This is a genomic window from Streptomyces sp. NPDC058683, from assembly GCF_042716195.1.
In the GTDB taxonomy this organism is placed as follows: domain Bacteria; phylum Actinomycetota; class Actinomycetes; order Streptomycetales; family Streptomycetaceae; genus Streptomyces.
In genome coordinates, this window is the sequence record NZ_JBHXSK010000024.1 from 1 (window position 1) to 56,259 (window position 56,259).

General features: G+C 71.3%; 50 protein-coding genes (1 of these 50 only partly in view). 17 read left to right on the forward strand and 33 right to left on the reverse strand.

Features of this window, described 5'->3' with window-relative positions:
• Nucleotides 1–130 precede the first annotated feature (130 nt).
• Together purU and ACFWXC_RS25995 are read right to left on the reverse strand one after the other, a co-directional pair.
• Nucleotides 131–1,015: a formyltetrahydrofolate deformylase gene (gene purU, locus ACFWXC_RS25990; RefSeq protein ID WP_384482416.1), complete on the reverse strand. Its 885-nt coding sequence runs from the start codon at nt 1,013–1,015 to the stop codon at nt 131–133.
• Between the two features lie 56 nt (nt 1,016–1,071).
• Nucleotides 1,072–1,572, reverse strand: a complete 501-nt coding sequence (locus tag ACFWXC_RS25995; RefSeq protein WP_384482418.1) for a hypothetical protein — start codon at nt 1,570–1,572, stop codon at nt 1,072–1,074.
• A 117-nt stretch (nt 1,573–1,689) separates the two neighbouring features.
• On the opposite strand from ACFWXC_RS25995, the gene ACFWXC_RS26000 reads away from it, so the two are divergent.
• Entirely contained in the window at nt 1,690–2,994 is a 1,305-nt protein-coding gene (locus ACFWXC_RS26000) for an ABC transporter substrate-binding protein (protein WP_384482420.1), read from the forward strand.
• A 28-nt stretch (nt 2,995–3,022) separates the two neighbouring features.
• Here ACFWXC_RS26000 and ACFWXC_RS26005 read toward each other — a convergent pair whose 3' ends face one another.
• Together ACFWXC_RS26005 and ACFWXC_RS26010 are read right to left on the reverse strand one after the other, a co-directional pair.
• Nucleotides 3,023–4,663, reverse strand: coding sequence for a hypothetical protein (locus ACFWXC_RS26005; protein ID WP_384482422.1), 1,641 nt, complete (start codon nt 4,661–4,663; stop codon nt 3,023–3,025).
• Between the two features lie 201 nt (nt 4,664–4,864).
• The gene (locus ACFWXC_RS26010) at nt 4,865–6,250 is read right to left on the reverse strand and encodes a transcriptional regulator (RefSeq protein WP_351711835.1); all 1,386 of its coding nucleotides are present in this window, start codon (nt 6,248–6,250) and stop codon (nt 4,865–4,867) included.
• A gap of 274 nt (nt 6,251–6,524) precedes the next feature.
• Between ACFWXC_RS26010 and ACFWXC_RS26015 the strand changes: the two genes are divergently transcribed.
• From ACFWXC_RS26015 to ACFWXC_RS26025, 3 genes are all read left to right on the forward strand, one after another.
• Nucleotides 6,525–7,187, forward strand: a complete 663-nt coding sequence (locus ACFWXC_RS26015) for a bifunctional DNA primase/polymerase (protein WP_384482424.1) — start codon at nt 6,525–6,527, stop codon at nt 7,185–7,187.
• A 293-nt stretch (nt 7,188–7,480) separates the two neighbouring features.
• Entirely contained in the window at nt 7,481–8,254 is a 774-nt protein-coding gene (locus ACFWXC_RS26020; protein WP_384482426.1) for an ABC transporter ATP-binding protein, read from the forward strand.
• Complete coding sequence (locus ACFWXC_RS26025) at nt 8,251–9,843, forward strand: transporter (protein WP_384482427.1); 1,593 nt, start codon at nt 8,251–8,253, stop codon at nt 9,841–9,843. Before ACFWXC_RS26020 ends, ACFWXC_RS26025 begins: the two co-directional genes overlap by 4 nt.
• A gap of 121 nt (nt 9,844–9,964) precedes the next feature.
• On the opposite strand, the gene ACFWXC_RS26030 is transcribed toward ACFWXC_RS26025, so the two are convergent.
• Entirely contained in the window at nt 9,965–10,855 is an 891-nt protein-coding gene (locus ACFWXC_RS26030; protein ID WP_384482429.1) for an alpha/beta fold hydrolase, read from the reverse strand.
• Nucleotides 10,856–11,354: 499 nt separating this feature from the next.
• Entirely contained in the window at nt 11,355–12,047 is a 693-nt protein-coding gene (locus tag ACFWXC_RS26035) for a metal-dependent transcriptional regulator (RefSeq protein WP_351321325.1), read from the reverse strand.
• A gap of 254 nt (nt 12,048–12,301) precedes the next feature.
• Here ACFWXC_RS26035 and ACFWXC_RS26040 point away from each other — a divergent pair, with 254 nt between their 5' ends.
• Entirely contained in the window at nt 12,302–13,057 is a 756-nt protein-coding gene (locus ACFWXC_RS26040) for an SIS domain-containing protein (protein ID WP_384482431.1), read from the forward strand.
• A gap of 19 nt (nt 13,058–13,076) precedes the next feature.
• Here the strand turns inward: ACFWXC_RS26040 and ACFWXC_RS26045 are convergent, their stop codons facing one another.
• From ACFWXC_RS26045 to pdxH, 4 genes are all read right to left on the reverse strand, one after another.
• Entirely contained in the window at nt 13,077–14,498 is a 1,422-nt protein-coding gene (locus ACFWXC_RS26045) for a PAS domain-containing protein (RefSeq protein WP_384482433.1), read from the reverse strand.
• Between the two features lie 128 nt (nt 14,499–14,626).
• On the reverse strand, nt 14,627–14,977 hold the full coding sequence (locus ACFWXC_RS26050) for a GNAT family N-acetyltransferase (RefSeq protein ID WP_384482667.1): 351 nt from the start codon (nt 14,975–14,977) through the stop codon (nt 14,627–14,629).
• Nucleotides 14,978–15,066: 89 nt separating this feature from the next.
• Nucleotides 15,067–15,471 (reverse strand): RidA family protein, encoded by a 405-nt coding sequence (locus ACFWXC_RS26055; protein ID WP_384482434.1) that lies wholly within the window; start codon nt 15,469–15,471, stop codon nt 15,067–15,069.
• Nucleotides 15,472–15,839: 368 nt separating this feature from the next.
• Nucleotides 15,840–16,553 carry a pyridoxamine 5'-phosphate oxidase gene (pdxH, locus tag ACFWXC_RS26060; RefSeq protein ID WP_384482669.1) on the reverse strand — a complete coding sequence of 238 codons (714 nt, stop codon included), beginning with the start codon at nt 16,551–16,553 and terminating at the stop codon, nt 15,840–15,842.
• Between the two features lie 125 nt (nt 16,554–16,678).
• On the opposite strand from pdxH, the gene ACFWXC_RS26065 reads away from it, so the two are divergent.
• Nucleotides 16,679–17,779, forward strand: coding sequence for a citrate synthase 2 (locus ACFWXC_RS26065; protein ID WP_384482436.1), 1,101 nt, complete (start codon nt 16,679–16,681; stop codon nt 17,777–17,779).
• Between the two features lie 87 nt (nt 17,780–17,866).
• On the opposite strand, the gene ACFWXC_RS26070 is transcribed toward ACFWXC_RS26065, so the two are convergent.
• On the reverse strand, nt 17,867–18,520 hold the full coding sequence (locus tag ACFWXC_RS26070; RefSeq protein ID WP_384482437.1) for a nuclear transport factor 2 family protein: 654 nt from the start codon (nt 18,518–18,520) through the stop codon (nt 17,867–17,869).
• Between the two features lie 215 nt (nt 18,521–18,735).
• Here ACFWXC_RS26070 and ACFWXC_RS26075 point away from each other — a divergent pair, with 215 nt between their 5' ends.
• Nucleotides 18,736–19,374, forward strand: coding sequence for a TetR/AcrR family transcriptional regulator (locus ACFWXC_RS26075; protein ID WP_384482439.1), 639 nt, complete (start codon nt 18,736–18,738; stop codon nt 19,372–19,374).
• A 43-nt stretch (nt 19,375–19,417) separates the two neighbouring features.
• Here the strand turns inward: ACFWXC_RS26075 and ACFWXC_RS26080 are convergent, their stop codons facing one another.
• The 8 genes from ACFWXC_RS26080 to ACFWXC_RS26115 all read right to left on the reverse strand — a co-directional run bounded on the left by ACFWXC_RS26080 (nt 19,418) and on the right by ACFWXC_RS26115 (nt 29,592).
• Complete coding sequence (locus ACFWXC_RS26080; RefSeq protein ID WP_384482441.1) at nt 19,418–20,044, reverse strand: TetR/AcrR family transcriptional regulator; 627 nt, start codon at nt 20,042–20,044, stop codon at nt 19,418–19,420.
• Nucleotides 20,032–20,766: an enoyl-CoA hydratase family protein gene (locus ACFWXC_RS26085; RefSeq protein WP_384482443.1), complete on the reverse strand. Its 735-nt coding sequence runs from the start codon at nt 20,764–20,766 to the stop codon at nt 20,032–20,034. The genes ACFWXC_RS26080 and ACFWXC_RS26085 overlap by 13 nt, the downstream gene beginning before the upstream one ends.
• The gene (locus ACFWXC_RS26090; protein ID WP_384482445.1) at nt 20,763–22,355 is read right to left on the reverse strand and encodes a 4-coumarate--CoA ligase family protein; all 1,593 of its coding nucleotides are present in this window, start codon (nt 22,353–22,355) and stop codon (nt 20,763–20,765) included. The genes ACFWXC_RS26085 and ACFWXC_RS26090 overlap by 4 nt, the downstream gene beginning before the upstream one ends.
• A 36-nt stretch (nt 22,356–22,391) precedes the next feature.
• Nucleotides 22,392–23,558 (reverse strand): acyl-CoA dehydrogenase family protein, encoded by a 1,167-nt coding sequence (locus ACFWXC_RS26095; protein WP_384482447.1) that lies wholly within the window; start codon nt 23,556–23,558, stop codon nt 22,392–22,394.
• Nucleotides 23,559–23,640: 82 nt separating this feature from the next.
• On the reverse strand, nt 23,641–25,488 hold the full coding sequence (locus tag ACFWXC_RS26100) for an acetyl/propionyl/methylcrotonyl-CoA carboxylase subunit alpha (protein ID WP_384482449.1): 1,848 nt from the start codon (nt 25,486–25,488) through the stop codon (nt 23,641–23,643).
• An 8-nt stretch (nt 25,489–25,496) separates the two neighbouring features.
• Entirely contained in the window at nt 25,497–27,095 is a 1,599-nt protein-coding gene (locus ACFWXC_RS26105) for an acyl-CoA carboxylase subunit beta (protein WP_384482451.1), read from the reverse strand.
• Entirely contained in the window at nt 27,092–28,801 is a 1,710-nt protein-coding gene (locus ACFWXC_RS26110; protein WP_384482453.1) for an acyclic terpene utilization AtuA family protein, read from the reverse strand. Before ACFWXC_RS26110 ends, ACFWXC_RS26105 begins: the two co-directional genes overlap by 4 nt.
• Nucleotides 28,798–29,592, reverse strand: coding sequence for a TIGR03084 family metal-binding protein (locus tag ACFWXC_RS26115; RefSeq protein WP_384482455.1), 795 nt, complete (start codon nt 29,590–29,592; stop codon nt 28,798–28,800). Before ACFWXC_RS26115 ends, ACFWXC_RS26110 begins: the two co-directional genes overlap by 4 nt.
• Nucleotides 29,593–29,938: 346 nt before the next feature.
• Here ACFWXC_RS26115 and ACFWXC_RS26120 point away from each other — a divergent pair, with 346 nt between their 5' ends.
• Nucleotides 29,939–30,961 carry a permease gene (locus ACFWXC_RS26120; RefSeq protein ID WP_384482671.1) on the forward strand — a complete coding sequence of 341 codons (1,023 nt, stop codon included), beginning with the start codon at nt 29,939–29,941 and terminating at the stop codon, nt 30,959–30,961.
• Nucleotides 30,958–31,782: a TIGR03943 family putative permease subunit gene (locus tag ACFWXC_RS26125; protein ID WP_384482457.1), complete on the forward strand. Its 825-nt coding sequence runs from the start codon at nt 30,958–30,960 to the stop codon at nt 31,780–31,782. Before ACFWXC_RS26120 ends, ACFWXC_RS26125 begins: the two co-directional genes overlap by 4 nt.
• On the opposite strand, the gene ACFWXC_RS26130 is transcribed toward ACFWXC_RS26125, so the two are convergent.
• From ACFWXC_RS26130 to ACFWXC_RS26155, 6 genes are all read right to left on the reverse strand, one after another.
• Nucleotides 31,752–32,786, reverse strand: a complete 1,035-nt coding sequence (locus ACFWXC_RS26130) for a DMT family transporter (RefSeq protein WP_384482458.1) — start codon at nt 32,784–32,786, stop codon at nt 31,752–31,754. The genes ACFWXC_RS26125 and ACFWXC_RS26130 overlap by 31 nt on opposite strands.
• Before the next feature lie 163 nt (nt 32,787–32,949).
• Nucleotides 32,950–35,181, reverse strand: a complete 2,232-nt coding sequence (locus tag ACFWXC_RS26135) for an ABC transporter ATP-binding protein (protein WP_384482460.1) — start codon at nt 35,179–35,181, stop codon at nt 32,950–32,952.
• A gap of 93 nt (nt 35,182–35,274) precedes the next feature.
• The gene (locus ACFWXC_RS26140) at nt 35,275–35,403 is read right to left on the reverse strand and encodes a hypothetical protein (protein ID WP_384482462.1); all 129 of its coding nucleotides are present in this window, start codon (nt 35,401–35,403) and stop codon (nt 35,275–35,277) included.
• 250 nt (nt 35,404–35,653) lie between these two features.
• A complete protein-coding gene (locus ACFWXC_RS26145; RefSeq protein WP_384482464.1) occupies nt 35,654–36,787 on the reverse strand; it encodes a lipid II:glycine glycyltransferase FemX in 1,134 nt (377 codons plus the stop codon).
• A 330-nt stretch (nt 36,788–37,117) separates the two neighbouring features.
• Complete coding sequence (locus ACFWXC_RS26150; protein WP_384482466.1) at nt 37,118–37,921, reverse strand: metallophosphoesterase family protein; 804 nt, start codon at nt 37,919–37,921, stop codon at nt 37,118–37,120.
• Nucleotides 37,906–40,860 carry an FAD-binding and (Fe-S)-binding domain-containing protein gene (locus ACFWXC_RS26155; RefSeq protein ID WP_384482468.1) on the reverse strand — a complete coding sequence of 985 codons (2,955 nt, stop codon included), beginning with the start codon at nt 40,858–40,860 and terminating at the stop codon, nt 37,906–37,908. The genes ACFWXC_RS26150 and ACFWXC_RS26155 overlap by 16 nt, the downstream gene beginning before the upstream one ends.
• 229 nt (nt 40,861–41,089) lie before the next feature.
• On the opposite strand from ACFWXC_RS26155, the gene serC reads away from it, so the two are divergent.
• A complete protein-coding gene (serC, locus tag ACFWXC_RS26160) occupies nt 41,090–42,208 on the forward strand; it encodes a phosphoserine transaminase (RefSeq protein ID WP_384482469.1) in 1,119 nt (372 codons plus the stop codon).
• 160 nt (nt 42,209–42,368) lie between these two features.
• On the opposite strand, the gene ACFWXC_RS26165 is transcribed toward serC, so the two are convergent.
• Nucleotides 42,369–43,364, reverse strand: a complete 996-nt coding sequence (locus tag ACFWXC_RS26165; RefSeq protein WP_384482471.1) for a WD40 repeat domain-containing protein — start codon at nt 43,362–43,364, stop codon at nt 42,369–42,371.
• A gap of 105 nt (nt 43,365–43,469) precedes the next feature.
• Here ACFWXC_RS26165 and ACFWXC_RS26170 point away from each other — a divergent pair, with 105 nt between their 5' ends.
• Complete coding sequence (locus tag ACFWXC_RS26170) at nt 43,470–44,153, forward strand: SGNH/GDSL hydrolase family protein (RefSeq protein ID WP_384482473.1); 684 nt, start codon at nt 43,470–43,472, stop codon at nt 44,151–44,153.
• 88 nt (nt 44,154–44,241) lie between these two features.
• On the forward strand, nt 44,242–44,835 hold the full coding sequence (locus ACFWXC_RS26175) for a Uma2 family endonuclease (protein ID WP_384482474.1): 594 nt from the start codon (nt 44,242–44,244) through the stop codon (nt 44,833–44,835).
• Nucleotides 44,836–44,848: 13 nt separating this feature from the next.
• Here ACFWXC_RS26175 and ACFWXC_RS26180 read toward each other — a convergent pair whose 3' ends face one another.
• Together ACFWXC_RS26180 and ACFWXC_RS26185 are read right to left on the reverse strand one after the other, a co-directional pair.
• Nucleotides 44,849–45,691, reverse strand: coding sequence for a phosphotransferase (locus ACFWXC_RS26180; protein WP_384482476.1), 843 nt, complete (start codon nt 45,689–45,691; stop codon nt 44,849–44,851).
• A gap of 96 nt (nt 45,692–45,787) precedes the next feature.
• Entirely contained in the window at nt 45,788–46,897 is a 1,110-nt protein-coding gene (locus ACFWXC_RS26185; protein ID WP_384482477.1) for a hypothetical protein, read from the reverse strand.
• A gap of 93 nt (nt 46,898–46,990) precedes the next feature.
• On the opposite strand from ACFWXC_RS26185, the gene ACFWXC_RS26190 reads away from it, so the two are divergent.
• Entirely contained in the window at nt 46,991–47,983 is a 993-nt protein-coding gene (locus tag ACFWXC_RS26190) for an aldo/keto reductase (protein WP_384482478.1), read from the forward strand.
• A gap of 198 nt (nt 47,984–48,181) precedes the next feature.
• On the opposite strand, the gene thpR is transcribed toward ACFWXC_RS26190, so the two are convergent.
• Entirely contained in the window at nt 48,182–48,778 is a 597-nt protein-coding gene (thpR, locus tag ACFWXC_RS26195) for an RNA 2',3'-cyclic phosphodiesterase (RefSeq protein WP_384482479.1), read from the reverse strand.
• Nucleotides 48,779–48,804: 26 nt separating this feature from the next.
• On the opposite strand from thpR, the gene ACFWXC_RS26200 reads away from it, so the two are divergent.
• The gene (locus tag ACFWXC_RS26200) at nt 48,805–49,323 is read left to right on the forward strand and encodes a GNAT family N-acetyltransferase (RefSeq protein WP_384482481.1); all 519 of its coding nucleotides are present in this window, start codon (nt 48,805–48,807) and stop codon (nt 49,321–49,323) included.
• Between the two features lie 31 nt (nt 49,324–49,354).
• Here the strand turns inward: ACFWXC_RS26200 and ACFWXC_RS26205 are convergent, their stop codons facing one another.
• Nucleotides 49,355–50,713, reverse strand: a complete 1,359-nt coding sequence (locus tag ACFWXC_RS26205) for an MFS transporter (protein WP_384482483.1) — start codon at nt 50,711–50,713, stop codon at nt 49,355–49,357.
• 27 nt (nt 50,714–50,740) lie between these two features.
• Nucleotides 50,741–51,178 carry a MarR family transcriptional regulator gene (locus ACFWXC_RS26210; RefSeq protein WP_351702944.1) on the reverse strand — a complete coding sequence of 146 codons (438 nt, stop codon included), beginning with the start codon at nt 51,176–51,178 and terminating at the stop codon, nt 50,741–50,743.
• A 181-nt stretch (nt 51,179–51,359) separates the two neighbouring features.
• Between ACFWXC_RS26210 and ACFWXC_RS26215 the strand changes: the two genes are divergently transcribed.
• The gene (locus ACFWXC_RS26215) at nt 51,360–51,554 is read left to right on the forward strand and encodes a ribbon-helix-helix protein, CopG family (RefSeq protein ID WP_351737173.1); all 195 of its coding nucleotides are present in this window, start codon (nt 51,360–51,362) and stop codon (nt 51,552–51,554) included.
• A gap of 10 nt (nt 51,555–51,564) precedes the next feature.
• Here ACFWXC_RS26215 and ACFWXC_RS26220 read toward each other — a convergent pair whose 3' ends face one another.
• Nucleotides 51,565–53,016 carry an NCS2 family permease gene (locus ACFWXC_RS26220; protein ID WP_384482485.1) on the reverse strand — a complete coding sequence of 484 codons (1,452 nt, stop codon included), beginning with the start codon at nt 53,014–53,016 and terminating at the stop codon, nt 51,565–51,567.
• A 112-nt stretch (nt 53,017–53,128) separates the two neighbouring features.
• Here ACFWXC_RS26220 and ACFWXC_RS26225 point away from each other — a divergent pair, with 112 nt between their 5' ends.
• Nucleotides 53,129–53,386 carry a DUF2530 domain-containing protein gene (locus tag ACFWXC_RS26225; protein WP_365800011.1) on the forward strand — a complete coding sequence of 86 codons (258 nt, stop codon included), beginning with the start codon at nt 53,129–53,131 and terminating at the stop codon, nt 53,384–53,386.
• Nucleotides 53,387–53,498: 112 nt separating this feature from the next.
• Nucleotides 53,499–55,898: an HAD-IC family P-type ATPase gene (locus ACFWXC_RS26230; RefSeq protein WP_384482487.1), complete on the forward strand. Its 2,400-nt coding sequence runs from the start codon at nt 53,499–53,501 to the stop codon at nt 55,896–55,898.
• A gap of 92 nt (nt 55,899–55,990) precedes the next feature.
• Here the strand turns inward: ACFWXC_RS26230 and ACFWXC_RS26235 are convergent, their stop codons facing one another.
• A protein-coding gene (locus ACFWXC_RS26235; protein WP_384482489.1) for a hypothetical protein crosses the window boundary here: on the reverse strand, nt 55,991–56,259 show its 3' portion. It continues 565 nt past the right edge of the window; 269 of the gene's 834 nt are visible here — the last part of the coding sequence; the start codon falls outside the window, past its right edge; its stop codon occupies nt 55,991–55,993.

A 56,259-nucleotide genomic window follows, 5' to 3' on the forward strand; every position in this document is an offset into this window, starting at 1 on the left:
CCCCTGGAAAAGACGGGGCTGCGCCCCGCTTTTGGCTTTTAGGGGCGCGGGGAACTGCGCGAACGGCCCCCACGCGCCCGCGGCCGCCGTACGACCGGCACCACCCCGCCCCTCGGGCGAGAACGAACGGTCAGGCGAAGACGACCGTTCGTCGGCCGTTGAGCAGGATGCGGCGCTCCGCATGCCACTTCACCGCCCGCGCCAGCGCCTGGCACTCCACGTCCCGCCCGACCGCGACCAGCTGGTCCGGGGTGACGCCGTGGCCCACCCGCTCGACCTCCTGCTCGATGATCGGCCCCTCGTCGAGGTCCGCCGTGACGTAATGCGCCGTCGCCCCGATCAGCTTGACGCCCCGCGCATGCGCCTGGTGGTACGGCTTCGCGCCCTTGAAGCTCGGCAGGAACGAGTGGTGGATGTTGATGATCCGGCCGCTGAGCTGCTTGCACAGGTCGTCCGAGAGGACCTGCATGTACCGGGCCAGGACCACCAGCTCGACGTTCTCCTCGCGGACGAGCTCGAGGAGCTGGGCCTCCGCGTCGGCCTTCGTCTCCTTCGTCACCGGAATGTGGCGGAAGGGCACGTGGTACGACTCCACCAGCTCCGCGAAGTCGGTGTGGTTGGAGACCACCGCGGCGATGTCCACCGGCAGCGCGCCGATCCGCGCGCGGAAGAGCAGGTCGTTCAGGCAGTGCCCGAACTTGCTGACCATGAGGACGACCCGCATCCGCTCGTCGGCCCGGTTGATCTGCCAGTCCATGTGGAAGGAGTCACCGACCGCCGCGAAGCTGGCCCGCAGCTTGTCGACCGTCACCGGCGCCTCGGCCGAGAAGTGCACGCGCATGAAGAACAGACCGGTGTCGTGGTCCCCGAACTGCTGGCTGTCCTCGATGTTGCAGCCGGTCATGAACAGGTAGCTCGACACGGCGTGCACGATGCCCTGCTTGTCCGGGCAGGACAGGGTGAGGACGTACTGGTCGGCCAGGGCGGCCTGGGCTCGGGTGGGCTGATCGGTCATGCACCACAGAATCTCATGCCCGGCCGCCCCCGGCGGTCAGCGTCCGCCCCGCGGACTCACGCCGCCCGCGTCATGATCCGCAGCACCTCGAGGCTGCGCGGCGGGATGTCCGGGTCGTCGCCGTCGCTCGCCGCCAGGCGTATGTGCGCGTCCCGGGCCGCCCGGACCGCGTCCGGCCACGCCTGGTGGTCGAGGTACGCGGAGACCGGCGCGTCCGGACCGACCTGGTGCATGATCCGCAGCACCCGCAGCACGGCGGTGTCGACGAGCGCCGCCTCCTGCGAGTCGCGGAATATCGTCCCGACGTACTTCTCCGCGGACCAGCTGTCCAGCCAGGTGTCCTCGACCAGCCGGTAGACCGCGTCGGTCACGTCCCCGTAGCCGTCCGTGCCGGCCAGCCAGACGTTCCGCTGGAACTCCGGATCGGAGAGCATGTGCAGCGCGGAGCGCACATTGCTGCGCCAGCGCCACCACGGCATGTCATTGAGTGGCATGCCGCCCATGGTGGAGGAGCGACGGCCGCGACGGGAAGAGTTCTCCGAACCTTGCACGGTCATCGATCGTACGTTCCTCGTCACACGCCCGTCACCGCCCCCCGCAATTCACCTGCGCGTCACCCCTCGTTGACCATGGGTCACTCGCCGGTTAGTGATGTGGGGGAATCGTGCGTGTCCATGACCGGCAGGCGCCCCACCTTCAGCACCCTCCTCCCCACGACCCACCGGCGCGTCAGAGCCACCGCTCTGTCCGTGGTGGCCATGACGGCCTGTGCGTCACTCGCCGCCGGCTGCGGGGTCGTCCCAGGATTCTCGGGGTCGGGGGACGACGAGATCAAGGTGATGACCTGGGCGCCGCAGAAGACCACCGCCACCAACAAGCCCGGCATGCCCGCCATGGCGTCGGCGATCGTCCGCTGGCTCAACTCCCAGGGCGGCATCGGCGGCCACAAGCTCAAGCTGCTGACCTGCAACGACCACAACACCAGCGTGGGCGCCGCGAACTGCGCCCAGAAGGCGGCCGACCAGAACGTCGTCGCCGTCGTCGGCTCCTACAGCCAGTTCGGCGACTCCTACTTCGCCCCGCTGGAGGGCGCCGCCATCCCCTACATAGGCGGCTACGGGGCGTCGAACGAGGAGTTCACCAGCCCCGTCTCCTACCCGGTCAACGGCGGCCAGCTCACCCTGCTGTCCGGACTCGGGGAGGCGCTGGCCGACAAGTGCGGCCCGGTCACCCTGGTCCGGCCGGACACCATCGCCGGCGACCAGCTGCCCCAGCTCCTCGACTCCGGCCTGAAGGCCGGCGACCACGCCAAGTCGGTCGACCAGCTCGCGGCCGAGGACCTCACCGAGTACGACAAGCAGTCGCAGTCGGCGCTGGAGAGCGCCACCTCGGACTCGCTGAAGACGGGCTGCGTGGTGCCCGAGCTCGGTGACCGCACGGCCACCTTCATGGACAACTTCCAGCGCGCCCGCCAGGACTACCCGAAGGTGAAGACGGCCGCCGAGGTCGGCAGCGTGGACCAGACGGTGATCAACTCCACCGGCGGTGCGTCCGGCCCGTACGAGGGGTCGTACGTCACCGGCTGGTACCCGGTGGCCTCGGACGCGCGCTGGAACGAGATGAAGAAGGTCATCAGCAAGGAGGCCTTCGGCGACAACCGGATCGACCCGGCCGACGCCGGGGTGCAGACGACCTGGATCGCCTACAAGGTCCTGGCCGCCGCCCTGGAGAAGATCGGCGGCGGCGAGGTGTCCGCCGACAGTGTGCGCCGCACCCTCAACGACGGCCTGAAGGTCCCCACCGGCGGCCTCACCCCGTCGCTGTCCTGGCCCTACCAGGGCAAGCTGTCCGCGGCCGGCTTCTCCCGGCTGGTCAACACCGACGTGAACGTCCAGACCGTCAAGGGCGGCCTGCTCCAGTCGGCCAACAAGAAAGCCCTCGACATGACCGAGACCCTGGAGACCGCGGACCTCAGCTGACCGGCCGGCTCGTGCGGCCGGCCCGCTCTCACAGCTGGGTCGGCTGCCGCTGGGTCAGCCCGTACTTGCTCGCGATCGTGTTCCACAGCGCGGCCGCCTTCACCTTCTGGGAGCTGGCGGTGCCGCTCTCCTGGTTGCCGGCCGCGGTCTGGCCGGTGGTGCGGGCCTGGCCCTTGCGGCAGCCGTGCTTGCCCTTGACCTGGTCGGCCCAGGCCGCGTAGTGGTTGTCGGCGTTCGCGGAGGCCTGCCAGGCCTTGGTGAGGGCGGTGGTCAGCTCGGCGTTGGCCGGGAGCTTGTCGACGGAGAGCTTCGCCAGCCGGGTGACCAGCGCGGCCCGCTGCGTGGCGGCATTGCGCAGGTCGGAGGCGGAACCGTCCAGGTCCTTGCACTGCTTCACCTGGGCGACGGCGTTGATCACCGAGGCGCGGCTGCTGCCGCTGTCGGCGAGCAGCTTGTCCAGGGCGGCGGCCTGCGCCTTGGCCGGGTCGGCCGCGGCGGACCCGGACCCGTCGGTGGCGGGCACGGACGCGGCGACCGTCTTGTTGGCGTCGCCCGAGTCCCCGTCGCCCCCGCTGAACAGGGCACCGGCCCCGATCCCGAGGACGGCGATCCCGATCCCGACGGCCGCGATCAGCGGCACCTTCGACCGGCCGCGACCGCCCCGGCCACCGCCGTCACCGTCGTGATCGTGGTCGTAGGACGACGGGGGCGGGGTGTACGCCGGCGGCTGCTGCTGGAAGCTCTGCGGCTGCTGCTGGTAGCGCGGCAGCTGGGCCGTGGACGCGGCCGGGGGCTCGCCGCCCGGCGCGCTGCGGAAGAGGTTGTCGAACTCGGCGGGCGGCTGCCGGTCCCCGCCCTGCTCGGCACCGGCCTGGTACGGCGGGATGTACTGCGTGGCCTCGGCGTCGGAGTGCGCGGCGGGCGCGGACTGCCGGCCCAGGAAGGTGGTCTGCTCGTGGGACCTCTCCGGCGGCAGCGCACCCGGGCCGATCGGCGGTATCAGCTGGGTGGCCCCTTCGGGGGCCGCCGCCACCGGCGGTATGTACTGCGTGGCCCCCTCGTCCGCCGGCGCGGCGGGCACCGGCGGGATGTACTGGGTCGCGCCCTCGTCGGCGGACGGCAGGGCACCGGGGTACCCGCCGTGGCTTCCGTGCGGGACGGCGGGCGGCAGCGCGGCACCCGGGGCGCCGTAGGGGTCCTGGCCGCCGGCCGGGGGCAGCGGGGCACCGTACGACTGCTGGGGTTGGCCGCCGTAGCCGTACGACTGGTCGTAGCCGCCGCCGTACGACGGGGCGGGCGCACCCTCCGGCGGGAGCGGGCCGGCGCCGGGGGCGGGGGACTGGTAGTGGTCGGCCTGGGACTGCGCGGCGTGCGACTGGGCGTTCCAGGCGGGCGGCAGCTCGGGCGCCGGCTCCTGGGTGTTCCACTCCTGGCCGGCCGCCTGCGGCCAGCCCTGCTCGGGCTGCGCCGCGCCCTGCTGGTGACCAGGCCCCCACGGCTGTCCCCAGGCCTGGCCCTCGGAGGGTGCGGTGGTCGGTGCCGGAGCCGGCGCGGGCGGCTGTGATAGGGGGGCGGGAACGCCCGTCATGCCCGGCAGCAGCGGCTCGCCACCGTCGGAGGGCAGCACGATGCCTTCGCGCGCGGGCTCGCCCTGTCCACTCTGCGTCACCGGGACTCCTACTAATGGGGGACCTTGTGAATCGTCGGCTCACGCTACCGGGTCCCCTCAGCAAGGTGCCACGCAGCCAAGGGCGCGATCTTCTTCCCTGTGACAGCAGTAACAAAACCGCCCCGCGGTGCGCTGTATATGCCGCCCCTTGCCCGGCAAGGTGTGGTTTCCCACACGTTCACGCATCCGCGGGGCATGAATTCATGCGGCCGCCTGCAGATCCAGCCGGGCGCCGAACTCCCTGACGACCGGTTCGTCCCGGAACGGCTCCAGACGCTGCTGGAAGTCCTCCAGGTACTCGGCGCCCCGGTTGGAACGGACCGTCTCCAGTAGTTCCACCGCCTTCAGCCCGGTGGCACAGGCCTGTTCGATCTCGCGCTGCTGCACCTGCGCCGTGGCGAGGAGCACATAGCCGATCGCGCGGCGCCGCGCCCGCGTCGGCGGGTGCCCGGCCAGCGACTGCTCCGCGGTCCTCGCGGCCGCCTCGGCCTGGCCCAGGTCACGGTGGCAGTGCGCCAACTCGTCGGCCAGATAGGCCTCGTCGAAGTGCGCGATCCACGCCGGGTCGTCCCCGGACGACGGGTCGGCCGCCTCCATCGCCGACACCGCGCGCCCCGAGGCGAGCTGCGCCGACCGCGCGTCGCCCAGCAGCGCGTGCCCGCGGGCCTCGGCCGCGTAGAACATGGCCTCCGCGCGCGGCGTCACGCGCCCGCGCGCCCCCTCCTGCGCCGCCCGCGCCAACTGGGCGATCTCCCGCGGGTTTCCCAGCTGTGCGGCCAGGTGGCTCATGGAGGCGGCGAGCACATAGCCGCCGTAGCCGCGGTCGCCGGCGGCCTGCGCGAGACGCAGCGACTGGATGTAGTACCGCTGGGCGAGCCCGGGTTGGCCGGTGTCGACGGCCATGTACCCGGCGAGCTCGGTGAGCCGGGCGACGGCGGCGAACAAGTCCCGTCCGACGGACTCCCGGTAGGACCCGGCGAGCAGCCCGGAGACCACGCTGTTGAGGTAGTGCACGACGACCGGGCGCACGTGCCCGCTGCCGTACTGGTGGTCCAGGTCGGTGAGCGCCTGGGTCATGGCCTTCACGGCCGCGACGTCCGACGGCCCGACCCGCGGCCCGGCCTGCCGTGCCACCTGCGCGTCCGGCGCCGAGATCAGCCAGTCCCGGCTGGGCTCGACCAGCGCGGACGCGGCGACCGAGGAGCCGGACAGGAAGTCCCGGCGGCCCACGTCACTGCGCCACAGCTCGCAGACCTGCTCGATGGCCCCCAGGACCGTCGGCGAGAACTGGAGGCCGACGCCCGACGCGAGGTTCTTGCCGTTGGCCATGCCGATCTCGTCGATCGTGACCGTACGGCCCAGTTTGCGCCCCAGCGCCTCGGCGATGATCGCGGGCGCGCGGCCCCGCGGTTGCTGTCCGCGCAGCCAGCGGGCCACGGACGTCTTGTCGTACCGGAGGTCGAGACCGTGCTCCGCGCCGCACATGTTGACCCGGCGGGCGAGCCCGGCGTTCGAGCACCCCGCCTCCTGGATGAGCGCCTGCAACCGTTCGTTCGGCTGCCGAGCGACAAGCGGCCTTGCGGCCATGGCGTACCCCCTGCGAGCTCCCTGTAGGGAAAAGATCCGGCCTTGACGATCACTGCCCAGCGGACATACCGAAAATGCGGGACATGCGAGGATTGCCGGGTAAAGGCAGCGGAATCGCGGGTACGACCGCTGCCAACCCCCCACGTGTGACTACCCGCTCACGCCCCGGTTCCTCCCGCGCGCCCCCACACGTGCATCCATGCGCCCCAGTTGCGGAAAAGATGCTCCTCCCCCGCGCGCGCTACGCCCGTAACTCCAGGTGGGTGCGGGAGTTGTGATGAACGTGGAAGAGACGATCGTCGGCACCGAAGCCGCTCAGATTCCGAAGCAGCGTGGGGAATCGCTGCTGGAGACCGCCGTACGCTACGCCGAGGAGCGCCACTGGGACGTCTTCCCTGGGACCTGGCTGGAAGCGGTCGAGGGGGTGCAGCGCTGTTCCTGTGGTGAGGTCGCGTGCGGCGCGCCCGGCGCGCACGCGGCGCGCCCGGACTGGGCGACGCAGGCGACCGGTAGTGCGACGGTGGCGCGCCGGATGTGGCAGAAGCAGCCGACGGCGTCGATCCTGCTGCCGACGGGGCGGACCTTCGACGCGTTGTCCGTCCCGGAGACTGCCGGGTTCCTGGCGCTGGCGCGGATGGAGCGGATGGAGCTGACGCTCGGGCCGGTGACGCTCACGCCCGATCGCCGGATGCAGTTCTTCGTGCTGCCGGGCGGGTCGGCGAAGGTGCCGGAGCTGGTACGGAAGCTGGGCTGGGCGCCGGCGTCGCTGGACCTCACGGCGCTGGGTGAGGGCGCGTACGTGCCGGCGCCGCCTACGCGGCTGGGCTCCCGGGGTGCGGTGCAGTGGGCCTGCCGGCCGACACCGGCGAACCGGTGGCTGCCGGACGCGGAGGAGTTGATCTCGGCGCTGGCCTATGCGTGCGGAAGGGATCGGTAGCGCGCCTACTGGGCTGCCGGGTGCTGTGGTCGTGGCGACTGCGGGCGCGATGTGGCTGGTCGCGCCCACGCGGCGGAGCCGCAAATTCAACACAGCCCCGCGCCCCTGCCGGGGCGCTGTCCAGCCGCGTCTCATCTAGCCACCCAGCTGCGGGCAATCGTGCCGCAGGGCGGCACGGGTGGGCGCTGGGGGTACCCCCTCTGGGGGAGGCGCCCTGCACGCGCCGGTAAGCGAAACCCCCGCTCCCACGCACCCGCACCCTCGTAGACCCGACTCCCCCATAGGGTTCTGGCATGACCGATGCCGTTCGTGTTCGTGGGCTCTGGAAGCGGTTTGGGCAGCAGGTGGCCGTCGGCGGCATCGATCTGTCGCTGCCCGCCGGGAAGTTCGTCGGGCTGGTCGGGCCCAACGGGGCCGGGAAGACCACCACCCTCTCCATGGTGACCGGGCTGCTCCGGCCGGACCAGGGGAGCGTCGAGGTGGTCGGGCACGACGTCTGGCAGGACCCGGTGGCGGTGAAGGCCCGCATCGGCGTCCTCCCCGAAGGCCTCCGCCTCTTCGAGCGGCTCTCCGGGCGCGAACTGCTCGGCTACAGCGGTCGCCTGCGCGGACTGCCCGGCGCCGAGGTCGACAAGCGGGCCACGCAGCTCCTCGACGTCCTCGATCTCGCCGGCTCCCAGCACAAGCTCGTCGTCGACTACTCGACCGGCATGCGCAAGAAGATCGGGCTCGCGGCGGCTCTCCTCCACAACCCCGAAGTCCTCTTCCTGGACGAGCCGTTCGAGGGGGTCGACCCGGTGTCCGCGCAGACCATCCGGGGCGTCCTGGAGCGCTACACGGCCTCCGGCGCGACCGTCGTCTTCTCCTCCCACGTCATGGAACTCGTCGAGTCGCTGTGCGACTGGGTGGCGGTGATGGCCGCCGGGCGGATCCGCGCGACGGGCACGTTGGAGGACGTGCGCGGGGCGCACGGCACCCTCCAGGCCTCGTTCCTCGAACTGGTCGGGGCGACCGGACGCAACGCCGGGTCGGACCTGGACTGGCTGGGCGGCGGGGCGGCCCGATGACGGACGTGACCTCCACCGTCGTACGGCTGAAGCTGTCGCTGTTGCGCAACGGGCTGCGGCAGTCCGGTGGCCGGCGGGCCGCGTTCGTCGCGTCGGCCGTGGTCGCGCTGCTGTTCGGGGCGTTGCAGCTGCTGGGGCTGATCGTGCTGCGCGGGCATGCGCACGCGGATGCCGTGGCCGTGCTGGGGGCGGCCGTGCTGGCGCTCGGGTGGGCGGTCATGCCGCTGTTCTTCCCGAGCGGCGACGAGACCCTGGACCCGACCCGTCTGGTGATGCTCCCGCTGCGGCCACGACCGCTGGTACGGGCCCTGCTGGCCGCCTCCCTGGTCGGCATCGGCCCGCTGTTCTCGCTGTTGCTGCTGGTGGGCTGTGCGGTGTCCGTGGCGCACGGGGCGGCCGGGTACGGCGTGGCGGTCGTCGCCGTCGCCCTCGCGCTGCTGGTCTGCGTGGCCCTCGCACGGGCCGTGGCCGCCGCGAACGTACGGCTGCTCAGCAGCCGCAAGGGCCGTGACCTCGCGGTACTGAGCGGCCTGGTCATCGCGATCGGGGCGCAACTGGTGAACTTCGGTGTCCGGAGCCTCGGCGCGGCCGGGCTCGGGGAACTCGCGCCGGTGGCCGACGTGGTGCGCTGGCTGCCGCCGGCGTCGGCGATCGGCGCGGTGCACTCGGCGAGCGAGGGCTCGTACGGCACGGCCGCCGCACAGCTGGGCCTGTCCGTCGCCGCGCTGGCGTTGCTGGTCGGCGCCTGGGCGCGGACCCTGACCCGGCTGATGACCTCGCCGGACGGCTCGACGCTCCAGGCGCCCGACTCGGCCGTCCGGAGCCGTGCCTCCGACGGCGCGGGCCTGGGGCGCCTGCTGCCGGCCGGCCGCACCGGAACGGTCATGGCGCGCAGCCTGCGCTATGTGTGGCGCGACCCCAAGACCAAGGCCGCGTGGGTGACGTCCCTGGCCATCGGCCTGATCGTGCCCGTCTTCAACGCCCTCCAGGGCACCGGGTCGATCTACTTCGCGTGCTTCGCCGCCGGGATGCTCGGCATCCAGATGTACAACCAGTTCGGGCAGGACACCTCGGCCTTCTGGATGGTCGCGATGACCATCTCGTCCCCGCGGGACGCCTACGTCGAGCTGCGCGGGCGGGCGCTGGCCCTGCTGGTGATCACGCTGCCGTACGCGGCGCTGGTGACCGTCCTGACCACGGCCATGCTGGGGGACTGGCCCCGGCTGCCCGAGGTGCTCGGCCTGTCCTTCGCCCTGCTCGGCGCGATGCTGGCGACCGGCGCCTGGACCTCGGCCCGCTTCCCGTACTCCATCCCCCAGGAGGGCCACAAGAACGTCGCCCCCGGCCAGGCCGGCCTCGCCTGGATCGCGATCTTCGGCGGCATGGTCTCGGCGGCCCTGCTGTGCGCCCCCGTCATCGCCCTGACGATCGCGTTGAACGTGAGCGCGGGCGGCGGGGAGTGGACATGGGTACTGCTGCCGGTGGGGGCGGCCTACGGGGCGGCGATCACGTGGGCGGGCCTGCGCCTGGCCGCACCGCGCACGGCGGCGAACCTGCCGGAGATCCTTACGGCTGTCAGCAGGGGGTGACTACAGCGCCCCGCAAGGGGCGCGGGGCTGTATTGAATGTGCGGCTCCGCCGCGTGGGCGCGACCAGCCACAACGCACCCGCAGCCGCGAAACGGCATCGCCACCCCTCCGGTCGCGCCCCTCACTCCCCCACCCGCTCCACAAACGGCTCCACGGCCGCCCGCCAGGCCTCCGGCCGGTCATACGGCAGCAGATGCCCCGCCTCGGCCACCTCGGCGTACTCCCCCTTGGAAAGGACCCGCACCATCTCCTGTGCCTCCGCCCGCCCCAGCTCCCCGTCCACCCCGCGTACGACCAGCGCGGGGCACGGCACCTGGGCCAGTTCCTCCCAGTGCGCGTCGTACACCCAGGTCTCCCGGGACTTCAGCATCTGGTCGGGGTCGAAGACGGGCCGCCACCCGTCGGCGCACTCGTGCATCACCTCGGCGTAGAACTCCCCGCGTGCCGGGTTCGGCCGCTCCACCCACGGGTCGTCCTCGCCGAACCACTTGCGTACGTCGGCGAGCGTGGCGAAGGGGACGGGCCAGGACCTGAACCAGTCGGCCCACTCGCGCTGCGAGGCCGCGCCGAGCGCGGAGGCCCGCATGTCGCAGATGATCAGGCCCCGGACCAGTTCGGGGCGCTTCGCGGCGAGCTGCCAGGCGGTCAGCGCGCCCATGGCGTGGCCGATGAGCACGGCCGGGGCGAGGTCCAGCTGCTCGATGGCGGCCGCGGCGTCCTCGACGTACGCCTCACGGGTGTACGCGGCCTGCGGGGGTTTGTCGCTCTGGCCGTGGCCGCGCTGGTCGAGTGCGACGGCGCGGTGCCGGTCGGAGAGCCAGCGGGCGGTGGAGGCCCAGTGCGAGGCGCGGCCCATCAGGCCGTGCAGTAACAGCACGCCGGGGAACGAGCGGTCCGGGTCGGCACGGTCACCGTGCGGCCGCGCCGGGTCCCCCTTCTTGGGCGGGTCCGCGAACTCCCAGGCGGCGAGGTGTACGCCGCCGGCTCCTGTCACGTCGATGCGTCGTGCCATGAGCCTGGCACCCCCCCTAGCTCCGCGTGCCTAGTGTCGCCTCGTATCGCTTCGTAATGCTTCGGTACCACTGCAGACTATCGAATATCTATTCGAAAATCGGGTCCCTGCGGGCAACACCCCTCGTTCGAGTGACCCCTTCCCAGGCATGATCGGCGCCACCAGGGGGATTTCTTCTGCGGGGGGCGGACCGCTCGGGGAAGACGGTCCGAGGGGATGACCCTGAGAGCTCGGGGCTCCGGGTCAGCACTGGGGAGGACAGGCCCCGGCACCGAAAGGTGCCGGGGCCAACCCCATGTCCATGTCCATGTCTTCGGCACATCCTCCCCGCCCCCCTCAGGTCATATGCCTCTCGCGACAGCCTGGCACGCGAAACGTTCCAGCGCTGCGATTCGGCGCACTGAATCTTGGATCCGGCACGTTCGGCCGACCCGGGAGGGACGTCGACGGGAGGCGTCAACTCCCCCGCGAGCAACGGGAGTTGAACGACCCTCCGGTCTCAGCGCTTGGCGACGAACACGTGGGAGGCGACGTCCGCCTCCAGCTCGGCCGCCTCGCCGCCGCTGCCCACCAGCACGCCGCCGGCCGCCTCCGTCACACTCACCACCGAACCCGGCTGCACACCCGCCCGCCGCAGCGTGTACATCAGCTGCGCATCGGTCTGGATGGGCTCGCCGATCCGGCGTACGACCACGGTCTTGCCGTCCGCGCCCGGGTCCAGGTCGGCCAGCGACACCATGCCCTCGTCGAGGAACGGGTCCGCGCCGTCCTTCTCGCCCAGCTCCTCCAGGCCCGGGATCGGGTTGCCGTACGGCGACTCGGTCGGGTGGCGCAGCAGCTCCAGCACCCGCCGCTCCACGGCCTCGCTCATCACGTGCTCCCAGCGGCACGCCTCGGCGTGCACCTGCTCCCATTCCAGGCCGATCACGTCGACCAGCAGGCACTCGGCGAGCCGGTGCTTGCGCATCACGCGCGTCGCCAGGCGGCGGCCCTCGTCGGTCAGCTCCAGATGGCGGTCGCTGGCGACGGACACCAGGCCGTCCCGCTCCATCCGCGCCACCGTCTGGCTCACCGTCGGCCCGCTCTGGTCGAGCCGCTCCGCGATGCGGGCGCGCATGGGGACCACGCCTTCCTCTTCGAGCTCGAGGATGGTGCGGAGATACATCTCCGTGGTGTCGATCAGTCCGGACATACGTGCCCCTCGATTACCTCTGCCGGAAGCCCGGCCGCGTGCGTGCGCTGGCCCTGTCACCAATTCTGCCGGATCCCACTGACAAGCGGGGGACGCCGGGAGAACAGAGGCCGGACATCCCGGCCCGCCGCTGCCGCCCCCGGCCATATTGACACCGAGATGGTCCAGACCGGAGGGTGATCGGCGACACAGACTTCCGTGCCCCGGACCTCCGCGACACGGGCCACGGCGTCGACCGCGCAAAGGGGCACCGCATGAGCGACGGCACACCCGCCGACCTGTTCTTCGACGCCGCGATCGGCCTCCTGCAACGCGTCCGCGACGAGGAGGCCGAAGCCATCACCGCCGCCGGCACCCTCCTCGCCGACACCGTCGCCTCCGGCGGCCGGCTGTTCGCCTTCGGCGCCGGGCACTCCTCCCTCGCCGCCCAGGACGTCGTCTACCGCGCGGGCGGCCTCGCCCTCATGAACCTCCTGGCCGCACCCGGTCTGGTCGGCGTCGACGTGATGCCCGCCACCCTCGGCTCCCGCCTGGAACGCGTCGACGGACTCGCCACCGCCGTCCTCGACACCTCACCCCTGCGCGCCGGCGACGCCCTCGTGATCATCTCCCTCTCCGGCCGCAACGCCCTGCCCGTCGAAATGGCCGTCAGCGCCCGCACGCGCGGCGCCAAGGTCATCGGCGTGACCTCCGTGGCCTACGCCGCGCAGACCGCGTCCCGGCACTCCTCCGGCACGTACCTCAAGGACCACTGCGACGTCGTCCTCGACTCGAAGATCGCCATCGGGGACGCCGAACTCACCCTCGACACCATCCCGGCGCCCTTCGCCCCCGCCTCCACGGTCGTCACCAGCGCCCTGCTCCAGGCAGTCCTGGCCACCACCGCGGCCACCCTCGCCGACCGCGGCATCGAACCCCCGCTGCTGCGCTCCGGCAACGTCGACGGCGGCCACGAGTGGAACGCCCGCGTGTTCGAGGAGTACCGCGACCGGATCTTCTACCAGCACTGAGACGCAGCCACCGGTACCGCTACTGCTGCCGTTCCTTCTCCAGCTGGGCCAGGTCCAGCGCCGTGGCGATCCGCACGGCCACGTCCTCCGCGTACGTCGCGTCCACCCGCTCGAAGCGGCTGCGCCCCGACCCGCGCAGGAACGTCAGCACGCCCAGCGTCCGCCCCCGGCTGCGCAGCACCGCGCACAGCGCGTGCACCGCGTCCCCCGGCCACTGCCGCTCCAGCGCCCACGCCCGCGCGCGGTCCGCCGGCACGCTCCCGGCGTCCGCCCGCACACTCCCGGCGCGCGCCACGCACTGCAGCGCCGGATGCCCCTCCTCGTAGCGCACCGGCAGCCCTGCCGCGCCCGTCAGCAGGCTCGGCCCCGGCGACCCGGTCGGCGTGGCCGCGATCCGCACCAGCCGTACCGGACCCACGTCACCGTCCGCCCGGGCACCGCCCACCACCCGGTCGACCACCGCATGATCGGCGAACCCGGCCAGCGCGAAGTCCAGATGGACGGTGGCCGCCTCCACCGGGTCCTCGCACTCGGAGGCCGCCCGGCCCGCACGATGCAGCTGGTTCGCGCGGAAGCGCAGCATGGCCGCCTCCTGCTCGGCCTGCTTGGCCTCCGTGACGTCCTGGAACAGCCAGCCCACTCCCAGCGGCACCGGCTCCTCCGCGAGCGGCGACGCCAGCCGCACGAACCCGGACCGCCAGCAGCGCCGCTGCTCGCCCTCGGCCGTCCGCACGCTCACCCACATCTCGGCCGGCGCCGGCGGCGCACCCTCGGCCAGCACATGTGTGAGCGCGCCCTCCAGATCCTCCACGCCCTGCGCCAGCAGCTCCCCGAGCGGGCGCCCCAGCGCCGACGTACGCCCCGTCCCGAGCGCCCGCGCGGCATGCGCGTTGACGACGGCGGGCCGCAGATCCGCGTCCACCAGGACGACACCCCAGGCCGCGTCCTCGAACAGCGCCTCGCTCAGCGCGATCGACCGCTCCAGGTCGATCTGCGTATGCACCTCGCTGAACGCGCAGTACACACCCGCGGGCTTGCCGTCCGGGCCGCGCACGGCCGCCGACTGCGTCCGTACGAGCACCCGCCCGCCGTCCTTGGTGAGCAGCGCGAACTCGTGCACCTGGCGCCCCGGGGCGTGCATGGCCGACAGCAGCCGCCCCTCGACCTCGTCGGCGTCCGCCTCGCGCACCGCCCACCCGGCGAACCCGTGCCGGCCCACCGCCTCGGCCGCCGTCCACCCCAGGATCCGCTCGGCCTCGCGGTTCCAGTGCGTGACGAAGCCGTCCGCGTCGAACGCGCACAGGGCCGCGTCCATGCCGTCGAGGAGCGCGGCGAGCAGATCCGACCCGCCCGAGTCCTCCGGACCGTCCCGCTCCGGTTCCGGCTCGGGCTCGTCGGGCCCCAGCTCGTCGGTGGTCCCACTACGCCGGGAAGCACTCACCTGGACCCCCATCAGGCTGCGTCCGCACGCACGGCGCGCCGGTTCCTCGCTGCCCTTCATTCAACTCGAACGTGATGCAGCCCACACTGTGTTCCCGCAAGATTGAAGGAATCGTTGCAAGCCGACGCTCACAACCCGAGCCGAAGATCCACCCACTCATCGTCTTCTCCGTCGAGCACATACCGTTCCACCTCGGCGAACCCGCGCCGCCCGGCGAACCGCAGCCCGTCCTCGTTGACCGCCAGCACACACGTCTCGACCGCATCGGCACCCTGCACACGCGCGTGCGCGAGCCCACGCTCGTACAACGCGTTACCGAACCCCCGCCCCCGAAACCCCGGCAGCACCCGGGCGATCACCGTCACCACCCCGTCGACCGCGGGCCGCACGGTGGAACACCCCACGAGCACGTCCCCGAGATACGCGTTCTCCAGCCGGTACCCCCGCGCCAGCCGCTCCCGCGCCTCCGCCGCCGACATGGCGGCCGGCGGTACGACGACGTTGTGCACGTAGCGCCACTCCTCCAGCGCCTCGTCCGCGCCCACACCGACGACCCGCAGCACGCCACTCACGCGTCCCCCTCCCCTGCTGCCGCCCGTCGCGCGTACACCTCGATCTCGATCTTCATCCGCGGATCCGCCAGCCCGCACACCATCATCGTCGCGGCCGGGCGCACGTCCCCGAACACCCGCCGCAACACCGGCCAGCACGGCTCGAAGTCCTCCCGCGCGGGCAGCAGGTACCGCACCCGCACCACATCCTTGAACCCGCACCGGGCCTCGGCCAGCGCCGCCCCGATGTTCCGCAGACACTGCTCGGCCTGCTCCACCACGTCCTCGGAGATGGTCATCTCCGCGTAGTCGAAGCCGGTCGTCCCCGACACATGCACCCAGTCCCCGTCCACCACGGCCCGCGCGTACCCGATCTGCTCCTCGAACACCGATCCGCTGAGAATCACCTGGCGCTTTGTCATGGCCGGAACGCTAGGGGGTGTCTCAGAAACGGATCAAGCAGCGAAGGCGACCCCGAAGAGCCGGCTTCCGCAAAAAACAGTTGAGCCTTTCCGAAGAGCTTCCTAGAGTGGCTGGTACTTCGGAAGGGAGGTGGTTCGGTAGATGTATGCATATCGGACGGAAGAGGTGGCTGCGGGCTAACGGCTCGCCACCACACGATGTGCGGTGCCGGACCAGCGTGCGCGAGATGCACGAAGCCGGCCTAATCCAACGCAGTCGCCCGACCCGCGAGCTCGCCGGTACGTCCGGCCGGCTCCTCCGCCCAGGCGGAGGGACCCGAGCTCGCGGGTCGTCTGCGTTTCCGGCCCCGCCCCGTCGGGGCCGTGCCTCAGGGGCTGAGGCGTTCCACGTGCCAGGTGCCGTCGGGGGCGGTGACGTAGCGGAGGCGGTCGTGGAGGCGGTTGTGGCGGCCCTGCCAGAACTCGACCGTGCGGGGTGCGACGCGGAAGCCGCCCCAGTGCGGGGGGACCGGGACCTGTTCGCCCTCGGGATAGCGGGCGCTCAGCTCGGCGTAGGCGGTGTCGAGTTCGGTGCGGGAGTGGATGACCGAGGACTGGGCGCTGGCCCAGGCGCCGAGCTGGGAGCCGTGCGGGCGGGTGCGGAAGTAGGCGGCGGTCTCGTCGCGGCCGGTGCGGCGGGCGATGCCGGTGACGATGACCTGGCGGGCGATCGCGTGCCAGGGGAAGAGCACCGAGACGTGCGGGTTCGCGGCGAGGTCCTGGGCCTTGCGGGAGTCGTAGTTGGTGTAGAAGACGATGCCCTGGGTGTCGTACTGCTTCATCAGGACCGTGCGTGAGCTGGGGCGGCCCTCGGCGTCGGCGGTGGAGACGATCATCGCGTTGGGTTCGTAGATCATGCCGTCGGCGGCCGCTCGCGCGGCCTGTTCGAACCAGCGGGTGAACTGGTCCATGGGGTGTGCGGCCAGGTCGTTCTCGTCGAGGCCCTCAGCCTGGTAGTGCTTGCGCATCAGCGCGGGGTTGAGGATGGGGTCCGCGGCGGCGGCGTCGGGGTCGGTCACGCGGTCATCTTGCCGTATGCACATATGGGTCCGGGCCACATGTGGGCGCACACCTGATGTGGCACTGAGTGCCGCTGGGCTCCCCATCTTTGGCACTCGGGGTTATGGTGCTGGTGCCTCCGCCGTACACCTCATTGAGGAGCCGCCCCATGTCCGACTTCGTACCTGGGCTCGAAGGAGTCGTCGCGTTCGAGACGGAGATCGCCGAACCGGACAAGGAGGGGGGCGCTCTGCGGTACCGGGGCGTCGACATCGAGGATCTGGTCGGGCACGTCTCGTTCGGGAACGTGTGGGGGCTGCTGGTCGACGGTGCCTTCAATCCCGGTCTGCCGCCCGCCGAGCCGTTTCCGATCCCGGTCCATTCGGGTGACATCCGGGTGGATGTGCAGTCCGCGCTCGCCATGCTCGCGCCGGTGTGGGGACTCAAGCCCCTCCTCGACATCGACGCGAAGCAGGCTCGGGACGACCTGGCGCGGGCCGCGGTCATGGCGCTGTCGTACGTCGCCCAGTCCGCGCGCGGGCAGGGGCTGGCGATGGTCCCGCAGCGGGAGATCGACAAGGCGCACTCGGTGGTCGAGCGGTTCATGATCCGGTGGCGGGGGGAGCCGGATCCCAAGCATGTGGCGGCCGTGGACGCGTACTGGACGTCGGCCGCCGAGCACGGCATGAACGCCTCCACGTTCACGGCACGCGTGATCGCCTCCACCGGCGCGGATGTCGCCGCCGCGCTGTCGGGTGCGGTGGGGGCCATGTCGGGGCCGCTGCACGGAGGTGCGCCCTCCCGGGTGCTCGGGATGATCGAGGAGATCGAGCGGACCGGGGACGCGGAGGCCTACGTCAAGGGCGCGCTGGACCGGGGTGAGCGGCTGATGGGGTTCGGGCACCGGGTGTACCGCGCCGAGGACCCGCGGGCGCGGGTGCTGCGGCGGACGGCGCGGGAGCTGGGGGCGCCGCGGTTCGAGATCGCGGAGGCGCTGGAGAAGGCGGCGCTGGAGGAGCTCCACAACCGTCGGCCGGATCGTGTGCTGGCCACCAATGTGGAGTTCTGGGCGGCGATCATGCTGGACTTCGCGGAGGTGCCGGCGCACATGTTCACGTCGATGTTCACGTGTGCGCGCACCGCTGGGTGGTCGGCGCACATTCTTGAGCAGAAGCGGACGGGCCGGCTGGTGCGGCCGTCGGCGGAGTATGTGGGGCCGGGGGCGCGGAGGCCTCAGGACATCGAGGGGTACGGGGACATCGCCCACTAGCCCGGATCCGGTCTCACCGGGCGGTCGGCGGGCTCGGCGGGTGATGCGCGGCCGGTGGCGCCGGGCATCACCCGCCAGGTGAACGGGTCAGTGCTTGTTGACGGCCGAGGCCCAGTCGAAGTCCACCCCCATGTCGTGGTACATCTTCGAGTACCCGACGAAGCAGTTGAACATCTTGACCTTGCCGTTCTTCAGGTACCAGAAGTCGGCGGTGGGCGCGTCGACCTTCTGGCCCTTGCCCTTGATGACGTCGCCCGTCGGCGTCTGGAGCTGGCCGTCGAAGGTGCCCTGGATCGACAGCTCGATGCTGACCACGTTGCCGTTCACGGTGATGCGCTTGAGCTCGCGGTGGACGTTGGAGAAGAGGCCCTTCATGTAGGGCAGCACGCTGCCGAGTGCCTTCCCCTTGTAGGCCACGCCGGGGACCATGTCGTTGAAGACGCCGTCCTTGGTGAAGCTCTTGGTGAACGTCGGGACGTCGATGTGGTTGCCCTCGGCCACGTAGTAGTCGCGCAGGACGATCGCGAGGTTGGCCTTCTCCTGCTTGGTCAGGTGGCGAGAGGTGAGCGGCAGCTTCGCCAGCTGGCGTGCGGTCAGGGTCGGGGCGGCCGTGCTGCTGTGGACCACTGCCCTGTCGTGGGCGGGGCTCGCGGCCTGTGACGGCACGGCGGCTATGGAAAGACCACCCAGGACAGCTACCGCGGTCGCGGCGGTGATCGACTTCCGGCTGAGCAGCTTCATGTCGTGTTCCTCCAAGTTGGTACTCAGGATTCGAGATCCGTCGCAACGGTCTCTGCCGCGTCCTTAGTAATTCAAACGCTCGCTTAACCTTATGAACGGCAGCGTGGGCTGTCAAGCCACTGTTTGAATTCTGTGGTCGCACATCGCGGGACCTGCGCGCACGGCCGCGCCGCGACTGTTGACAATGTACTTAATCGTATGTTTAAGTACATTCCATGACACGGGTGGAGAAGACGGACCTACGCCGGGAGGCCGGGCAGCGCACTCGGGACGGTCTGCAGACGGCCGCCCTGGAGCTGCTCTCGCAGCGAGGCCCGGAGGGCGTGACACTCCGCGAGATCACCGATCGCGCGGGAGCCAACGTCGCAGCGGTGAGCTACCACTACGGGTCACTGAAGGCGCTGTGCGACTCCGCGATAGAGCACGCGCTGGAACGGTATCTGGACGAGAAGATCCTGGAACTGGACTCCCTCGCCTCCACCGCGACGCTCCATGAGGTGGCGGCAGCGTTCGCCCGGCCGATGGTGCGCGCGCTGGCGGCCGGTGGTCAGGACCTGGCCGTGATGCGGACCGTGGCGCGGATCGGCATCGATCCGCCCCAGGGATGGGAGCGGCTGAACGGCAAGTTCGACCAGAGCCGCCGAGGGGCCGTCCGGGTGCTGGCGCCGAACCTTCCCGGAGTGGACGAGCAGGAGCTGATCTTCCGTACGCGCTGCGCGGCCGGCCTGCTGAACTGGCTCGCGCTGGCACCCATCGGCACCGAGCTGGCCGCCATGTCCGCCGAGCAGATCGAGCGGCTGCTGGTCCCCGTGGTGACCGGGGCGTTCCGCGGGGACGCCGCCGTCGACAGCTGACCGGGCCGGCGGCCGGTGGAGTCGCCGCCGCCCGAAGGAGCGCTCAGCCCAGGGTCTCGTCCAGCAGGGCCGCCCACTGGGCCACCACCCGTTCCCGTCTCACCTTGTCGTCCGTGAGGAGGTTGGCCAGGCCCAGGCCTCTGGCCATGTCGAGAAGGCCCTGGACGGTTTCCCGGGTGCCTGGACGGGATTCGTCGGCGGACAGGAGGTCCACGGCGATGCGGTGGGTCTCACGGCCCACCCGGGCTTCCAGTTCGGTGACCCGGGGGCGGAGCTGTTCCTCGTCGGAGGCGGCGACCCACAGATGGAGGGCGGCGCGGAAGAGGGGGCCGGTGTAGAGGTCGACCAGGGCCGAGACGACGGCCCTGCGGTCGCCCTCCGCGCCCTGTGGGAACAGGGCGCGCAGGGCCGTGGAGCGCTCTTCGGCGACGTACTCGACCGCCGCTGTGAAGAGGTCCTCGCGGGTGCGGAAGTGGTGCTGGGCGGCGCCCCGGGAGACGCCGGCGCGTTCGGCGACGACGGCGACGGTGGAGCCTGCCCAGCCGTGTTCGGCGAGGCAGGCCACGGCGGCTTCCAGGAGCCGTTGCCGGGTGGCCCGGCTGCGGTCCTGTTTGGGGGCGCGGTCCTGTTGAGGTCCGCGCGCGTGTTCCGCCGTACTCACACCACCCACGCCGCATCCCGTCGTTCGAGGAAGGCCGTCATCCCCTCGCGGGCCTGGTCGGAGGAGAACAGCCGGGCCGAGAGCGCGGTCAGGTCGGCCGCGTCTCGGTCGAATGTTTCCAGCACCCTAGCTGTGAGCAGCTGTTTCGTCTCGGTCAGGGCCTGGGGGGCGGAGCGGCGGAGGCCGTCGAGGACGGGTTCGAGGGCGGTGTCGACGTCGTCGGCGGCGGTGGTGAGGAGGCCGAGGCGGACGGCTTCGGGGGCTTCGAAGCGCTCGCCGGTGAGGTAGTAGCGGGCCAGGGCGCGGGGGTCGGTGCGCGGGAGGAGGGTCAGGGAGATGACGGCGGGGGCGACGCCGATGCGTACCTCGGTGAAGGCGAAGGTGGCCTCGGTGGCGGCGGCCGCGATGTCGCAGGCGGCGAGGAGGCCGAGGCCGCCGGCGCGGACGTGGCCGGTGACGCGGGCGACGACCGGCTTGGGCAGCTCGACGATCTGGCGCAGGAGGCCGACGAGGGCGTCGGGGTGGGGCGGGTCGCGCAGGTCGGCGCCGGCGCAGAAGGTCGTACCGGTGTGGGTGAGGACGACCGCGCGGATGTCGGGGTCCTTGGCGCAGTCGGTGAGGGCCTCGGCGAGTTCGGCGACGAGGGCGGCGGACAGGGCGTTGCGGGTGGGGGCGGAGTCGAGGCTGAGGGTGGCGACGGCACGCGCGCGTGTCTGCCCGATCAACGTCATGGGCCCTCCTCGGGTTCCGCGGTCTGCGCGAGAACGCGCAGTTCGCGGCGGAGTATTTTCCCGGAGGCCGCGCGGGGCACGCCGGCGATGAAGGTGACCTTGCGGACGCGTTTGTAGGGTGCGACGCGTTCGGCGACGTAGAGCATGGTCTCGTTCTCGGTGAGGCCGGCGGTGGGCTGGCGGACGACGAAGGCGTGCGGGATCTCGTTGCCGTCCTCGTTGTAGGCGCCGATGACGGCGGCGTCGGCGATGCCGGGGTGGGTGAGCAGGAGTGCCTCCAGTTCGGCGGGGGCGACCTGGAACCCCTTGTACTTGATGAGTTCCTTGACCCGGTCGACGACGAACAGCCAGCCGTCGGCGTCGGCGTGGCCGACGTCCCCGGTGTGCAGCCAGCCGTCGGTGTCGATCATCGCGGCGGTGGCGTCGGGCTGGCCGAGGTACCCCTTCATGACCTGGGGGCCGCGGATGAGGATCTCGCCGGGTTCGCCGATGTCGAGGTCCTTGTGCGGGTCGTCGAGGGAGACGATCCGCATCTCGGTGCCGGCGATGAGTTTGCCGACGGTGCCGGGCGGTGCCTGGTGCATGGCGTCCAGCGGGACGATATGGGTACCGGGCGAGAGTTCCGTCATGCCGTAGGCCTGTCCGACGGGCGGCAGGCCGAGGCGCTCGGAGCAGGCGGCGGCGAGACGGGCGTCCAGGGGCGCGGCGGCGCTCATGACGTACTTCAGCGAGGACAGGTCGTACTGCTCGACCAGTGGGTGCTTGGCGAGGGCGAGGACGATGGGCGGGGCGACGTACAGGCCGGTGATGCGGTGGTTCTGGATCGCCGCGAGGAAGGTCTCCAGGTCGAAGCGGGGCAGTACGACCACGGTGGCGCCCTTGCGCAGGGGCGCGTTCATGAGTGCGGTGAGGCCGTAGATGTGGAAGAGGGGGAGTACGGCGAGGATGCGGTCGCCGGGGCCGGTGGGGACGGCGGGTTCCAGCTGGGCGAGGTTGGTGGCGATCTGCCGGTGGGTGAGCATCACACCCTTGGGGATGCCGGTGGTGCCGGAGGAGTACGGCAGCGCGGCGACGTCCTCGGCGGGGTCGATGTCGACCTGTGGTTCGAGGGCGTCGCCGGCCAGCATGTCGATCAGCGAGCGGTGTCCGGGCGCGCTGTCGCAGACGAATATCTCCGCTATGCCGCCGGCGAGTTCGGCGGCCCGGCGGGCGGCCTCCAGCAGCGGTGAGACGGTGACGATCCAGCGGGCCGCGGAGTCCCTGAGCTGTTTGGCGAACTCCTCGGGTGTGGCGAGGGGATGCACGGTGGTGACGGAGGCACCCGCGCGCGTGGCCGCGTAGAACGCCGTCGGGAAGGCGACCGTGTTCGGGCTGTGCAGGGCGAGCACATCGCCCTTGCGGACGCCCGCGTCGGCGAGTGCGGCCGCGATCCTGCGGTGGAACCGGTCCAGCTGTTCGTAGGTGAGGGTGGTGCCGTCGGTGCCGTCGATCAGGGCGGGCGTGTCACCGAACTCGGCGGCCCGGCCCAGCACCGCCTCGTGGATGGGGAGTTCTACGGGTGGAACGTCTGCGTACTCGCTGCGGAACACGGTTCCTCCAAGCGGCTGCCAGTGCCAGTGCGTGGCCTAGTAGGACTTGGGAAGGCCAAGCGTCTGGTGGGAGACGTAGTTGAGAATCATCTCCCTGCTCACCGGAGCAATACGAGCCACGCGCGCGGCCGTTATCAATGAGGCGAGCCCGAATTCCCGGGTGAGTCCGTTGCCGCCGAGGGTGTGCACGGCCTGGTCGACGGCGCGCACGCATGCCTCGCCCGCCGCGTACTTGGCCATGTTGGCGGCCTCGCCTGCGCCGATGTCGTCCCCGGCGTCGTAGAGGTGGGCCGCTTTCTGCATCATCAGGCGCGCGAGTTCGAGGTCGATGTGCGCCTGGGCGAGGGGGTGGGCGATGGCCTGGTGGGCGCCGATGGGGGTCTTCCAGACGGTGCGGTCGCGCGCGTACTCGATCGCCTTGGACAGTGCGTAGCGCCCCATGCCGATCGCGAAGGCGGCCGTCATGATCCGCTCCGGGTTGAGTCCGGCGAAGAGCTGCAGGAGGCCGGCGTCCTCGTCGCCGACGAGTGCGTCGGCGGGCAGCCGTACGTCGTCGAGGACCAGCTCGAACTGCTTCTCGGCGGCGTTGAGTTCCATGTCGATGGGGTGCTTGTGGAAGCCCTCGGCATCGGTCGGGACGATGAACAGGCAGGGCTTGAGGCGTCCGGTGCGGGCGTCTTCGGTACGGCCGACGATCAGGACCGCGTCGGCGATGTCGACGCCGGAGATGAAGACCTTACGGCCGGTGAGCAGCCAGTCGCCGGTGTCGGGGTCGCGGCGGGCGGTGGTGGTGATGCGGTGGGAGTTGGAGCCGGCGTCGGGTTCGGTGATGCCGAAGGCCATCAGGCGCGAGCCGTCGGAGAGTGCGGGCAGCCAGGCCCGCTTCTGTTCCTCGGTGCCGAAGCGGGCGATCACCGTGCCGCAGATCGCGGGTGAGACCACCAGCATGAGGAGCGGGGAGCCCGCGGCGCCCAGTTCCTCCAGGATGATGGAGAGTTCGGCGATGCCGCCGCCTCCGCCGCCGTACTCCTCCGGGAGGTTGACGCCGAGGTAGCCGAGTTTTCCGGCCTCCTGCCAGAGTTCGGTGGGGGCGCGGCCCTCCGCGATGGTGCGGGTGATGTAGTCGCGGCCGTATTTGGCGCCGAGGGTGGCTACCGCTGCGCGGAGTGCCTTGTGCTCGTCTGTTTCGATCTGGGGGGTCAACGTGGCTCCTTCGCGTGCAGGATCGTCGTGGCTGGTCGCGCTCACGCGGCGGTAGCCGCACATTCAATACAGCCCCGCGCCCCTAAAGAAGGGGCACTTGTACTACTGCCAGTAGAGAGCCGGGCTCCACCTGTTGGCCGACCACGACCCGCAGTTCGCTCAGCGTGCCGGTGACCGGGGCTGTGATCTGGTGCTGCATCTTCATGGCTTCGAGCCACATCAGTGGCTGTCCGGCCTCCACCGGGGTCCCCTCGGCCAACCCCTCCGCCATCCGTACGACCGTCCCCGGCATCGGCGCCAGAAGCGAACCGGGCGCCAGCTGGGCCTTGGGGTCGGGGAAGCGGGGCAGCGCGGTGAGCCTCGTGTTGTTGACATGGACCTGGTCGCCGTACCTCGTCACCTCGAACCTCCGGCTCACGCCGTCCACTTCGAGTACGACCAGGTGCGCGCCCGCGTGCACGACCCGTACGCCGTCTGCCGTGAGGCCCTCGCGCGCGTGCCGGTAGTGGACCTCGTGTTCCGCGCCGGCCATCAGGTAGCGCTTGGTCTGCGGCTGGGAGGAGACGTTGCGCCAGCCGCCGAAGCGGGAGCGGCCGTGGGCGTCGGCCAGGGCGGCCGCGAGGGGGGCGTGCGGGTCGGCGGCGGGCGCCGTGAGGGGGGTGAGGTGGCGGTCGTAGAAGCCGGTGTCCATGCGGGCCGCGGTGAACTCCTCGTGGCACAGGGAGCGGACGAGGAGGTCGCGGTTGGTGGTGGGGCCGTGCAGGGTGGTGTTGTCGAGCGCGTGCGCCAGCTTGCGCAGCGCTTCCGCGCGGGTGGGGGCGTGCGCTACCGCTTTCGCGAGCATCGCGTCGTAGTGGACGCCGATCTCGTCGCCGTCGGTGTAGCCGGTGTCCAGGCGGACGCTGCCGGGGACGGCGAGGCGGTGCAGGGTGCCGGTCTGCGGGGCCCAGTCATGGGCGGGGTCCTCGGCGTAGAGGCGGGCCTCGATCGCGTGGCCGTGGGCGGGCGGGGCTTCGAGCGGGAGGGCGTGACCCTCGGCGACGCGGATCTGTTCGGCGACCAGGTCGATGCCGAAGACGGCCTCGGTGACGGGGTGTTCCACCTGGAGGCGGGTGTTCATCTCCAGGAAGTGCGCCCGTCCGTCGGCGACGAGGAACTCGACGGTGCCCGCGCCGACGTAGGAGACGGCGCGCGCGGCGCGCACGGCCAGCGCGTACAGCTCCTTCGTGAGCCCTTCGGGGAGCCCGGGCGCCGGCGCTTCCTCGATCACCTTCTGGTGTCGGCGCTGGAGTGAGCAGTCGCGGGTGCCCAGCGGCCACACCGTGCCGTGCGCGTCGGCGAGGATCTGCACCTCCACATGGCGGCCGCGTTCGATGTAGGGCTCGACGAAGACCTCGCCGTCGCCGAAGGCGCTCGCGGCCTCGGCGCGCGCGCCCTCCAGCGCGGCGCTCAGCTCCTCAAGGCGGCGCACGACGCGCATCCCGCGCCCTCCGCCGCCCGCGGCCGCCTTCACCAGCACCGGCAGGTCGGACTCGGTGACCTCGCCGAGCGGCGCGATCCCCATCAGCTCCTTGGCGCGCGTCTTGGACGCCATCGCCTCGATCGCCTCCGGGGGCGGCCCGATCCAGACCAGACCGGCGTCGAGGACGGCGCGGGCGAAGTCGGCGTTCTCGGAGAGGAAGCCGTACCCGGGGTGCACGGCGTCCGCGCCGGCGCTCACGGCGGCCTTCACCACCAGGTCGCCGCGCAGGTAGGTGTCCGCGGGCGTGGCGCCCGGCAGTCGTACCGCGGTGTCGGCCACGCGCGCGTGGAGCGCGTTCTCGTCGGCGTCCGAGTGCACGGCGACGGTCCGGATGCCGAGGTCGGCGCAGGTGCGGAAGACCCGGCAGGCGATCTCGCCGCGGTTGGCGACCAGCAGAGTCGAAATCATGTGATCCCTCACATCCGGAAGACGCCGAAGCCACCCCGCGCGCCCTCGTAGGGGGCGGTGTGGATGGCGGAGAGGCACAGGCCGAGGACGGTACGGGTGTCGCGCGGGTCGATGACGCCGTCGTCGTACAGCCGCCCGGACAGGAACATCGGCAGCGACTCGGACTCGATCTGCTGCTCGACCATGGCGCGCAGGGCGGCGTCGCCGTCCTCGTCGTACGGCTGTCCCTTCGCGGCGGCCGACTGGCGGGCGACGATCGAGAGCACGCCGGCGAGCTGCTGCGGGCCCATGACGGCGGACTTGGCGCTGGGCCAGGCGAACAGGAAACGGGGGTCGTAGGCGCGCCCGCACATGCCGTAGTGGCCGGCGCCGTAGGAGGCGCCCATGAGGACGGAGAGGTGCGGTACGCGGCTGTTGCTGACCGCGTTGATCATCATCGCGCCGTGCTTGATGATGCCGCCCTGCTCGTACTCCTTGCCGACCATGTAGCCGGTGGTGTTGTGCAGGAAGAGCAGCGGGATGTCGCGCTGGTTGGCGAGCTGGATGAACTGGGCGGCCTTCTGCGACTCCGCGGAGAACAGGACGCCCTGAGCGTTCGCGAGCACCCCCACGGGATAGCCGTGCAGGGTGGCCCAGCCCGTCGTCAGGCTGGTCCCGTACAGCGGCTTGAACTCGTCGAAGTCGGAGGCGTCGACGAGCCGGGCGATCACCTCGCGCGGGTCGAAGGGGATCTTGAGGTCGCCGGGGACGATGCCCAGGAGTTCGTCGGCGGCGTACTTGGGGGGCTCGGCCGGACCCGGATCCTGGTGCGCCTTGCGGTGGTTGAGGCGGGCGACCACGCGGCGTGCCTGGCGCAGCGCGTCCGGTTCGTCGACGGCGAAGTAGTCGGCGAGTCCCGACACGCGCGCGTGCATCTCCGCACCGCCGAGCGACTCGTCGTCGCTCTCCTCGCCGGTGGCCATCTTCACCAGGGGCGGTCCGCCGAGGAAGACCTTGGCGCGTTCCTTGACCATGATCACGTGGTCGGACATGCCGGGGATGTAGGCGCCGCCGGCGGTGGAGTTGCCGAAGACCACTGCGATGGTGGGGATGCCGGCGGCCGAGAGCCGGGTGAGGTCCCGGAAGATGGCGCCTCCGGGGATGAAGATCTCCTTCTGGGACGGCAGATCGGCGCCTCCCGACTCGACCAGGCTGATGCAGGGCAGCCGGTTGGCGAGGGCGATGTCGTTGGCGCGCAGGGCCTTCTTCAGCGACCAGGGGTTGCTGGCGCCGCCGCGCACGGTCGGGTCGTTGGCGGTGATCAGGCACTCCACGCCTTCGACGACGCCGATCCCGGTGACGAGCGAGGCGCCGACGGCGTAGTCACTGCCCCAGGCGGCCAGCGGCGACAACTCCAGGAAGGGGGTGTCGGGGTCGAGGAGGAGTTCGATGCGCTCGCGGGCGAGGAGTTTGCCGCGCCCCCGGTGCCGTGCGACGTACTTCTCGCCGCCGCCCGCGAGAGCCTTGGCGTGCTCGGCCTCCAGGTCGGTGAGCTTGGCGAGCATGGTGTCGCGGTTCGCCCGGTAGTCGGGGTTGCGGGTGTCGAGCGTGGTCTCGATGACCGTCACAGCAGGGCCTCCGGGATGTCCAGGTGGCGGGAGCGAAGCCATTCGCCGAGGGCCTTGGCCTGGGGGTCGAAACGGTGTTGGGCGGCCACACCCCGGCCGAGGATGCCTTCGACGGTGAAGTTGACGGCGCGGAGGTTGGGGAGGAGGTGCCGGGTGACGGTCAGCTCGCGGCTCTCGGGTATGAGGTGCCGGAAGGCGTCGACGGTCAGGGTGTGCGCCAGCCAGCGCCAGGCCTCGTCCGAGCGCACCCAGACACCGACGTTGGCGTTTCCGCCCTTGTCACCGCTGCGGGCCCCGGCCACCAGCCCGAGGGGCGCCCGCCGGGTGGGACCGGCCGGAAGCGGCTCGGGCAGCGGCGGTCCGGGCAGATCCTGGAGTACGAGGGTGTCCTGGGCCGGCGGCACAGGGATCTGCCGCCCGTCGTGGAGGACGGCCACATGGGGCACCTCGCCCTGAGGGACGTACACATCCTCGAAGACCCCATAGGGCGAGCCCTTCCCAGGTGGCGCGAGCACATGGAAGCCGGGGTAGCTGGCGAGCGCCAGTTCCACGGCGGCTCCGCTCAGCGCCCGCCCGACGGCCTCCTGGTCCCGGTCCCGTACGACGAGCCGGAGCAGCGCGCTGGCCGTCTCCTCGGTGTCCGCGTCGGCCCGGTCGGTACGCACCAGCTCCCACCGCACCTCCCGCGGGGGCGACTTGGCGAGGGCGTCGGCCATCTGCTCGCGTACCAGCGCCGCCTTGGCCTCGATGTCGAGGCCGGTGAGGACGAAGACGACCTCGTTGCGGAAGCCGCCCAGCCGGTTGCGGCCGACCTTGAGGGCCGGGGGCGGTGCCTCGCCCCGCACGCCCTCGATCCGTACCCGGTCCGGCCCTTCCTGGCTCAGCCGTACGGAGTCGAGGCGGGCGGTGACGTCGGGGCCCGCGTACCGGGCGCCGCCGGTCTCGTACAGGAGCTGGGCGGTCACCGTGCCGACGTCGACGAAACCGCCGGTGCCGGGGTGCTTGGTGATGACGCAGCCGCCGTCCTCGTCGAGTTCGGCGAGCGGGAAGCCGGGCCGCCGCAGGTCCCGGCCGGCCCCCGCTCCGGCTTCGGCTTCGGCTTCGGCTTCGGCGAAGAAGGCGTAGTTGCCGCCGGTGGCCTGGGTTCCGCACTCCAGGACGTGTCCGGCGACGACGGCGCCCGCGAGCCGGTCGTACTCCCCCGGTCCCCAGCCGAAGTGGGCGGCGGCGGGTCCGGTGACGAGGGCGGCGTCGGTGACCCGGCCGGTGACCACGATGTCGGCGCCGGCCCGCAGGCACTCGGCGATCCCGAAGCCGCCGAGGTAGGCGTGGGCGGCGAGGCTGCCGGGGTGGGCGGCGGTGAGGTCGTCGCCCTCCACATGTGCGACACGCACAGGGATGCCGAGCCGGTCGGCCAACGTCCGCACCGCGTCGGCGAGTCCGGCCGGGTTGAGGCCGCCGGCGTTGGTGACGATCCGTACGCCGCGTTCGTGGGCGAGGCCCAGGCAGTCCTCCAGCTGGCGGAGGAAGGTGCGGGCGTATCCCGCACCGGGGTCCTTCAGCCGGTCGCGGCCCAGGATGAGCATGGTCAGCTCGGCGAGGTAGTCGCCGGTGAGGACGTCGAGTTCGCCGCCGGTGAGCATCTCGCGCAGGGCGTCGAAACGGTCGCCGTAGAAGCCGGAGGCGTTGCCTATGCGCAGGGTCACGCGGTGCCGCCCTTCGGGGTGCGGCCGGTGCCGGGCGGGCCCGCGAAGGCCTGGGCGATGTCGAGCCAGCGGTCGGCGTCGGCACCGACGGCCCGCATGGCGAGGTCGGTGCGGTGGGCACGCTGGGTGACCAGGAGGCAGAAATCGAGTGCGGGGCCGGTGACGCGCTGCGGGGCGTCCTCGGGGCCGTACGCCCACAGCTCGCCGTCCGGGCCGGTGATCTCCACCCGGAACTCCTCGGCGGGCGGAGTGAGGCCGTGTACCAGGTAGGCGAAGTTCCTTGCCCGTACCCCGATGCGGACCACATGTCCGAGCCGGGCGGTCGGGGGGCGGACCACACCCAGGGCGTCGGCGATGTCCTGGCCGTGGGCCCAGGTCTCCATGAGCCGGCCGGTGGCCATGGAGGCGGCGGACATGGGCGGCCCGAACCAGGGGAAGCGGGTGCCGGGTGCGGCCTCCCGCAAGGCCCGGTCCAGCGCGGTCCGGCCCTCGCGCCAGCGGGACAGCAGTTCGGCAGGCTGGAGTCGGGCGCCGTCCTCGGCGCCCTCGTCGACGAAGGTCTCGGGGGCGCCGAGCGCCTTCTCGGCCTCCGCGCGGAAACCGTCCTCGTCCGTCACGGCGAGCAGTGCCGCGCGGTCGGTCCAGTACAGATGGGCGATCTGGTGGGCGACGGTCCAGCGGGGCGCGGGGGTGGCGAGAGCCCACCGCTCGGTTCCCAACTCGGCTACCAGCCGGTCGAGTTCCGTGCTCTCCTCACGCAGGTCGTCGATGACGGGCGTCGGCTCGGACATGGGGAGGAGCATGGCAGCGACCCGAGAAACAATCAAGCACGCTTGCATGAATTCGCGGTCCGCGCCCCGGAGCGGGAGCCTTCCCCGGGGCACCTCCTGCGCACCTCCGAGGCACCTCTGGGGCACCTCCGGGGCACCTCCGGGACATGCGTGGCCCTTCCTGAGGCATCCGTGGCCGCTCCTGGGGCATCCGTGGCCATTCCTGGTGCATTCCTTGGGGCGACCCGTCGCGGCACCGGCGCCCGTATGCCCTATGTTCGATGCGAACATCCGGCGATGAAGTGATGTGTGGGGCGTGCGGGGCGTGCGGAGGACAGATGAACTCGCCGTGGGGGCGAAGGCGACGATCGTCGTAGAGCCCACGGCAAGCGGTCGTACGACTGCCGAGGAGGTCGCGGACCCGCCCTCGCGTGAACTCCCCCGTTACTGGCCCCTCCTCCTCGTGGCCGCCGCCGTCCTCCCCGGTACCGGCCTCTTCCTCCTCGGCCAGGGCGTGAGCAAGGCCGCGTTGCAGGCCTGGCAGACGGTATGCCTCGCGGTCGTGGTGCAGGCGACGCCGTTCCTGCTGCTCGGTACGGCGCTGTCGGGGGCGATCAACGCGTTCGTGCCGGAGCGGGTGTTCACCCGGCTGCTGCCGAAGCGGCCCGCGCTGGCCGTGCCGGTCGCCGGGCTGGCGGGCGTGGTGCTGCCGGGCTGCGAGTGTGCGTCGGTGCCGGTGGCGAACAGCCTGATCGGGCGCGGGGTCACCCCGGCCGCCGCCTTCGCGTTCCTGCTCTCCGCGCCTGCCATCAACCCGGTCGTGCTCACCGCCACCGCCATCGCCTTCCCCGGCACCCCCCTCATGGTGCTGGCCCGGCTGCTCGCCTCGCTGGTGACCGCCGCCGTGATGGGCTGGCTGTGGCTCTGGCTGGGCCGCGAGGAGTGGCTGCGGCCCGCCGTACGGCACACCGGGCACCGCACGGGGCAGAGCCGCTGGACGGAGTTCCGGCGCGCTTTCCAGCACGACTTCCTGCAGGCGGGCGGGTTCCTGGTGGTCGGCGCCATGGCCGCGGCCACCTTCAATGTGGCGGTACCGCGCTCGGTGCTCGACACCTTCTCCGGTTCGCCCTGGCTGTCGGTGCTGTTCCTGGCCGCGCTGGCGATCATCCTCGCGGTGTGTTCGGAGGCGGACGCGTTCGTAGCGTCGTCGCTCACGGGCTTCTCGCCCACTGCCCGGCTGGCGTTCATGGTGGTCGGACCCATGGTCGACCTCAAGCTGATCGCGTTGCAGACGGGCACGTTCGGCCGGGCCTTCGCGGTCCGCTTCTCGACCGCCACGACGGTCGTCGCGATCCTGTGCAGTGCGCTGGTCGGAGGGGTGCTGTTGTGAGACGTCCGCTTCAGGTGACCTTGCTGGTCCTCAGCGGCCTCGGCCTGCTGCACGCCTCCCTCTTCACCGACGTGTGCCTGCGCTACGTCAAGCCCGGGATGCGCCCGCTGCTGATCGTGTCCGGGTTCGTGCTGCTGGTGCTGGGCATCGCGGAGGCGGCGACGCGGGAGGGGAGGGAGGGGAGGACAGAGGCCAAGGAGACCAAGGGGCACGGGAGACATGGTGCCCACGCACACAGCGACGGACCACATGGTGCCGGAGCGCATGATGCCGGACCACATGGTGCCGGACACCATGGTCACGACCACTCCGCCGTCCCCCGAGTCGCCTGGCTGCTTCTGCTGCCCGCGCTGAGCCTGCTCTTCTACGCCCCGCCTGCGCTCGGCGCCTACACCGCGTCCCGGCAGCCCGCCAAGGTCGTGGCGGAGCAGGACGACTTCGACGCGCTGCCCAGGACCTCACCGCTGCCCATCACCCTCACCGACTTCACCACCCGCGTGCAGCAGGACCGCACGCTGGCCATCAAGGGGCGGACCGTGGAGATGAGCGGGCTGGTCACGCCTGTTCCGGGGGGCGGGAGCTGGGACCTGACCCGGATCATCATCTCGTGCTGCGCGGCCGACGCGCAGTCCGTGAAGGTGCGGATCTACGGCAGCAGCGTCCCGCCCGCCAACTCCTGGGTGTCGGTCACGGGGAACTGGCATCCCGGCGGAAAGCTGGGCACGAAGTCGGCGCCGGTCGCGGTGGACGCCCAGACCGTGAAGAAGATCCAGCGGCCGTCCAACGGCTATCAGGACGCGCTGCCCTTCCCCTCCGCCTGAAGACCGGCCGCCTCCGCCTGAAGGCCGGCCGCCGCCTCCGGGCCGGCCGCTTCCGAGCCGGCCGCCGCCCGTCGGCCGCGCCCCACCTGGGTGCGGACCGCGCCGATGCTGGCCGCGATGACGAGGGTGATGGCGCCCGCCTGGGTGGCCGTCAGCGCCTGGTCGAGGATGAAGAAGCCGGCGGTGGCGGCGATCGCCGGTTCCAGGCTCATGAGGACGGCGAAGGTGTGCGCGGGAAGCCGGCGCAGGGCGAGCAGTTCGAGGGTGTAGGGCAACACGGAGGAGAGCACCGCGACCGACGAGCCGAGGGCGATGGTGGTCGGGTCGAGGAGCCGGGTGCCGGCCTCGGCGATGCCCAGCGGCAGGAAGAGCAGCGCCGCGACCGCCATGGCCAGGGCGAGGCCGTCGGCCTGCGGGAAACGGCGGCCGGTACGGGCGCTGAAGACTATGTAGGCGGCCCACATGGCGCCGGCCCCCAGGGCGAAGGCGACACCTGTGGGGTCGAGATCGCTGAAGCCTCCGCCGCCGAGGAGGAAGACGCCGGCCAGGGCGAGTCCGGCCCACACCGCGTTGACGGCGCGCCGGGAGGCCAGTACGGACAGGGCGAGCGGGCCCAGCACCTCGAGGGTGACGGCGGGACCCAGCGGGATGCGGTCGACGGCCTCGTAGAAGAGGCCGTTCATCGCGCCCATGGCGGCACCGAAGACGATCACCGTGCCCCAGTCTGTGCGTGAGTGGCCGCGCAGCCGGGGCCGGCAGACCACGAGCAGGACGACGGCGGCCGCGAGGAGCCGCAGCGTCACCACGCCGAGCGCACCGGCCCTGGGCATCAGGGTGACCGCGAGGGCGCCGCCGAACTGCACGGAGATCCCGCCGGCCAGCACCAGGCCGACGGGACCGAACGAGCCGAACCGGTGCGCGATGCCCGCGGCGGCGGGCTCGGACACGGCGGCGGACGTGGAGGTCGGCGTGGGCGTCGGCTGTGAGGTGCTGGGCGTGGTCACGGGCGGTCCAGGGGATTCGCTGTTCATTGCGGTGCACTGCTCAGTCCAGGGTAATGGACTGAGACAGGCGCGTGAACCCCTTATGCGACTGACCTGACCGCCGACCGCTCGACCACCCGCCTTGCCGCAGGTCACGCCCCGGGCGAAGCGGCAGCACCCGGGCTCAGATGCCCGGCCAGGGCTCCTCGTCACGGAACAGGGGGCGGCCGTCGGGGAGTGTGGTCGGGACGTTCGCGCCGTAGTCGGCCTCCATCGGAACCCCGGTCGCCATCGGAACCCCGGTAGCCATGGGCACCCCGGTAGCCATGGGTGCCGGCGTTTCCATGTGGGCCTCGTACATGGGCTGGGGCCATAGCCCCGCGGCCGCGTACACGTCGTAGTTGTAGCCGTAGTCGTACATGTTCCCGTAGGGCTGCTGGTATCCGTACCCGCCGCCCTGCACCCCGGCATAGGAGGCCTGGGGCACGGGCATCGGCTCGGCCGCCGGTACGCCCTGTTCGGTGAAGAGCGGGAGCCGTAGTTCGCCGGTGTCCATCACCGCGTTGTTCTGGGAGCGGTGCAGCCGGGAGTAGGCGCCGCCGCGGGCGAGGAGTTCGTCGTGGCGGCCGGTCTCGACGATGCGGCCGCGGTCGACGACGAGGATGCGGTCGGCGTCGGGGGCGAGGTTGAGGTCGTGGGTGATCATGATGGTCGTGCGGCCGGTCATCAGGCGCCGCAGCGGCTTGACGACGCGGCGCGCGGCCATCGCGTCCAGGCCGGTGGTCGGCTCGTCGAGGACGAGGACGGGCGCGTCGCGCAGGATCGCGCGGGCGATGGCCAGGCGCTGGAGCTGGCCGCCGGAGAGCCGGGCCGAGTTGGGGTCGACCCTGGTGTCGTAGCCGTCGGGGAGCCGGACGATGAAGTCGTGCGCGTCGGCGGCCCTGGCGGCCTCCTCGATGGCCTGTTCGCTGGCGCCGGGGCGGCCGCAGGCGATGTTGGCGCGGACGGTGTCGTGCAGGACGAGGGTCTCCTGCGGGAGCAGGGTGATGTACTCGCGCAGCCTGGCGAGGGGGAAGTCGCGGATCGGGACGCCGTCGAGGAGGATCTCGCCGCTGTCGGGGTCGTAGAAGCGGAGCAGCATCTTGGAGACGGTGGACTTGCCGGCGCCGCTGGGCCCGGTGATGATCACGAGTTCGCCGGGGCTGACCGTGAAGGAGAGGCCCTCCAGGGCGGTCCTGTCGGCTCCGGGGTAGCGGAAGCCGACGTCGCGCAGCTCGACGGTGCCGTCGGGGCGGCCGGTGTCGGTGCCGGCGCCGCGGCGGGGGTCGGTGACCGACGGCCGTACGTCGAGGATCTCGATCAGCCGTTCCGCGCCGGCCGTGGCGGCGGTGACGGTGAGGCCGAGCTGGGCGAGGCCGCGCACGGGCGGGTAGAGGTAGCCGAGGAAGGCGGAGAAGGCGAGGAGCTGGCCGAGGGTCATCCGGCCGGTGGAGATCTCCCAGGCGCCGATGCCGATCACCGCGAGGACGCAGATCGTCTCGATGACCTGGACGAGCTGCTCGTAGGCCTCGTTGAGGCGGGTGGAGCGGACGGAGGCGCGGAACCAGGCGCTCGCCTCCTCGTTCAGGCGGCGGCGTTCGGCGTCACGCCGGTCGTACGCCTGGGTCAGCACGATGTTGCCGAGGGACTCCTCGACCACGGAGGTGATCGCGCCGTCGGCGACCCGGCCCTCCCTGGACACGTCCTTGATGGAGCCGGAGAAGCGGCGGGCGGCCAGCCAGAACAGGGGGGCGAGGACGAAGGTGGCGGCGGCCAGGTCCCAGCGCAGCCAGAACGCGGCGGCCGCGTAGAACAGGGCGCTGAACAGGGCCGACGCGGCGCCGATGAGCCCGGACACCACCATGGTCTCGATGGCCTCGACGTCGCTGGTCAGGCGGGAGAGCAGGTCGCCCTGGCGGTGGCGCTGGAAGAAGTGCGGGGGCAGCTGCTGGACGTGGTCGAAGACGTGCTCGCGCAGCCGCATGACGAAGCGTTCGGTGACCCAGGCGGCGAGGGAGTTGCCGGCGTACGCGACGATCGCGCCGACGATCGCGATGCCCAGCCACTGTCCTGCCGGGCTCCAGAAGGCGCTGAGCGAGCCCTTCTGCAGGGCGTTGTCGGTGAGTTCGCTGAAGAGCAGGATGGCCTCGGTCTCGGCGAGCGCGGCGATCACCGTGCACACCCAGACGATCACCAGCCAGCCGCGCAGGCCCTTGGTCAGTGGCCAGAAGCGGCGGAAGGCGGTGCGGGCCGGGATGACGGGCGTGTACTCGTCGTCCTCGTCGTACTCGTCCCCGTCGTACTCGTCGCCGTTCTCGTATTTCGAGGCGCCGACTTCGTACTCGTATTCCGTGCCTGCACTCTCCTTTGCGCGCATTTCTCACTGCCTCCGCTCTCCGACGCTGGAATTACGGGAATTCAGGAGTGAAAAAGGACCGACGGCGAACCGTCGGTCCTCTTTACGGCTGACTCAGTTGTCCTGGCCGGGGATCGGCTTCGGAAGCGGCTTGTGGGCCTTCTTCTTCGGCTTCGGCGGGGGCGGCGGGGGCAGCTGCTTCTTGGACTTGGGGGGCAGCGGGGCGAGCTTCTTGAGGCTCATTCCGACTCCTTGAGAGTTCGAAGTGCAAGTGGTGCAGGATGGAGCGAGAATTCTCTTGGGCAACGTACGGGGATTTCGGATCGTCATCCTCGGCAATCCCCGCCGCCCGACACCGATGAACTTACACGGCTCGGACCTCAAGGAACGGCAAAGTCGGCTTGCGAACGGCAAACAGGCGCTGTGAATACCTGGGTAACAGCTGTATAACGACCCCGAACCTGAGAGTTCTCTTATGAACCTGAGAGCCGGCTTATGAAGCGCGGCGGGCCATGTACACGTCGAACGCTTTGTGGAGCAGCTTGTTGAGCGGGAAGTCCCACTCCCCCAGGTACTCGACGGCCTCCCCGCCTGCGCCGACCTTGAAGCGGAGCAGCCCCAGCAGGTGGTCGGACTCCTCAAGGGTGTCGGTGATGCCCCTGAAGTCGTATACGGCGGCGCCGAGTTCGTGGGCGTCGCACATCATCCGCCACTGGATGGCGTTGTTGGGCTGGACCTCGCGCCTGCGGCTGGTGGAGGCGCCGTAGGAGTACCAGACGTGCCGGCCGACGGTGAGCATGGTCGCGGCGGCGAGGACCTCGCCCTCGTGGTGGGCGAGGTAGAGGCGCATACGGTCGGGGTGTTCGGTGGTGAGGGCGGTCCACATGCGCTGGAAGTAGGGGAGGGGGCGCGGGATGAAGCGGTCGCGTTCGGCGGTCTCGGCGTAGAGCGTGTAGAAGGCGGGCAGGTCCTCGTAGCCGCCGCGGACCACCTTGACCCCGGCCTTCTCGGCCTTCTTCACGTTGCGCCGCCACTGCTGGTTGAGCCCGCGCTGGACGTCCTCCAACGGCCGCCCGGCGAACGGCACCTGGAACACGTACCGGGGCTGCCCGGCCGCGAACCCCTCCTCCCCGCCGGCCGCCGCCTGGCGCCATCCCATCCGGCGCAGCCGGTCGCCGAGTTCGAGGGCGCGGGGTTCCTCCGAGGTCGCCCCGACGTCCCGCAGCCGCCGGGCGGCGGGGTCGGCGATCGCCTCCTTCACCGCCTCCGCGCTCCACCGCCGCACGACGACCGGCGGCCCCGTCTTCACCGCGAAGGCCCCGCACCCCTTCAGGTGCGCCAGCAGCGGATCGAGCCAGCGCTCCAGCGCCGGGTCGTGCCAGTCGATGACGGGCCCCTCCGGCAGATAGGCGAGATACCGCTTCACCTTGGGCAACGCCCGCAACAGCACCAGTCCGGCCCCGACGATCCGCTCCTCCCCGTCGAACCAGCCCAGACTCTCCGCCCGCCAGTCGGGCTTCACGTCCCCCCAGGACGGCACCTGCATATGGCTGACGGACGGCCGGGAACCGACGAAGGCGAGGTGTTCGGCACGGGTGATCGTCCGAAGGTGAAGGGCTGCTGTCATCGGCGGAGAACTCCTCGGACTGCGAAACCGGTCATTCCGTCAAGGACAACAGACGCACCCGGAGCGGCCGCTTTCCCCACGCCGCCCGGGGACCGCGTGTCGCGGAAACCCCCACCACCGCTCCGGCACGGACGGCCCGACCGCCCCGGCCACGCCCGCCCGCTCCGACACGGACGGCCCGACCGCCCCGGCCACGCCCGCCCGCTCCGGCACGGACGGCCCGACCGCCCCCGGCCACGCCCGACCACGCCGGCACGGACGGCCCGGCCCTCCCCTCGGCCGCGCCCGCCCCGCTCCGGAGCCCCGGTGGCCGCCGCCGCCCTCCCGCCACTACGAAGCCCCGGTGGCCGCCGCCGCCCTCCCGCCACCCGGCCCGAACACCGTCAGCGCCTCCGTGTCGGTCACCCGGGAGTTGAGGTAGCAGTCCGCCCACTCCGCGATGTCCGGGTACGCGCACTCGGCGCGGAGCCGGGCCACCGCCGCCGGGATGTCGTACGACGTCACGCGCAGGTCGGTGCCGGGGCCCAGGAGGCACCAGTGGGCGCCCGGACGGCCGTAGGGCATGCCCACGCTGCCGGGGTTGACGACCAGGCGGCCGTGGGCGAGGCGGGTGTACGGCATGTGGGTGTGGCCGCAGACGACGGTGGTGACGGCGGGGTCGATGCCGGTGAGCACCTCCGTCCAGCGGTCCTGCGAGGAGTCGACCAGGACGATCTCCTCGTCGTCGCGGGGCGTCGCGTGGCAGAACAGGACCCGGCCCAGGCCTCGGATCGTGAGGGTGGCCGTCCTGGGGAGCGCGGCGAGGAAGTCGACCTGTTCGGCGGTGAGCGCGTTCGCCGCGAACGGGCCGATCGGGTCCGGGATCCCGGTGCGTTCGCCCCTGCGGTACTCCACCAGCTCCCGGTCCGCGTTTCCCGACACCCACAGCACCCGGTCGCCCAGCTCGCGCAACGCCTCGATCACCTGGGCCGGTTGCGGGCCCGCCGTGATGTCGCCGGTGAGGACGATGCGGTCGGCCGTGCACACGTCCGGCTCCGCGAGGACCGCCTCCAGCGCCGGCAGCACCCCGTGGATGTCGGAGAGGACCGCCACCCGGTTCGACTCGGGCTCGGACACGGTCACTTCTCGTCCCACTTTCCCTCCCTGTCCGGTTCCAGCCCCTCGGCCAGCACCTCCGCCAGATGCCTCCCCCGCACCCCCGCCAGCTGTTCCAGCTGGGTGCGGCAGGAGTAACCGTCCGCCAGGATCACCGTGTCCTCCGGTGCCTCGGCCACCGCCGGCAGCAGCTGCTCCTCCGCGCACGCCCTCGACACCTCGAAGTGGCCTTTCTCGAAGCCGAAGTTGCCTGCCAGGCCGCAGCAGCCGCCGGCCAGGTCGCCGGTGAGGGCGGCGGCCTCGCGGAGACGGCGGTCGGCGGTGTCGCCCAGTACCGCGTGCTGGTGGCAGTGGGTCTGGCCGGTGACCCGGCGGTTCAGGCGGGGCGGGGTCCAGTCCGGGGCCAGGCGTTCCAGGGCCTCCGCGAAGGTGACCACCGCCCCCGCCAGACGGGCCGCGCGCGGATCGTCCGGGAGGAGTTCCGGCAGGTCCGCGCGGAGGGCCGCCGCGCAGCTGGGTTCCAGGACGACGAAGAGGGTCGAGTCCTCCACGTCGGCCAGCTCGGGCAGCACGAAGGGGCCCAGGAGGTCGAGCGTGCGCCGCAACACCGTGCGCGCCTCGTCCAGTTGGCCCGTCGAGAGGTACGTCAGCCCGCAGCACGCGCGGGAGGTCCGGCGGGGCCGGCGAGCGGACATGCCGACGCTCTCCACCTCGCCGTCGGCCGACCGCCGCACCCGCCACGGTCGCGTCGGGAGCTCCGCCACACCCACTCCCGCCGCCTCCAGCACCCGTACGGCCGCCCGGCCCACGGACGGTGACAGGTGCTCCGTGAACGTGTCCGGCCAGAGGAAGACCATCCGCGCCGGGAAGTCCGGCCGGCGGCCCGCCCGCGCGTCCGCCATCCAGCCCCGCAGGCGCCTGCGCTGGCGTCGCCGCAGCCACCGGCTGAACGGCTCCCTCGCCAGGCGCGGGATCCGCCGCTCCGGTGCGATGCCGCCGACGCGTTTGGCCAGCGCCGCCAGCGGGCGTACGGCGGCGAGCGCGTTGACCGGCCCCGCCGTGCGCGTGCGGGCCACCAGGCGCAGCCAGCGCGGCAGCCGGCCCATGCTGTAGTGGGACGCGGGACGGCGGCGGCCCGCGTAGTGGTGGTGCAGGAACTCCGCCTTGTACGTGGCCATGTCCACCCCCACCGGGCAGTCCGACCGGCAGCCCTTGCAGGACAGACACAGGTCCAGCGCGTCCCGGACCTCCGTCGACCGCCAGCCGTCCGTCACCAGCTCGCCCGCCAGCATCTCGTGCAGCAGCCGGGCCCGGCCGCGCGTGGAGTGCTCCTCCTCGCCGGTCGCCCGGAAGGACGGGCACATCACGGACGCACCGGACACCTCGGTCGTACGGCACTTCGCGACGCCCACGCAGCGGCGGACGGCCGCGGAGAAGTCGCCGTTGTCGGAGGGGTAGCCGAAGGCCACCGGCAGCGGCTCGCGGGGGAGGACGGCGAAGCGGAGATTGGTGTCCAGGGGCGCGGGCCTGACCAGCATGCCGGGGTTGAGGAGGTCGTCCGGGTCCCAGATCCCCTTCGCCCTCTCGAACAGCGCCACCATCTCGGCGCCGTACATCCTCGGCAGCAGTTCCGCCCTCGCCTGGCCGTCCCCGTGCTCCCCGGAGAGCGAGCCGCCGTGGGCGACGACGAGGTCGGCCAGCTCCTCCGAGAAGCGGCGGAAGCGGGCCACGCCGGCCGCACCGAGCAGGTCGAAGTCGATGCGGACGTGGATGCAGCCGTCCCCGAAGTGCCCGTACGGGGTGCCGCGCAGGCCGTGGGCGGAGAGCAGGCCTCTGAAGTCCCGCAGGTAGGCGCCCAGTCGGGCCGGCGGCACCGCGCAGTCCTCCCAGCCGGGCCAGGCCTCGCTGCCGTCCGGCATCCGGGTCGCCGTACCGGAGGCGTCCTCGCGGATACGCCAGAGCGCGCGCTGGGCGGCCGGGTCGGTGACGACCAGCCCGTCCAGGGCATCCGCCGCGCGGACGACCGCCTCGGCACGCGCGCGTGCCTGCGCGGCCGACTCCCCGCCCGTCTCCACGAACAGCCAGGCGCCCCCGCGCGGCAGTCCGGCCGGGGACCGCACCAGGTCGGCGGCCATGCCCTCCACCGTCAGCGGAGCGGCGGCGAGCAGCCCGGCCGCCGCCTCCGCGGCCGCGCTCTCGTCGGCGTACCCGAGCACCGCCAGCGCACGCGCCCGGGGTGACTCGACGAGGCGGACGGCCGCCTCCGTGAGGATCCCCAGCGTGCCCTCGCTGCCGCAGAAGGCGCGGGCCACGTCGGCGCCCCGCTCGGGGAGCAGCGCGTCCAGGGCGTACCCGGAGATACGGCGGGGCAGGTCGGGGAAACCGGTGCGCAAGCGCGCCAGCTCCCCGGCCACCAGCTCGCGCAGGCCCTCGGGTGCCCCGGCCCAGTCCTGCCCCAGCCGCAGCCGCCCGCCCCGCGCGGTGAGCACGTCCAGCTCCAGGACGCTGTCCGCCGTGGTGCCCCAGGCCACGCTGTGCGCGCCGCACGAGTTGTTGCCGATCATTCCGCCGAGCGTGCAGCGGCTGTGCGTGGAGGGGTCCGGGCCGAACCGCAGACCGTGCGGGGCGGCGGCCTCCTGGAGGCGGTCCAGGACCAGACCCGGCTGGACGACGGCCGTTCGGGTGACCGGATCCAGGTCGACCAGACGGTTCATGTGGCGGGTGAAGTCCAGCACCACGCCGGTGCCCGTGGCCTGCCCCGCGATCGACGTGCCCCCGCCCCGGGCGACCACCGGCACCCCGTGGGCGCGGCACACCTCCAGTACGGCCGCCACGTCGGCCGCGTCCCGGGGGGCCACCACCCCCGCCGGGACCCGCCGGTAGTTGGACGCGTCCATGGTGACCAGCGCCCGCGACGTGACGTCGAACCCCACCTCGCCCCGGACGGCCCTGCGCAGCTCAGCCTCCAGATCGACCATGCCTCCCAGTCTGCCCGCCGGCACCGACAGCGACGCGGGACGACAGCCACGGAACTTCCCCGGACGGCAGCCACTTGACGGCACACGGGCATGAACCGGGACATGAGCCGGGACATGAGCCGGGACGTGAGCCGGCCCGTCACCCGCCCGCCCCTCGCCCGCACACCCGCCCGTCTCACCCGACGGACTACATTTCGACCACGTTTCCTCCAACCACTACGCTCGCCCCGTGGCTGACATCCAGATCCCCGCTGACATCAAGCCCGCCGACGGACGCTTCGGCGCGGGCCCCTCCAAGGTGCGGACGGAGGCGCTGGACGCGCTCGCCGCCACCGGTACCTCTCTCATGGGCACCTCCCACCGCCAGGCCCCGGTGAAGAACCTGGTCGGCCGGGTCCGCGAGGGCATCAGCTCCCTGTTCTCCCTCCCGGACGGCTACGAGGTCGTCCTCGGCAACGGCGGATCCACCGCCTTCTGGGACGTCGCCACCCACGGGCTGATCGACGGCAAGTCGCAGCACCTGAACTTCGGTGAGTTCTCGTCCAAGTTCGCCAAGGCCGCGGGGCTCGCCCCCTGGCTGGCCGAACCCACCGTCATCGCCTCCGACCCGGGCACCCACCCGGCGCCGCGGGCCGAGGCCGGCGTGGACGTCTACGCCTTCACGCACAACGAGACCTCGACCGGTGTCGCCATGCCCATCGAGCGGGTCGCCGGGGCCGACGAGGGCGCGCTCGTGCTCGTCGACGCCACCTCCGGCGCGGGCGGCCTCCCCGTCGACGTCAGCGAGACCGACGTCTACTACTTCGCCCCGCAGAAGTCCTTCGCCTCCGACGGCGGCCTGTGGATCGGCGTCTTCTCCCCGGCCGCGATCGAGCGCGCCGAGCGCATCCACGCGTCCGGCCGCCATGTGCCGGAGTTCTTCAGCCTCCCCACGGCGATCGACAACTCCCGCAAGAACCAGACGTACAACACCCCGGCCCTCGCCACCCTCTTCCTGCTCGACCAGCAGCTGGAGTGGCTGAACGGCCAGGGCGGCCTCGCCTTCTCCACCGGCCGTACGAAGGACTCCTCGACCCGCCTGTACACCTGGGCCGAGGAGAGCAAGTACGCCACCCCGTTCGTCGCCGACCCGGCCCAGCGCTCGCAGGTCATCGGCACGATCGACTTCGCCGACGAGATCGACGCGGCCGCCGTCGCCAAGGTGCTGCGCGCCAACGGCATCGTCGACACCGAGCCCTACCGCAAGCTCGGCCGCAACCAGCTCCGCATCGCGATGTTCCCGGCGATCGACCCGGCCGACGTCGAGGCGCTGACGAAGTGCGTCGACTACGTGATCGAGAAGCTGTAACGCACACGGCAACGGAGGGCGCCCGGTGCCGGGACAGGCACCGGGCGCCCCTTCCCGGCCGGGCGCGGGGCGTTACGGCGCACGGGTGTTCCCGTTCCGTGAGGCCGGACCGGCGTACGGCCGCCCCGCCGGTGACCCGGAAGGGTGACGTCGGCGAGGGTCAGTGCCGGCGGGTGGGTGTGCGCCGCAGCCGGCGCAGCCCGAAGAGGGCGAGCACGGCGACGCCGAGGGCGATGGCGCCGACCTTGACCTTGCCGCTCGCAGGACTGTCACTGTCGGCGGCGGCCGAACTCCCGCTGCCGGACGGCGACTTGCCGGCCGCCGCCCCGCCCGGCACGTCCTCGGCCTGCACCGGGCTGTCGGAGCCCTCGCTGCCGTACATCAGCCTGGTCCCGTCGGCGGAGTAGCTGACCGACTCGCCCTGCTTCTGGAGCGGCACGTCGAGCCGCCCCTCCCGCTTGATCTTCCCGCCGTTCCAGTCGTAGTAGATGCCGCCGAGGTAGCCGCGGACGGCGAGCTGCCTGCCGTCGGGCGAGAAGGCGGCGTCGGTGGCCCAGAGGTCGATGGTGGCGACGGGCTTGAAGATGTTGGTGCCGGAGGAGGACAGGGTCGCCGGGCCCTCGTAGAGATGCCCGCCGTCCTCCTTCTTGTCGATGATGTACACGCGCCCGGTCTTGGGGTGGACGATCAGCGACTCGGCGTTCCGGGCGCCGTTCGCGTACTTGACGATGTACTGAGTCGCCTTGATCGTCTGGTTCTCCAGGACCTTCGGCTCGGGCAGCCGGTAGATCCACACGTACGGCCAGCTGCCGTCGAGGTTGTCGCCGATGTCCCCGACGTAGATCTGGTTGTCGGGGCCGATGGAGATGGCCTCGACGTCGCGGGGCCTGCCGATCCCACTGAGCGTGACCGTGGCGACGGTCTTCCCGGTCGCGCTGTCGACGGCGTAGATGTAGGGGCCGTCGTCGCTGTCGTTGTGGGTCCAGTAGATGCCGGGGTGCAGGTGGGAGGCGGCGAGACCGCTGGACTCGGTGATGCGCGGGTCCGTGATCGTGAACCCCTTGTCACCGGCGCCGTCGGCGGCGGAGGCGGGTGCGGCGGCGAGGGCCCCGGTGAGCAGGACCCCGGCGAGAAGGGCGAACGGTCGTCGGCGCATGGGCCCAAGCCTGCCATCCCGCGCTGTGTTTCACGGCCCGGGGCCCGTGGGGGACGTGGCGGTCCTCACACCCCACCGCTCCCCCTGATCGTCCATCATGAGCGGATGCTCAGGTTCATGCCCGTCGGGGACTCGATGACCATCGGCAGCACGGGCGAACACACATGGCGGTACCGCATGTGGCAGCACCTGTGCGCGACCTACGGCGGCCCGTTCACGCTGGTCGGCCCACGCGAGACGCTGTACGACAAGCTCGCCGACGCGCCCGTGTCGTACACCTACGCCGACCCCGACTTCCCACGCGCCCACCTGGCCGGCTGGGGCGAGGGCTGGCTGCACATGGCCCCGCTGATCGGGGAGACGGTGCGGTCCTGCCGCGCCGATGTCCTCCTCGTCTCCCTCGGCCTGATCGACCTGGGCTTCTACACGAACGCGGAGCAGACGGCGGCGAACGCACGGTCCTTCGTGGCGGCCGCGCGGGAGGCCAACCCGCGCATCCGCATGGTGGTGCTGCCGGTGATCCCGAACATACGGGCCGCGTCGGACCCGCAGTTCGCGGAACAGGTGAACCTCTTCAACGAGCTGCTGGCGAAGACGGTCGCCGACCTGGACGAGCCCCGCTCCCCGCTGCTGCTGGCCTCGCCCCCGCCGTCGTACGACATCGACACGGACACCTACGACGGCACCCACCCCAACGCGAACGGCGAACACCGCATCGCGGAGGCGTTCGCGGAGGCGATGTGGCAGGGGTGGGACCTGGGCGAGGAGTACGAGGCCGGAACGGACTGACCGAATTCCGCCGTCGCCCGGTCACCGTGCGTATCGTTGAACCGCGCGGCCGCACCCGTCCGTGGGGCGGCCGGGGAGGAGCGCCACGATGACCGTCCTGGAGGACAGGATCGAGATGGCCGACGCCGACGCCAACACCAAGCGCCTGGACGAGTGGTTCGAGCGCCTTGAGCGGATGCCCGTCCCCGAAGGATTCAGGGTCGAGATCGTCGAGGGCAACGTCTACATGACACCGCAACGGAGCACGCATTGGCAGATCATTCGCCAGATCCTGTGGGACGTCGAAGACAGGTTCGGACGGAAGGTCAAGGTTTTCTCGGACGTCCGGATCGACTTCCCCGGTCACGAGAACGGCTTCTGCCCGGACGTGGCCCTGCTCAAGGCCTCGGCCAAGCCCGATGACACGGGCCACTGGCGCTACCAGGACGTGGAGTTCGTCGCCGAGGTGATCTCCCAGGGCACGGCCGCCAACGACTACGGCCCGAAGAGGACCGCGTACGCGGAGGCCGAGGTCCCCGTCTACGTCGTCGCCGACCCCTACCAGGGGCGCTGCCTCATCTACACCGACCCCAAGGACGGCGACTACGACGAGCCCACGCGAGTGGACTTCGGCACCGACATCGACCTGACCGGCACCCCGGTGGACCTCGTCATCAAGACCGACGAGTTCCCGACCGACTAGGACGGACTTGAGTTCAGCCCGGTTCGCAGCGAGCGAGCGCGGCACGAACCCGGTTGAGCCCCTCCACCCTCCAGTGGTCCCGGTCGGGCATCTGGTCGTCTCGGCGCCAGCGCCAGGCCGAGAACATCGCCCAGTTCAGGGCGCGGCACCGGTGAATCAGGCCGGGGTCGGCTCCCGCGTAGTGCCTTCCCACCTGTTCGGGCGCATGGGCGAGGTCGAACTCGACCGGCCCACGACAGCACGTGGCCAGGTCCACGAAAAGCGGCCCTCTCCTCGTGTTCAGGAGGTTGCCCGGATGCGGCTCGCCGTGCAGCAGCTGCTCGTCGGTTTTCGCGACACTGATCGCGGCGCTCAGTCCGCCGAGTGTGCCGCTGAGGAGTTCCCGGCCGGAATCGGGCAGGCCGGGGGACCGCTCCCGGTTGTCCACCACTCCGAGTGCCGCGGCGACTCGATCGGTGAAATGCGGTACGTCCAGATCGATCTGGCGCAAGGCCGCATGGTGCCGCAGGAGCGCGTCCGCGTAGTCGGACGGCACAATCTCCGCATCCACCGGTTCGTAGTAGGTCCAGAGCGAGACGGCGAAGGCATCACGCACAGAGACCCGGGAGTCGACCCGGGGATCGAGTTCAGCCACCGGAGCGTCGACGTCGGTGAGCCGGCGGGCCACCTCTGCTTCAATCTCGGAATCGGCCAGCTGCGCCAGCGGCGCGACCCGAGCCAGAACATCGCACGGGATCAGGCGTAGCGCGACGCGATCCGAGTTGTGGACGACGACCACGTCGTCGACCTGAAGGCCCAGCTCCGAAGCGGTCGCCCGTCCTGCCTCAAGCGCGCGGCGGAGTTCCGATGGCTCCATACCGTCCCCTCTCGTTGTTGAGTACACATACGCGTCCGAGGACGACCGCGACGCCCAGCTCCCGGTCGCCCGGCTGATCACCGCTTCGCACAGCTCCTAGGTGTCCAGCCGCCACACGTACAACGCATCGCCCGTCTCCGACGGTGTCGTCCAGCTGCCGTCGCCCAATCCCTCAGGGGGACGGGTACCTACCGGCAGCGGATAGGTGACCTCGGTCGGCGGGGCGGCGGTTGTGGTGTCCAGCAGCCAGTGACGGCCCGCTCCCCATTCCTCGTCGCTCTCGGTGGTCGAGGCGATCAGCGTCGTCCCGTCGACGAAACCGCCCGCCCAGTCCCAGTACGGAACCGTCTCGTCGTTGTCGGGTTCGGCCTTGGGGTGGCGGGGCACGGCCGACGCGGCCTCCCACTCCAGGCCGTCCACCACCGCACCGCGCCTGTCGTGCACGGCGAGCGCGTCCTGGTCGTGGGTCACCGTCAGCAGCCGCTCCCCCGAGGGGCTCACTCCCGTCAGGGCCAGGTCGCCCTCGAAGTACTCGACTGCGAGGGTCTTCCCGTCCCAGCGCCCCCACCGCACCGGCGCCCCGTCCTGCCCCTCCCCGATGCTCAGCCCCATCTGCCGCGGGTCCGTCGGATGGGGGAGATGGAAGCTGCCGACCGCCGCGGCCTGTGCGTCGGCCCGCGCGAGGACACGGCCGTCCCCGGCGTCCAGGAGCAGCCACTCGTCCATCGTCTCCGGGCTCAACTCGCCCACCGCCAAGGGTCCTCGCACGTGCGCCCAGACGTAGGCCCCGTCCACCGAGAACCCGGCCGAACCACGCTCCGGGTAGCGATGGTCCGCGCGGTCGCCGTACTCGTCGTACGACTCGTGCAGCTCCCGGCAGGCGCCGTGCCAGCAGCTGTGCCGGACCTCCCAGCGGACCGCACCCGACGGTTCCACCGCCCGCACCGCGTGCACCCCCGCGAACACGGCCAGACCCAGGTCCGGCGCCACCGCCCAGCCACCGCGGCGCCGTGGCCAGGGCGCGGGCAGCCGTACGGGCTCTCCCGACGGCATGCAGGCGTCGTCCAGAGGCTGGACCGCGAGCACGTCGTCGCCGCGCTGGGCGAGCAGCCGACGGCCCGGCTGCCCCAGCAGTTCCAGGAAGTCGCCGTCCGCGGAGGGCAGCAGTGCGGGGAGGGTGGCACACAGTCGGGCACGAGCGTTCACGCGGGTCTCCCTGGGTGATGAACTCCGCGAACCCTACGTCAGGCCTCTGACACCCTTGCCTAGAGCGCACTCCACGACGTTGGCTGGGTGACCATGAAGTACACGCAGCTCGGACGTACCGGACTCAAGGTCAGCCGACTCGTCCTCGGCACCATGAACTTCGGCCCGCAGACCGACGAGGCCGGCAGTCACGCAATCATGGACGCGGCGCTGGACGCCGGCATCAACTTCTTCGACACCGCCAACGTGTATGGCTGGGGTGAGAACAAGGGGCGGACCGAGGAGATCATCGGCAGTTGGTTCGCCAAGAGCGCCGCACACCGCGACAAGGTCGTGCTCGCCACCAAGGTGTACGGCAACATGGCCGGCGACGGCGACGCCTGGCCCAACCACGACAAGCTGTCCGCCGTCAACATCCGGCGGGCCGTCGACGCCAGCCTGAAGCGGCTGGGGACCGACTACATCGACGTCTACCAGTTCCATCACATCGACCGCCGGACCCCCTTCGAGGAGATCTGGCAGGCGATCGACACCCTCATCGCACAGGGCAAGATCCTGTACGTCGGATCCTCCAACTTCCCCGGCTACAAGATCGCCCAGGCCAACGAGATCGCCGCCCGGCGCGGCGGCACCATCGGCCTCGTGAGCGAGCAGTGCCTCTACAACCTCGCCGAGCGGCGCGCCGAGATGGAGGTCATCCCGGCCGCGCAGGACTACGGCCTCGGGGTCATCCCCTGGTCGCCGCTGCAGGGCGGGCTGCTCGGCGGTGTGCTCAAGAAGGAGGTGACGGGCGGGCGCCGGGCCAGTGGCCGGGCCGCCGACTCCCTCGCCAACACCACCGTCCGCGCCCAGATCCAGGCCTACGAGGACCTGCTCGACAAGCACGGTCTTGAGCCGGGCGAGGCCGCGCTGGCCTGGCTGCTCACACGTCCGGGGGTGACGGGTCCGATCGTCGGCCCGCGCACCGGCGAGCAGCTGGAGTCGGCGCTGAGGGCCGTCGAGCTGGAGCTGAGCGAGGAGCTGCTGGCGGAGCTGGACGAGATCTTCCCGGGTCCGGGCCCCTCGCCGGAGGCCTTCGCCTGGTAGCCGACGTCAGGGGCAGCGCCCCGTAGAGGCGCGGGGAACTGCGCGACCGGCCGCGAACGGCCCGCAGCCGGAAGCGGCGGCCGCAGTTCCCCAGCCGGCCCTCACCGCATGGCAGAGGCCACGGCAACCACGACGAACAACAGCACAAGCGCACCGGCCATGATCCGGTTCCGGGTCTTCGGGTCCACGGCAACGAGCCTAACCGCCCGCCCCGAGCCCCCAGCGGGCGACCACCTCGTACCGCGGCTGCTCCCCCGGCACCCCCGACGTCGGCAGGTAGCTGCGCACCAGCGTCAGCTCCCCCACCGTCCAGGTCCGGCTCGCGAACTCGGCGAGCAGCTCGACGTACGGCCGTGCCTCCATCGCGTCCCGGCTGCGTGCCACCGTCAGGTGCGCCTTGTAGCGGCGGTGCTCCCCCATCGGTACGCCCGCCTTCCGCGCCGCCGCCTCCGCGCGGTCGGCAAGGAGTCGCAGGGTCTCCAGATCCCCTCGGGCGCCCGCCCACAGGACCCGGCCGTGGCCGAACTGGCCGCCTCCGGCGACGGACAGGCGGAAGGGCTGCGTGCGGTGGGCCGCACGGGCCAGCCGGTCCGACAGGTCCGGTACGACGCCGTCCTCGACCTCGCCGTAGAACGCGAGGGTGAAGTGCCAATCGGTGGCTCCGTCACGGGGCCCGCCGGGGCGGTCGGTCCAGCGCAGCGTGTCCGCACCCGGCAGTCGCTTCAACCGGTCGACCTCGGCGGCGAGTTCGGCGGCCACCTCGGGCGGCGGCAGCACGGCGGCGAAGAGTCTCATGCGGACCACCCTGCCATCATGAGGAGATGCAGATCACCATCAGAGAAGGCGGCCCGGACGACGTTCCCGCGATACTCGGCATGCTCGACAGCTCTGTGGAATGGCTGGTGGGTCAGGGGCGGACCGAGCAGTGGGGGACCACCCCGCTGTCGGAGAACCAGAAGACGGTGGAGTCGGTCGTCCGCTACATGGACGAGGGTGTGACCTACATCGCCGAGGCCGACGGGGTGCCGGCCGCCACGCTCACGGTCACCGACGCGCCCGGCGCCTATCTGGCGCATCTCCCGCCGCCCGGTGAGCCCGAGCGGTACATCCACTGGCTGGCCTCCGACCGCCGGTTCAAGGGCCACGGCGCGGGCAGCGCGCTGCTGGCGCATGCCGCCGAGGAGACCCGGCGGGCCGGGGTCTCGCTGCTGCGGGTGGACTGCTACGCGGGCGCCGACGGCAAGCTGGTCCGCTACTACGAGGGCAACGGCTTCGTCCGCACCGAGACCTACACCGTCGGGACCGGCTGGGCGGGACAGGTGCTGGCCCGGAGGCTGTAGTACGCCTCCGGGCCGGTGCCCCGTCCGTGTCTCACGCGGCCGGGGCGAGCTCCTCCTGGTCCTCCCGCTCCTCGCGCGGGACGAACCGCACCCGCGGGTGGCCGCCGTACCAGCCGACCGACAGGCGCAGGTTGCCGACGCGGGCCAGGACCAGGCCGATCGCCATGGCCGCCGCGGCGGCTATGGCACCGCCCACCGCCAGGCCGGCGCGGACGCCGTACGCGTCCGTGATCCAGCCGGCGATGGGTGCGCCGATGGGGGAGCCGCCCATGAACACCATCATGTACAGGGCCATCACCCGGCCGCGCATGGCCGGGTCGGTGCCCATCTGGACGGTGGTGTTGGCGGTGACGTTGACCGTCATGCCGAACATGCCGATCGGGACCATGAGCAGGGCGAACAGCCACAGGGAGGGGGCGGTCGCGGCCACCAGTTCCAGGGCGCCGAAGACGACCGCCGCCGCGATCATCACCCGCAACTTGGCGGTGCCGCGTCTGGCCGCGAGCAGGGCGCCGGCCAGGGAGCCGGCCGCCATCAGGGTGTTGAAGAGGCTGTAGGAGCCGGCGCCCGCGTGGAAGACGTCGTCCGCGAAGGCGGAGAGGTAGACGGGGAAGTTGAAGCCGAAGGTGCCGACGAAGCCGACCAGGATGATCGTCCAGGTCAGGTCGGGGCGGCCGGCCACATAGTGCAGGCCCTCCCGCAGCTGGCCCTTTCCTCTCGGCGCCCGCTGCACGACGTGCAGGTCACGCGCGCGCATCAGCAGCAGGCCGACGATGGGGGCGACGAAGGACAGGCCGTTGAAGAGGAAGGCGTAGCCGGTGCCGACGCCGGTGATCATCAGGCCGGCGACGGCGGGGCCGACCAGGCGGGCCGACTGGAAGTTCGCGGAGTTGAGGCTGACCGCGTTCTGCAGCTGGTCCGGGCCGACCATCTCGGAGACGAAGGACTGGCGGGCCGGGTTGTCGACGACCGTGGCGAGACCGACGACGAAGGCGGCGAGGTAGACGTGCCAGACGTGCACATGGCCGGAGAGGGTCAGCAGCGCGAGCGCGATGCCGGTGAGGGCCATGGACGTCTGGGTGACGAAGAGTGCGCGCCGCTTGTTCAGCCGGTCGACGAGGACTCCGCCGTAGAGGCCGAAGAGCAGCATCGGCAGGAACTGCAGGGCGGTGGTGACACCGACGGCGGTCGCGGAGCCGGTGAGGCTGAGAACCAGCCAGTCCTGGGCGATGCGCTGCATCCAGGTGCCTATGTTGGAGACGACCTGGCCCGCGAAGAACAGGCGGTAGTTCCTGACCTTCAGCGAGCCGAACATCGAGGACCTGCGGGATGCGGGGGTAGTAGGGGCGGTCGGTGCGGGGGCGGAAGGTGCTCCGGATCCCGTACTCAAAGTGGGTTCGCCTCCTCGTTCAGGGGTTTACAGGTGTGCGAGCTTCTCCAGGACGGGGGCGGCCGCGCGGAGCTTGGCCCATTCGTCCTCGTCGAGGCCGTCGACCAGGCCGGCCAGGAACGCGTTGCGCTTGCGGCGGCTCTCTTCGAGCATCGCCTCGGCCTGCTCGGTCTTGGTGACGACCTTCTGGCGCCGGTCCTCGGGGTGCGGCTCCAGACGGACCAGTCCCTTGGCCTCGAGCAGCGCCACGATGCGGGTCATCGAGGGCGGCTGCACATGCTCCTTGCGGGCCAGCTCACCGGGGGTGGCCTGGCCGCAGTTGGAGAGGGTGCCCAGCACCGACATCTCGGTGGGGCTCAGTGACTCGTCGACCCGCTGGTGCTTCAGCCGTCGCGAGAGTCGCATCACGGCGGAGCGGAGGGAGTTCACGGCGGCCGCGTCGTCGCCATGGGTAAGGTCCGGCATGTCCTTAGAGTAACTCATTACCCTTTCTAAGGACCACCCGGGCGCGCCGGTGTGCCCGTGACCTCGGCCACTGAACCCGGGAGCCCGGGGGTATCGCCCAGAAAACATCGCGTCACCCTTATGGGTGAGTCGAATCCGGAAAGTGACGCATCGGGCGCCCGGATGTGGCGCCCTCGTATGCATGGGGACCAGTGTGCTCAGCCTGCGGATAGACAAAGAGCTGCTCGACCGGCTCCGGCACCACGCGGCGAAAAGGGGAATGAGCGTCCAGGACTACGTGGTCCGGACGCTCATTCGGGACGATTTCGACGAGCGGTTCTCGGCCGCCGTCGAGGAGACGGAGCGGTTCTACGGCGACCAGGTGAAGGTCACCTGACCCCGGGAGGTCACGTGAGGCCGAGGGCCGGCATCAGGTAGTAGAAGGCGAACACCGCCGCGACCACGTACATCGCCACCGGGATCTCCTTGGCCCGGCCGGCGGTCAGCCGCAGCACCACGAAGGTGATGAAGCCCATGCCGATGCCGTTCGTGATCGAGTAGGTGAACGGCATCATCACCATGGTCACGAAGGCCGGGATCGCGATGGTGTAGTCGGCCCAGTCGATCTCCTTGATCGAACCGGCCAGGATCAGGAAGCCCACCGCGAGCAGCGCCGGGGTGGCGGCCTGGGACGGGACCATCGTGGCGATCGGGGTCAGGAACAGCGCCACGGCGAACAGCGCGCCGGTGACGACGTTGGCGAAGCCGGTGCGCGCGCCCTCGCCGACGCCCGCCGTCGACTCCACGAAGCAGGTGGTGGCCGAGGAGGAGCTGGCACCGCCGGCGGCGACCGCGACACCGTCGATGAAGAGGACCTTGTTGATGCCCGGCATGTAGCCCTGGGCATCGGTCAGCTTGGCCTCGTCGCTGACGCCCATGATCGTGCCCATGGCGTCGAAGAAGCAGGACAGCAGGACGGTGAAGACGAAGAGGATGCCGGTCAGCACGCCGACCTTGTCGAAGCCGCCGAACAGGCTGACCTTGCCGAGCAGGCCGAAGTCCGGGGTGGAGACGGGGTTGCCGGGCCACTTCGGGACGGTCAGGCCCCAGGTCGTCACATGGGCGACGGAGTTGATGATCAGCGCCAGCACGGTCATCGCGACGATGGAGATCAGGATCGCACCGGAGACCTTGCGGACGATCAGCCCGAGGGTCAGCAGCACGCCGAGCACGAAGACCAGGACCGGCCAGCCGTTGAGATGACCGTCGGTGCCGAGCTGGAGCGGGACGGTGGTCTGGGCGACGTCCGGGATCCGGGTGACGAAGCCGGAGTCCACCAGGCCGATCAGCATGATGAACAGGCCGATACCGATCGAGATCGCCTTGCGCAGGCTGTAGGGCACGGCGTTCATCACGCGCTCGCGCAGGCCGCTGGCGACCAGCAGCATCACGATGAAGCCGGCCAGCACCACCATGCCCATCGCGTCCGGCCAGGACATCCGGGGCGCCAGCTGGAGGGCGACGACGGAGTTCACGCCGAGACCGGCGGCGAGCGCGATCGGGACGTTGCCGATGACACCCATGAGCAGCGTGGTGAAGGCGGCGGTGACGACGGTGGCGGTGACCAGCTGACCGTTGTCGAGCTGGTGGCCGTACATGTCCTTCGCGCTGCCGAGGATGATCGGGTTCAGCACGATGATGTACGCCATCGCGAAGAACGTGGCGAAGCCGCCGCGCACCTCGCGGGCGAGGGTGCTGCCCCGCTCGGAGATCTTGAAGTAACGGTCGAGCGCGCCGTACGCGGGGGTCGCACCCGGCTGTTCGGGAGCGGGGGCCTGAGTGGGAGCCGGGGTCGACATTGGAGGTTCCTACGATCAGAAGTAGCCAGACACAAACGGTTTCAGTATGAACGTATGAGTCCCAGACCGCTATCTCCGCGCGTAGACCCCGGGGATGCGTAAGCTGAGGACCATGGCGAAGTGGACCCCCAAGCACGAAGCGCCGGAGCCCCTGGAGGGCCCCGTCGTCCCGACCATCGTCGGCGGCACGATCGTCTGGTTCGTCCTCTTCCTGGTCCAGCTCCCCTTCTACGGCTGGTACGCCGACCACGGCCACACCTGGTGGGTGTGGACCTGCCTGGCCGGCGGCGGTCTCGGGCTGATCGGCGTCTGGTACGTGAAGAAGCGGGACGCGGCCATCAAGCGGGCGGCGGCGGCCCGCACCCTGTAGGGGAGTCCGTACGGGTCGCTCTACAACCAGGGCACGACTTCACTCCTCCCCTGGTCGGATCTTCCGGGCACTCGGCAGGTGAACGCGCAAATCCGCACGTACCGTCGAACGTATGACGCACATCGACGCGGGCGCGGAACTCGACCCTGTGCATCCGGTCCCGCTGCCGGCCCCGCCCCGGCCGAGCGGGCTGACCGCCGCCGAGGTCGCGGAGCGGATCGCGCGCGGCCAGGTGAACGACATTCCGGTGCGCAGCAGCCGCTCGTTCGGCGAGATCGTGCGCGCGAACGTCTTCACCCGGTTCAACGCCATCATCGGTGTGCTGTGGGTGATCATGCTCGTGGTGGCGCCGATCCAGGACAGCCTGTTCGGCTTCGTGATCCTCGCCAACACGGGCATCGGCATCGTGCAGGAGTGGCGGGCGAAGAAGACCCTGGACTCGCTCGCGGTGATCGGCGAGGCGCGGCCGACCGTGCGCCGCGACGGGGCCGCGGTGGCGGTGGGCACGAGCGAGATCGTGCTCGACGACCTCATAGAGATCGGCCCCGGCGACAAGATCGTCGTGGACGGGGTGTGTGCCGAGGCCGACGGCCTGGAGATCGACGAGTCACTGCTCACCGGCGAGGCCGACCCGGTCGTCAAACACCGCGGCGACCAGGTGATGTCGGGGAGTTTCGTGGTGGCCGGCGGCGGCGCGTTCACGGCGACCAAGGTCGGCCGGGAGGCCTACGCGGCCCAGCTGGCCGAGGAGGCCTCCCGCTTCACGCTCGTCCACTCCGAGCTGCGCACCGGTATCTCGACCATCCTCAAGTACGTGACCTGGATGATGGTCCCGGCCGCCATCGGCCTGGTCGCCACCCAGCTGGTCGTCAAGAACAACGGCCTCAAGGACGCCGTCGCCCGCACGGTCGGCGGCATCGTCCCGATGGTCCCCGAGGGTCTCGTCCTGCTCACCTCCGTCGCCTTCGCGATCGGCGTGATCCGGCTGGGCCGCCAGCAGTGCCTGGTCCAGGAACTCCCCGCGATCGAGGGCCTCGCCCGCGTCGACACCGTCTGCCTCGACAAGACCGGCACGCTCACCGAGGGCGGCATGGACGTCACCGAGCTGCGGGCGCTGGACGGGTTCGACGAGACGTACGTACGCAAGGTGCTGGGCTCGCTCGGCGAGTCGGACCCGCGCCCGAACGCCTCCCTCCAGGCGATCATCGACGCCTACCCCGACAGCGACGACTGGCGGTGCGTGGAGTCGCTGCCCTTCTCCTCCGCCCGCAAGTACAGCGGGGCGACCTTCAGCGAGGGCGACGGGGAGCTGAGCACCTGGCTGCTGGGGGCACCGGACGTGCTGCTCGCCGACGGCAACCCGGCGTTGGCCGAAACCGTACGCCTCAACGAGGAAGGGCTGCGGGTGCTGCTGCTGGCCCGCGCCACCCGGGACCTCGACCACGCGAAGGTGGCCGAGGGCGCCCGCCCCACCGCCCTGGTGGTCCTGGAGCAGCGGCTGCGTCCCGACGCCGCCGACACACTCCGCTACTTCGCCGACCAGGAGGTCCGGGCGAAGGTGATCTCCGGCGACAACGCGGTGTCGGTCGGCGCGGTGGCCGCCAAGCTCGGCCTGAGCGGTACGACGGTGGACGCGCGCCGGCTGCCCGCGGAGCGCGACGAGATGGCCGAGGCCCTCGACGAGGGCACCGTCTTCGGCCGGGTCACCCCGCAGCAGAAGCGGGACATGGTGGGGGCGTTGCAGTCACGCGGGCACACGGTCGCGATGACCGGGGACGGCGTCAACGACGTCCTCGCCCTGAAGGACGCCGACATCGGTGTCTCGATGGGCTCGGGCTCCGAGGCCACCCGGGCGGTCGCGCAGATCGTCCTCCTCAACAACAGCTTCGCCACGCTGCCCTCGGTGGTGGCCGAGGGGCGCCGGGTGATCGGCAACATCACCCGGGTTGCCACCCTGTTCCTGGTCAAGACGGTCTACTCGGTCCTGCTCGCGGTGCTCGTGGTGTGCTTTCAGGTCGAGTACCCCTTCCTGCCCCGGCACCTGACCCTGCTGTCCACCCTCACCATCGGCATCCCGGCCTTCTTCCTGGCCCTCGCCCCCAACAAGGAACGGGCCAGACCGCACTTCGTCCGCCGGGTGATGCGCTACTCGATCCCGGGCGGGGTGCTGGCCGGCGTCGCGACCTTCGTGACGTACCTGCTCGCCCGCCACTACTACACGGGACCGGGCGCCCTGGACGCCGAGACCAGCGCCGCGACCCTCACCCTGTTCCTGATCTCGATGTGGGTCCTGGCGATCATCGCCCGCCCGTACACCTGGTGGCGGGTGGTGCTGGTGGCCTCGATGGGCGTGGCGTTCGTGTTCGTCCTCGCGGTACCGGCCCTGCAGAGCTTCTTCGCGCTGAAGCTGGTGGGGACCGTGATGCCGTGGACCGCGGTCGGCGTGGCCGTGGTGGCGTCGGCGGTGCTGGAGGTTCTGTGGCGGTGGGTGGAGCGGAAGTATCCGGTGTGATGCGGTTGCGGGGAACCGCGCGGCCCGGTGGGGGTTGATCGCGCAGTTCCCCGCGCCCCTTACGGGGCACTGCCCCCTAGAGGGGTTTCCTTCTACTGCACGTCGACGTAGTCGCCCGTGGCGCTGACCGCCGGGGTCGTGGAGGTACCCACGAAGGAGAAGCGGTAGTAACCGTCGACCGACGCGGTGGTCGTGGTCTTCAGGGCGCCCGTGGAGGAGGACTTGATCGTCTTCAGCGTGGTGTAGGTGCTGGAGGTCTTCTTGCGGAACTGGAGCTTGACCGACTGGCTGCCGTAGCCGCCGTACTTGGCGGTGTCCCAGTTGGCGCGGGTCAGGGAGCCGGTGACCGTGATGGTCTTGC

Coding starts and splice junctions, on each gene's coding strand:
- purU (WP_384482416.1), bottom strand. CDS start 1,015: ATGACCGATCAGCCCACCCGAGCCCAGGCCGCCCTGGCCGACCAGTAC.
- ACFWXC_RS25995 (WP_384482418.1), bottom strand. CDS start 1,572: ATGACCGTGCAAGGTTCGGAGAACTCTTCCCGTCGCGGCCGTCGCTCC.
- ACFWXC_RS26000 (WP_384482420.1), top strand. CDS start 1,690: ATGACCGGCAGGCGCCCCACCTTCAGCACCCTCCTCCCCACGACCCAC.
- ACFWXC_RS26010 (WP_351711835.1), bottom strand. CDS start 6,250: ATGGCCGCAAGGCCGCTTGTCGCTCGGCAGCCGAACGAACGGTTGCAG.
- ACFWXC_RS26020 (WP_384482426.1), top strand. CDS start 7,481: ATGACCGATGCCGTTCGTGTTCGTGGGCTCTGGAAGCGGTTTGGGCAG.
- ACFWXC_RS26025 (WP_384482427.1), top strand. CDS start 8,251: ATGACGGACGTGACCTCCACCGTCGTACGGCTGAAGCTGTCGCTGTTG.
- ACFWXC_RS26030 (WP_384482429.1), bottom strand. CDS start 10,855: ATGGCACGACGCATCGACGTGACAGGAGCCGGCGGCGTACACCTCGCC.
- ACFWXC_RS26035 (WP_351321325.1), bottom strand. CDS start 12,047: ATGTCCGGACTGATCGACACCACGGAGATGTATCTCCGCACCATCCTC.
- ACFWXC_RS26040 (WP_384482431.1), top strand. CDS start 12,302: ATGAGCGACGGCACACCCGCCGACCTGTTCTTCGACGCCGCGATCGGC.
- ACFWXC_RS26050 (WP_384482667.1), bottom strand. CDS start 14,977: ATGTCGGCGGCGGAGGCGCGGGAGCGGCTGGCGCGGGGGTACCGGCTG.
- ACFWXC_RS26055 (WP_384482434.1), bottom strand. CDS start 15,471: ATGACAAAGCGCCAGGTGATTCTCAGCGGATCGGTGTTCGAGGAGCAG.
- pdxH (WP_384482669.1), bottom strand. CDS start 16,553: ATGTGCATACGGCAAGATGACCGCGTGACCGACCCCGACGCCGCCGCC.
- ACFWXC_RS26065 (WP_384482436.1), top strand. CDS start 16,679: ATGTCCGACTTCGTACCTGGGCTCGAAGGAGTCGTCGCGTTCGAGACG.
- ACFWXC_RS26070 (WP_384482437.1), bottom strand. CDS start 18,520: ATGAAGCTGCTCAGCCGGAAGTCGATCACCGCCGCGACCGCGGTAGCT.
- ACFWXC_RS26075 (WP_384482439.1), top strand. CDS start 18,736: ATGACACGGGTGGAGAAGACGGACCTACGCCGGGAGGCCGGGCAGCGC.
- ACFWXC_RS26085 (WP_384482443.1), bottom strand. CDS start 20,766: ATGACGTTGATCGGGCAGACACGCGCGCGTGCCGTCGCCACCCTCAGC.
- ACFWXC_RS26100 (WP_384482449.1), bottom strand. CDS start 25,488: ATGATTTCGACTCTGCTGGTCGCCAACCGCGGCGAGATCGCCTGCCGG.
- ACFWXC_RS26115 (WP_384482455.1), bottom strand. CDS start 29,592: ATGTCCGAGCCGACGCCCGTCATCGACGACCTGCGTGAGGAGAGCACG.
- ACFWXC_RS26135 (WP_384482460.1), bottom strand. CDS start 35,181: ATGCGCGCAAAGGAGAGTGCAGGCACGGAATACGAGTACGAAGTCGGC.
- ACFWXC_RS26140 (WP_384482462.1), bottom strand. CDS start 35,403: ATGAGCCTCAAGAAGCTCGCCCCGCTGCCCCCCAAGTCCAAGAAGCAG.
- ACFWXC_RS26145 (WP_384482464.1), bottom strand. CDS start 36,787: ATGACAGCAGCCCTTCACCTTCGGACGATCACCCGTGCCGAACACCTC.
- ACFWXC_RS26155 (WP_384482468.1), bottom strand. CDS start 40,860: ATGGTCGATCTGGAGGCTGAGCTGCGCAGGGCCGTCCGGGGCGAGGTG.
- ACFWXC_RS26165 (WP_384482471.1), bottom strand. CDS start 43,364: ATGCGCCGACGACCGTTCGCCCTTCTCGCCGGGGTCCTGCTCACCGGG.
- ACFWXC_RS26170 (WP_384482473.1), top strand. CDS start 43,470: ATGCTCAGGTTCATGCCCGTCGGGGACTCGATGACCATCGGCAGCACG.
- ACFWXC_RS26175 (WP_384482474.1), top strand. CDS start 44,242: ATGACCGTCCTGGAGGACAGGATCGAGATGGCCGACGCCGACGCCAAC.
- ACFWXC_RS26180 (WP_384482476.1), bottom strand. CDS start 45,691: ATGGAGCCATCGGAACTCCGCCGCGCGCTTGAGGCAGGACGGGCGACC.
- ACFWXC_RS26190 (WP_384482478.1), top strand. CDS start 46,991: ATGAAGTACACGCAGCTCGGACGTACCGGACTCAAGGTCAGCCGACTC.
- thpR (WP_384482479.1), bottom strand. CDS start 48,778: ATGAGACTCTTCGCCGCCGTGCTGCCGCCGCCCGAGGTGGCCGCCGAA.
- ACFWXC_RS26200 (WP_384482481.1), top strand. CDS start 48,805: ATGCAGATCACCATCAGAGAAGGCGGCCCGGACGACGTTCCCGCGATA.
- ACFWXC_RS26210 (WP_351702944.1), bottom strand. CDS start 51,178: ATGCCGGACCTTACCCATGGCGACGACGCGGCCGCCGTGAACTCCCTC.
- ACFWXC_RS26215 (WP_351737173.1), top strand. CDS start 51,360: ATGGGGACCAGTGTGCTCAGCCTGCGGATAGACAAAGAGCTGCTCGAC.
- ACFWXC_RS26220 (WP_384482485.1), bottom strand. CDS start 53,016: ATGTCGACCCCGGCTCCCACTCAGGCCCCCGCTCCCGAACAGCCGGGT.
- ACFWXC_RS26225 (WP_365800011.1), top strand. CDS start 53,129: ATGGCGAAGTGGACCCCCAAGCACGAAGCGCCGGAGCCCCTGGAGGGC.
- ACFWXC_RS26230 (WP_384482487.1), top strand. CDS start 53,499: ATGACGCACATCGACGCGGGCGCGGAACTCGACCCTGTGCATCCGGTC.